Annotated in this window: 44 protein-coding genes (1 of these 44 running past the window's edge); 43 read left to right on the top strand and 1 reads right to left on the bottom strand. The window is 49.6% G+C overall.

Going from position 1 to position 50,924, the window contains the following annotated elements:
* The first annotated feature begins 29 nt into the window (after positions 1-29).
* The 4 genes from ku (at position 30) to DEALDRAFT_RS05515 (ending at position 3,964) form a co-directional block, all read left to right on the top strand.
* A complete protein-coding gene (gene ku, locus DEALDRAFT_RS05530) occupies positions 30-857 on the top strand; it encodes a non-homologous end joining protein Ku (protein ID WP_040378538.1) in 828 nt (275 codons plus the stop codon).
* Positions 857-1,801: a non-homologous end-joining DNA ligase gene (ligD, locus tag DEALDRAFT_RS05525; protein WP_008515630.1), complete on the top strand. Its 945-nt coding sequence runs from the start codon at positions 857-859 to the stop codon at positions 1,799-1,801. Before ku ends, ligD (DEALDRAFT_RS05525) begins: the two co-directional genes overlap by 1 nt.
* Positions 1,802-1,812: 11 nt before the next feature.
* A complete protein-coding gene (gene ligD / locus DEALDRAFT_RS05520) occupies positions 1,813-2,709 on the top strand; it encodes a non-homologous end-joining DNA ligase (protein ID WP_008515629.1) in 897 nt (298 codons plus the stop codon).
* 79 nt (positions 2,710-2,788) lie between these two features.
* Positions 2,789-3,964: a M24 family metallopeptidase gene (locus tag DEALDRAFT_RS05515; RefSeq protein ID WP_008515627.1), complete on the top strand. Its 1,176-nt coding sequence runs from the start codon at positions 2,789-2,791 to the stop codon at positions 3,962-3,964.
* Between the two features lie 81 nt (positions 3,965-4,045).
* Here the strand turns inward: DEALDRAFT_RS05515 and DEALDRAFT_RS16835 are convergent, their stop codons facing one another.
* Positions 4,046-4,219, bottom strand: a complete 174-nt coding sequence (locus DEALDRAFT_RS16835; protein ID WP_008515625.1) for a hypothetical protein — start codon at positions 4,217-4,219, stop codon at positions 4,046-4,048.
* A gap of 179 nt (positions 4,220-4,398) precedes the next feature.
* Here DEALDRAFT_RS16835 and DEALDRAFT_RS05505 point away from each other — a divergent pair, with 179 nt between their 5' ends.
* The 39 genes from DEALDRAFT_RS05505 to DEALDRAFT_RS05315 form a co-directional block, all read left to right on the top strand.
* Positions 4,399-5,127, top strand: coding sequence for an MgtC/SapB family protein (locus DEALDRAFT_RS05505; RefSeq protein WP_008515623.1), 729 nt, complete (start codon positions 4,399-4,401; stop codon positions 5,125-5,127).
* Between the two features lie 283 nt (positions 5,128-5,410).
* The gene (locus DEALDRAFT_RS05500) at positions 5,411-5,875 is read left to right on the top strand and encodes a CtsR family transcriptional regulator (protein WP_040378492.1); all 465 of its coding nucleotides are present in this window, start codon (positions 5,411-5,413) and stop codon (positions 5,873-5,875) included.
* A gap of 16 nt (positions 5,876-5,891) precedes the next feature.
* On the top strand, positions 5,892-6,425 hold the full coding sequence (locus tag DEALDRAFT_RS05495) for a UvrB/UvrC motif-containing protein (RefSeq protein ID WP_008515619.1): 534 nt from the start codon (positions 5,892-5,894) through the stop codon (positions 6,423-6,425).
* Positions 6,418-7,482, top strand: coding sequence for a protein arginine kinase (locus DEALDRAFT_RS05490; protein WP_008515618.1), 1,065 nt, complete (start codon positions 6,418-6,420; stop codon positions 7,480-7,482). Before DEALDRAFT_RS05495 ends, DEALDRAFT_RS05490 begins: the two co-directional genes overlap by 8 nt.
* Before the next feature lie 29 nt (positions 7,483-7,511).
* A complete protein-coding gene (locus DEALDRAFT_RS05485; RefSeq protein ID WP_040378534.1) occupies positions 7,512-9,962 on the top strand; it encodes an ATP-dependent Clp protease ATP-binding subunit in 2,451 nt (816 codons plus the stop codon).
* 532 nt (positions 9,963-10,494) lie between these two features.
* Positions 10,495-11,262: an ATP-binding protein gene (locus DEALDRAFT_RS05480; RefSeq protein ID WP_040378491.1), complete on the top strand. Its 768-nt coding sequence runs from the start codon at positions 10,495-10,497 to the stop codon at positions 11,260-11,262.
* A 79-nt stretch (positions 11,263-11,341) separates the two neighbouring features.
* Positions 11,342-13,309: an anaerobic carbon-monoxide dehydrogenase catalytic subunit gene (gene cooS / locus DEALDRAFT_RS05475; RefSeq protein ID WP_008515612.1), complete on the top strand. Its 1,968-nt coding sequence runs from the start codon at positions 11,342-11,344 to the stop codon at positions 13,307-13,309.
* A 31-nt stretch (positions 13,310-13,340) separates the two neighbouring features.
* Complete coding sequence (gene acsB, locus DEALDRAFT_RS05470; protein WP_008515611.1) at positions 13,341-15,521, top strand: acetyl-CoA decarbonylase/synthase complex subunit alpha/beta; 2,181 nt, start codon at positions 13,341-13,343, stop codon at positions 15,519-15,521.
* A gap of 204 nt (positions 15,522-15,725) precedes the next feature.
* Positions 15,726-17,057, top strand: coding sequence for an acetyl-CoA decarbonylase/synthase complex subunit gamma (acsC, locus tag DEALDRAFT_RS05465; protein WP_008515609.1), 1,332 nt, complete (start codon positions 15,726-15,728; stop codon positions 17,055-17,057).
* A 42-nt stretch (positions 17,058-17,099) separates the two neighbouring features.
* On the top strand, positions 17,100-19,004 hold the full coding sequence (locus DEALDRAFT_RS05460; protein WP_008515607.1) for an ASKHA domain-containing protein: 1,905 nt from the start codon (positions 17,100-17,102) through the stop codon (positions 19,002-19,004).
* 33 nt (positions 19,005-19,037) lie between these two features.
* Positions 19,038-20,012: a CO dehydrogenase/acetyl-CoA synthase subunit delta gene (gene cdhD / locus DEALDRAFT_RS05455; protein WP_008515606.1), complete on the top strand. Its 975-nt coding sequence runs from the start codon at positions 19,038-19,040 to the stop codon at positions 20,010-20,012.
* Between the two features lie 121 nt (positions 20,013-20,133).
* On the top strand, positions 20,134-20,928 hold the full coding sequence (locus DEALDRAFT_RS05450) for a methyltetrahydrofolate cobalamin methyltransferase (RefSeq protein WP_008515604.1): 795 nt from the start codon (positions 20,134-20,136) through the stop codon (positions 20,926-20,928).
* 24 nt (positions 20,929-20,952) lie between these two features.
* The gene (locus DEALDRAFT_RS17400; protein ID WP_008515603.1) at positions 20,953-23,043 is read left to right on the top strand and encodes an FAD-dependent oxidoreductase; all 2,091 of its coding nucleotides are present in this window, start codon (positions 20,953-20,955) and stop codon (positions 23,041-23,043) included.
* Positions 23,044-23,712, top strand: a complete 669-nt coding sequence (locus DEALDRAFT_RS05440; protein ID WP_008515601.1) for a methylenetetrahydrofolate reductase C-terminal domain-containing protein — start codon at positions 23,044-23,046, stop codon at positions 23,710-23,712.
* Positions 23,712-24,629 (top strand): methylenetetrahydrofolate reductase, encoded by a 918-nt coding sequence (locus DEALDRAFT_RS05435; RefSeq protein ID WP_008515599.1) that lies wholly within the window; start codon positions 23,712-23,714, stop codon positions 24,627-24,629. Before DEALDRAFT_RS05440 ends, DEALDRAFT_RS05435 begins: the two co-directional genes overlap by 1 nt.
* A gap of 156 nt (positions 24,630-24,785) precedes the next feature.
* Positions 24,786-25,664, top strand: coding sequence for an MBL fold metallo-hydrolase (locus DEALDRAFT_RS05430; protein WP_008515597.1), 879 nt, complete (start codon positions 24,786-24,788; stop codon positions 25,662-25,664).
* A 264-nt stretch (positions 25,665-25,928) separates the two neighbouring features.
* Positions 25,929-27,038, top strand: a complete 1,110-nt coding sequence (locus tag DEALDRAFT_RS05425; protein WP_008515594.1) for a cytochrome c3 family protein — start codon at positions 25,929-25,931, stop codon at positions 27,036-27,038.
* Positions 27,039-27,053: 15 nt separating this feature from the next.
* Positions 27,054-27,746 carry a tetratricopeptide repeat protein gene (locus tag DEALDRAFT_RS05420; protein ID WP_008515592.1) on the top strand — a complete coding sequence of 231 codons (693 nt, stop codon included), beginning with the start codon at positions 27,054-27,056 and terminating at the stop codon, positions 27,744-27,746.
* Between the two features lie 19 nt (positions 27,747-27,765).
* Positions 27,766-28,752, top strand: coding sequence for a 6-bladed beta-propeller (locus tag DEALDRAFT_RS05415; protein ID WP_008515590.1), 987 nt, complete (start codon positions 27,766-27,768; stop codon positions 28,750-28,752).
* A gap of 24 nt (positions 28,753-28,776) precedes the next feature.
* On the top strand, positions 28,777-30,084 hold the full coding sequence (locus DEALDRAFT_RS05410) for a cytochrome c3 family protein (RefSeq protein ID WP_008515589.1): 1,308 nt from the start codon (positions 28,777-28,779) through the stop codon (positions 30,082-30,084).
* Positions 30,085-30,184: 100 nt separating this feature from the next.
* Positions 30,185-32,776 carry a cytochrome c3 family protein gene (locus DEALDRAFT_RS05405; RefSeq protein WP_008515587.1) on the top strand — a complete coding sequence of 864 codons (2,592 nt, stop codon included), beginning with the start codon at positions 30,185-30,187 and terminating at the stop codon, positions 32,774-32,776.
* 64 nt (positions 32,777-32,840) lie between these two features.
* Entirely contained in the window at positions 32,841-33,539 is a 699-nt protein-coding gene (locus tag DEALDRAFT_RS05400; protein WP_008515585.1) for a hypothetical protein, read from the top strand.
* A 176-nt stretch (positions 33,540-33,715) separates the two neighbouring features.
* Entirely contained in the window at positions 33,716-35,173 is a 1,458-nt protein-coding gene (locus tag DEALDRAFT_RS05395; protein ID WP_008515583.1) for a sensor histidine kinase, read from the top strand.
* 27 nt (positions 35,174-35,200) lie between these two features.
* On the top strand, positions 35,201-35,857 hold the full coding sequence (locus DEALDRAFT_RS05390) for a response regulator transcription factor (protein WP_008515581.1): 657 nt from the start codon (positions 35,201-35,203) through the stop codon (positions 35,855-35,857).
* Between the two features lie 181 nt (positions 35,858-36,038).
* Complete coding sequence (locus tag DEALDRAFT_RS05385) at positions 36,039-37,520, top strand: sensor histidine kinase (RefSeq protein WP_008515579.1); 1,482 nt, start codon at positions 36,039-36,041, stop codon at positions 37,518-37,520.
* Entirely contained in the window at positions 37,521-38,168 is a 648-nt protein-coding gene (locus tag DEALDRAFT_RS05380) for a response regulator transcription factor (protein ID WP_008515578.1), read from the top strand.
* Between the two features lie 434 nt (positions 38,169-38,602).
* Positions 38,603-40,048, top strand: coding sequence for a multiheme c-type cytochrome (locus tag DEALDRAFT_RS05375; RefSeq protein WP_008515577.1), 1,446 nt, complete (start codon positions 38,603-38,605; stop codon positions 40,046-40,048).
* Positions 40,049-40,272: 224 nt separating this feature from the next.
* Entirely contained in the window at positions 40,273-41,763 is a 1,491-nt protein-coding gene (locus DEALDRAFT_RS05370; RefSeq protein WP_008515576.1) for a sensor histidine kinase, read from the top strand.
* The gene (locus DEALDRAFT_RS05365; protein ID WP_008515575.1) at positions 41,760-42,407 is read left to right on the top strand and encodes a response regulator transcription factor; all 648 of its coding nucleotides are present in this window, start codon (positions 41,760-41,762) and stop codon (positions 42,405-42,407) included. Before DEALDRAFT_RS05370 ends, DEALDRAFT_RS05365 begins: the two co-directional genes overlap by 4 nt.
* Before the next feature lie 349 nt (positions 42,408-42,756).
* On the top strand, positions 42,757-43,719 hold the full coding sequence (locus tag DEALDRAFT_RS05360; RefSeq protein WP_008515574.1) for a 3'-5' exoribonuclease YhaM family protein: 963 nt from the start codon (positions 42,757-42,759) through the stop codon (positions 43,717-43,719).
* Between the two features lie 35 nt (positions 43,720-43,754).
* The gene (locus tag DEALDRAFT_RS05355) at positions 43,755-44,918 is read left to right on the top strand and encodes a tetratricopeptide repeat protein (RefSeq protein WP_008515573.1); all 1,164 of its coding nucleotides are present in this window, start codon (positions 43,755-43,757) and stop codon (positions 44,916-44,918) included.
* A gap of 77 nt (positions 44,919-44,995) precedes the next feature.
* Positions 44,996-45,631, top strand: coding sequence for a hypothetical protein (locus DEALDRAFT_RS05350; protein WP_008515572.1), 636 nt, complete (start codon positions 44,996-44,998; stop codon positions 45,629-45,631).
* On the top strand, positions 45,579-45,863 hold the full coding sequence (locus tag DEALDRAFT_RS05345) for a late competence development ComFB family protein (protein WP_008515571.1): 285 nt from the start codon (positions 45,579-45,581) through the stop codon (positions 45,861-45,863). The genes DEALDRAFT_RS05350 and DEALDRAFT_RS05345 overlap by 53 nt, the downstream gene beginning before the upstream one ends.
* Positions 45,864-45,891: 28 nt before the next feature.
* Positions 45,892-46,635 (top strand): SIR2 family NAD-dependent protein deacylase, encoded by a 744-nt coding sequence (locus DEALDRAFT_RS05340; RefSeq protein ID WP_008515569.1) that lies wholly within the window; start codon positions 45,892-45,894, stop codon positions 46,633-46,635.
* A gap of 108 nt (positions 46,636-46,743) precedes the next feature.
* Positions 46,744-48,138: a GGDEF domain-containing protein gene (locus tag DEALDRAFT_RS05335; RefSeq protein ID WP_008515567.1), complete on the top strand. Its 1,395-nt coding sequence runs from the start codon at positions 46,744-46,746 to the stop codon at positions 48,136-48,138.
* Positions 48,139-48,252: 114 nt separating this feature from the next.
* Entirely contained in the window at positions 48,253-48,696 is a 444-nt protein-coding gene (locus DEALDRAFT_RS05330; protein WP_008515565.1) for a hypothetical protein, read from the top strand.
* Positions 48,697-48,816: 120 nt separating this feature from the next.
* Entirely contained in the window at positions 48,817-49,419 is a 603-nt protein-coding gene (locus DEALDRAFT_RS05325; protein ID WP_008515563.1) for a DUF3786 domain-containing protein, read from the top strand.
* A 12-nt stretch (positions 49,420-49,431) separates the two neighbouring features.
* A complete protein-coding gene (locus DEALDRAFT_RS05320) occupies positions 49,432-50,340 on the top strand; it encodes an aspartate carbamoyltransferase catalytic subunit (protein WP_008515562.1) in 909 nt (302 codons plus the stop codon).
* Between the two features lie 25 nt (positions 50,341-50,365).
* Positions 50,366-50,924 carry the 5' end (the start) of a dihydroorotase gene (locus DEALDRAFT_RS05315; protein ID WP_243441139.1) on the top strand. Its footprint extends 722 nt past the window's final position, so only the first 559 of its 1,281 coding nucleotides appear in the window; its start codon is at positions 50,366-50,368; its stop codon lies off the right edge, out of view.

Here is a 50,924-nt window from a genome sequence, read left to right as displayed (position 1 = left end):
CAGACTAATCAAGGAAGGAGGGATTGGTGTTGCGAACAATCTGGAAAGGCGCCATTAGTTTTGGGTTGGTCAGTGTCCCCATTAAGTTGTTTCCTGCCACCGAGCAAAAAGACGTCAAATTTCGCTACCTGCATAAAGAGTGTCAGGCACCTATTCGATATCAGCGGGTCTGCTCGGCCTGCGGCAAAGAAGTAACTCAAGAGGATATCGTCCGCGGTTATGAGTATGAGTCCGGCCGGTTTGTGATAATTAATGAAGAAGATCTGGATAAAATTCCCGATGACCGGACCCGTACCATAGATATTATTGATTTTGTCTCTTTGGAGGAAATTGATCCGTTGTATTTTGACAAAACATATTACCTGGCACCGGGTGAGGCCGGGGAAAAGCCTTACTCCCTGCTGCGGCAGGCCATGGCGGAGACGGGAAAAATTGCGGTGGCCAAAGTGGTTATCCGCAATAAAGAGTCGCTGGCTGTGGTGCGGGGTTATCAGGATTATCTGGTGATGGAAACAATATACTATCCCGATGAAATTCGCAATCCTGCTCAATTGCCGGGATTTGACCGCAAAATTGAACTGCATGACAATGAAATGAAAATGGCCCGGGAGCTCATTGAGAATCTGGCCACCACGTTTGAGCCGGAAAAATATACCGATGAATACCGCAAGAAGCTCTTAGAGATGATTCATGCCAAAATTGAAGGAGAACAGATTGCCGTTCCCGAAGTTGCAGCACAGGGTAAAGTTGTGGATTTAATGGATGCTCTGAAGGCATCGGTGGAAATGGCCAAGAAATCATCGGATAAGGAGAAAAAGCCGGCGCGCAAAAAACGTAAAAAGGCCTCCGGCGAATAATGATGCTTTATACACCTTTTAAACCCATGGAGCCTGTTATGGCCTCCGGTGTGCCCCCGGCATCTGATCTGCTGTATCAGGTAAAATGGGATGGTGTGCGGATGCTGGCCCATGTGGGGCACGGCAAAATCATGCTGCATAACCGGAAACTGCGACAGCGAACCGGCCATTATCCCGAATTATCCCGACTGGGCCAACTGCTGCAGGGGGAGGCAATCCTGGACGGAGAGATTGTGGCCCTAAAGGATGGCCGGCCCAGTTTTCCACTGATTCTGGAGCGGGATCTGATAGGGGGATCCGGTGAGCCAGATCCGGGGAAAGTGCGGCAAAGAGCCCGGCAAATTCCGGTTTTTTACATGGTTTTCGACTTGATTTATCATAACGGGCGCGACCTTACAGCTTTGCCCCTTTACCAGAGACAGGCGCTGCTTGCTGAAATTCTCCCCAAGGATGAAGCGGTGCAAACTGTGGAAAATTTTGCCGATGGTGAGGCTCTGTTTGCCGCGGTGAGCGAAAATAAAATGGAGGGAATTGTGGCCAAAGAGCCAAGCTCCCTCTATCAGCGCGGTAAAAAAAATGCCGCCTGGAAAAAAATCAAGGTGCGGCAGCGCCAGCTGGTGGCCATCGGCGGATATACCGTAAAAGACGGGCAAATAAACGCCCTGCTGGCCGGTGCCTACCATCAGGGGCAACTTATCTATGTGGGCCGGGTTGCCACAGGACTAAGCGGGCAGGATATCAGAGAATTAACCCCGTTCTTAAAAGAAACTCTACAAACTGCGCCGCCCTTTGTTAACGCTTCCCCGGCCAGGGATAAGGCCTGGGTAGAACCCAGGCTGGTGGCGTTAATAGATTTTCAGGAATGGACCGAGGATTTGCGGATGCGCCAGCCGGTTATTAAAGGTTTTACCAAAGACCGGCCCGAGGATTGTGTGCTACAGTAGGAGGTGACCCAATGCCGGAGCTGGAGATAAACAACAAAAAAGTAAAGCTCAGTAACCTGGAGAAGGTTTTTTGGCCGCAGGAGGGCTATACAAAGCATGATTTGATTTCCTATTATATCGAGGTTTCATCCTATCTGCTGCCGTTTTTAAAGGACCGGCCCTGTAACTTTCAGCGCTTTCCCGACGGCATTGAGGGTAAACGGTTTTATCAGAAGAATATCCCGTCCTTTGCTCCGGAGTGGGTTGAAACCGTTCCCATCGCCTCGGATAAACGGACCATTAATTATATTATGGTTAATAACCTGGAGACTCTGGTGTTTTTAGCCAACCTGGCCTGCCTGGAAATCCATCCCTGGCATTCCCGGCGCAAAAAAATTAAGAATCCGGACTGGGGCATTGTGGATTTGGATCCCCAGGAAGGGGTGGAATTTTCTCAGGTGGTGGAGACGGCCCGGGCCGTAAAAAAAGTGCTGGATGATTTGGAGCTAAAGGGTTATCCCAAAACTTCCGGAGCCACCGGCATGCAGATTTATATCCCCCTTAAGCCACGCTATACTTATGAACAGGTGCGGGATATTATCGGCTACATCTGTAAATTGGTCCACGAAAAAGAGCCTAAAATCACCACCATGGAACGGATGGTGAAAAAACGCGGTGATACGGTGTACCTTGATTATCTGCAAAACCTGTGGGGCCAAACCATCAATGCTCCGTACACCGTGCGGCCTCGTCCCAAAGCGCCGGTGTCCACACCTCTTACATGGGAGGAGGCGCTCTCGGGAAAGGTCTCACCGTCAGATTTTACCATAAAAAATATTTTTTCGCGCCTGGAGGAAAAGGGTGATTTGTTTGCACCGGTGCTGCAGGGCGAACAGCTGGCCACCGCTATTCTGCGGAAGCTGAAGTGATAAGACATTGCTAGCAGGAATTTTGTCGTATATAATAGGAAAAAGAAAATACAGAAAATTTAAAAATCAGGAGGAGACTATGGTACCAAAAGATGAACTGCTGCGACGCAAAAGTGTTTTACAGGAAAAGTTAAAAGCAATGGATTTAGACGGAGCTCTTCTTGCTCAGAAGATGTCCATGTATTATTATTCCGGCACCATGCAGTGTCAGTATGTATATGTGCCTGCTCAGGGTGAATGTCTGGGCCTGGTGCGCAGAAATATGTCCCGGGCACAACAGGAGGCGGGAATAGCTCTGACTGCCATGGCGGGCTTTTCCGGTTTGCCCAAGGTTATTGCCGACAATGCTGCTGCCCCCAAACGGATGGGTCTGGAAATGGATGTGCTGCCGGCAGCCATTTATGTACGGTTAAATAAAGCGTTTGCCGGTGTTTCCCTGGAGGATGCCAGCGGAGTGTTGCGGGAATGCAGGCAGGTAAAAAGCGCTTATGAGCTGGAGCAGTTGCAGGCTGCCGCCATTCAGGTGGACAAAATACACAGGCTGGTGCCAAAGATTCTAACCGAAGGTATGGAAGAGCTGCATTTTGCTGCAGAACTGGAAGCGGCGCTGCGCAAACTGGGCCATCAGGGATCAGCCCGGATGCGCGGTTTTAACCAGGAAATGTTTTACGGGCACGTGTTAAGCGGCCAGCGGGGTGCAGCCGCCAGTTTCCTGGATAGCCCCACCGGCGGAGTCGGTTTGTCTCCCGCACAGCCTCAGGGCGCAGGTAACAAAGTTATTCAGGCCGGCGAACCGGTGACGGTGGACTACGGCGGTATCCATAACGGCTACATAGTGGACCAGACCCGGCTTTATTCCATAGGTCAGCTGCCGTCTCAGCTGGCCCAGGCTTTTGAAGTGGCTTTAGCTGTGCAGGAAGCGGTGGTTGCTGCCGCCAAGCCCGGAGTAACCGGTGGTGAGCTTTATGAAGCTGCCCTTGCGGTAGCGCAAAAGGCAGGACTTGACGGGCACTTTATGGGTGTTGGCGACACCCAGGCCAAGTATGTGGGCCATGGTGTAGGTTTGGAGTTTGATGAATTCCCTATCCTGGCCAAAGGGTCCCCACACGTTCTGGCAGCGGATATGGTGGTGGCTGTGGAGCCTAAATTTACCTTTGCAGATTTGGGTGTGGTGGGGATTGAAAATACCTGGCAGGTAACAAAAGACGGTCTCAAAAAGATTTCTGTAACCGACGACAAGCATGTTATAATATAGAAAGACACCAGGCGTTATAATTTCCGGTATATATAGTAGAAGCGGAACGCTCTTGCGTTCCGCTTCTGCAATGGTTAACAGTTATTTTTTGTTGCGTTTATCACGGGCACATTTCTTCTTGCTCACATCAGCAAAGGGTTCATCAGCAAATTCCACGCTGTCTGTAACATCGGAAGCGTTACAGTTTTGGTTTGCTCTGCAGTTCTTCAGTTCTTTTTTGCTGAGCTTTTTATTTTTCTTGTTATTACAAGACACTTTTGTTTCACCACCTTTTTTTAGTCTGTTCATAGTTTTTGCCGGAAAAACATCATTCATGCTGGAACAAATCTTAGTCTTTTCCGTAATATTCCGTTTCTCATTGACGTATTGTACCGGAGTAAATACAATAGCATATAATAAGTATTATTTTTTTTAGCAAAAAGAGAGGTGTAATTATGCCGGGCCTGGCTGAATGGGAAATTGTATTAAGATTGGTATTGGCCGGTGTTTTGGGCGGCCTGGTGGGATATGAACGCGAGCGCCATAACAGACCCGCCGGTTTGCGCACACATATTTTAGTTTGCCTGGGTTCGGCATTGGTGATGATTGTCTCTGTTGCCGGCTTTGACGGCAGGCTTGGCCCGGTGGGTGACCAGGGCAGAATTGCCGCCCAGGTGGTCAGCGGCATTGGTTTTTTGGGCGCGGGAACCATTATGCGCCAGGGCAGTGCCGTCCGCGGCTTAACCACCGCCGCCAGCATCTGGGTAGTAGCCGCAGTGGGCCTGGCAACGGGAATCGGTCTTTATATGGCCGCCGCCACCGCCACAGGCCTGGTGCTTTTAAGTCTGTTTTCCCTGACCCGTGTTGAAGAATTGGTGGCCAGGGGCCGCTGCAACAAATCGCTGTGGGTACGGGCCGTTGATCAGCCGGGGCTATTGGGCAGGATTGGTACCGTTTTGGGGGACCATGGGGTGGGAATTACCAATGTGAGCCTGACGGAATCCAATTTTATGGAGGCTTACAAAGCAGATACGGTGGCCATTGAGCTTACCGTTAACATCCCCGTGGGGTTTAATTCCCAACGGCTGATGGAGCAATTGTTACGTGTTCCCGGTATGCTGGAGGTTTCCTGGGAAGGGGAAGATCCCGGTGTCTGTGCCCTGCCGCAGGATTATAAGAAATAAAGTAAGTAAAAATAACGTGCGCTGCGCGTTATTTTTTTCTGCTCTGTTGGAAATCCTAGGTATGCCTTGCAGTTTTAAAAACAGTACTAAAACTTGCTTTAAGGAATTGTTAAGGCAAGTTTTTTATTTTAATGTAAAAATTTAAGCAAGGTTGAGCAAAATAAGTATATTGGTCGGAAATGGTCAGTGAGATATGGCCAGGGTAAAAATAAAATATTGAATAAGTTGCCATGTAGAGCTATAATTGACTTATAGTCAGAGAAGGTCAAAGTGGGTGAGCGTCATGAGTAATCTGGCCAATAATATTGAAAGTTACTTAAAGCGTTTGTTGGATGCAAGCCCCAACGCCGCTATTATTATTCAGAGAAAAGAGCTTGCCGCGCGATTTCAGTGTGTACCTTCACAAATAAATTATGTTCTCTCTACCCGGTTTACCTCGGAGCGGGGTTTTGTGGTGGAAAGCCGACGTGGCGGAGGAGGGTATCTGCAAATCCGGCGCATTGATTTGGACAGGGCCAAAGTATCCCGTCTGTTGGAAATTCTACGGGAGATGCCCGGTGAGAGCTTTTCCGCCCAGGATGCAGATGACTTTATCAGCCGCTTAATGGAAGCCCGCTTGGTGACCCGTCGGGAGGGTTTGTTAATGAAGGCTGTTACCGTGCACGACCGGGGTGATGGTGAGCTGTTTCAGAGCTTGCGCACGCTGATGCTAACAAGAATGCTGGAAGTTTTATTGCGTGAATCTTAACAGGAGGCGGTAAGGTATGCTTTGCCAGGAATGTCAGAAGAAGCCGGCAACGGTTCACTTAACACAAATCGTGGATGATGAACAAAGTGTGCAGCATCTCTGTGAGCAGTGTGCGCAGGAGAAAGGTGATTTTCATTTTGATGGTCATCCGCCGTTTTCCATTCATAATTTGCTTACCGGCCTGATGAACATGGACGCACAGCCGTCTGGGCAGGTAATAGGTTATTCCACCAAGGTGCAGTGCGAAAACTGCGGGCTCACATACGCGCAGTTTGGTCAGATTGGCCGCTTTGGCTGCAGTAGGTGCTATCCCACCTTTGGGGAACGTTTGCTGCCTTTGATGCGCCGCATTCACGGTTCTACCCAACATGTGGGAAAGGTTCCCACCAAGGCCGGTGGTGTGGTGAAGCTGCGTCGCAGTATTGAAGAAATGCGCGCCGAACTGCAGGCGCTGGTGGCCAGGGAGGAGTTTGAGAAGGCGGCGGAAGTGCGCGACCAAATCCGTCGCATGGAGACCGAAATTGAGGGTGGAGGTGAACCTAATGCCTGAGGAAAGCAAAGGGCAGCCCGGTTGCAGTAAATGGATGAACGCTACGGGGCCGGACGGAGAAATTGTGCTTAGCAGCCGTGTGAGGTTGGCCAGAAACATTCGCGAAGTGCCTTTTCCGTACCTGGCCTCAGACAGTCAGGCTGATGATGTTACCCGGCAGATTCGCCAGACCAGCAGTGAACTGCAGGATGAAATGGGGGAAATGCGGTTTTTCCCTATTAAAAACATTCCTCCCCTGGAGCGTCAGGTGTTGGTGGAAAAGCACCTGATCAGTCCGCTTTTAATTAAAGAGCCTCATAATTCAGCAGTGCTGTTGCGCTCCGATGAGGCTGTAAGTGTAATGGTTAATGAGGAGGATCATCTGCGCATTCAGTGTCTGCTTCCCGGGTTGCAGTTGGAGCAGGGGCTTGCGGAGGCAAATCGTTACGATGATTTGCTGGAAGAAAAACTGGCTTATGCCTATGATGAACAGTGGGGGTATCTGACGGCCTGTCCCACCAACGTAGGCACAGGCCTGCGCGCTTCGGTAATGGTTCACCTTCCTGCCCTGGTATTAACAAAGCAAATTAATCGGGTGCTGTCGGCCATAGCCCAGGTGGGCCTGGCTGTGCGTGGCCTGTACGGCGAGGGCTCCGAGGTGGTGGGCAATTTGGTGCAGATTTCCAACCAAATTACCCTGGGCCAAAGTGAAGATGAGATTGTCAGAAACCTGTACGGTGTATCACGACAGATTGTGGAGCAGGAGGCCCAGGCCAGGCAGATACTTCTTAATGAAGGAAGGGACAGAATAGCCGACCGTGTAAACCGGGCCTTTGGGGTTTTGAGCCACGCGCGCCTCATGTCATCACAGGAAGCTATGCAGCTATTGTCTGATGTGCGTTTGGGAATTGACCTGGGTCTGATTGAAGAGGTTTCCGGTAATATTCTAAAAGAGTTAATGGTGTTGTTGCGCCCTGCCTGTCTGCAGATGGAGGCGGGCAGGGAGCTGGACAGCCTTGACCGTAACAGGGAGAGGGCTGGGTTGATTCGCAAGCGGTTGGAGTCGCATTATCAATAATAACAGGAGTAGGAGGGAGTGTTGTGTTTATGTTTGGCAGATTTACGGAGAGAGCGCAAAAGGTTCTGGTCCTGGCCCAAGATGAAGCAAAACGCTTTAATCATAGTTTTGTGGGCACAGAACATATTTTAATGGGCCTGGTTCGTGAAGGTGAGGGGATTGCAGCCAAAGTCCTTCTGTCCCTGGGTATGCAGTTGGACAGTGTCCGCTCCGAAATTGAAAAGTTAATCGGCAAGGGGGACCAGCGGTCTTTACCCCAGGGCGTAAATTATACGCCGCGGGCCAAAAAGGTGATTGAGTTGGCCATTGAGGAAGGCCAAAACCTGGGTCATAACTATGTGGGCACCGAGCATTTGCTTTTGGGCCTGATTCGCGAGGGCGAGGGGATTGCCGCCCAGGTTCTCACCAATATGGGTGTGGATTTAACACGGGCCCGCAAGTCGGTGCTGGCACTGTTGGGTGATGAGGATGAGCCGCTGCCGGAAGAGCCCGGCAAGGCCCCTTCTTCCACGCCCACCGTAGATCAGTTTGGCCGTGACCTGACCAAATTGGCGAAAGATAACAAGCTGGATCCGGTGATTGGCCGTGACATTGAAATAGAGCGTGTTATTCAGGTCCTTTCCCGGCGGACAAAAAACAATCCGTGCCTGATTGGTGAGCCCGGAGTGGGTAAAACCGCCATTGCCGAAGGTCTGGCCCAGCGGATTATCGAAGGAAAAGTGCCGGAGAACTTAAGGGATAAAAGAGTAGCCACTCTGGAGTTGGCTGCGGTGGTTGCCGGCACAAAGTACCGCGGTGAATTTGAAGAGCGGCTGCGTAAGCTGATGGAAGAATTGCACGCCGCCGGCAATGTGATTGTCTTTATTGATGAGCTGCATACCCTAATTGGCGCCGGAGCGGCAGAAGGGGCCATTGATGCGTCCAACATCCTTAAACCGGCGTTGGCCCGGGGCGAGCTGCAGGCCATTGGAGCCACCACCTTGGACGAATACCGCAAGCATATTGAGCGCGACCCCGCCCTGGAGCGGCGCTTCCAGCCCATTACCGTAGGTGAGCCCAGTAAGGAAGAATCGCTGGAGATTTTAAAGGGCCTGCGTGACCGGTATGAAGCCCATCACCGGGTAAAGATTACCGACGAAGCGCTTAATTCTGCGGTGCAGCTGGCGGACCGCTATATTACGGACCGGTTCCTGCCGGATAAGGCCATTGATTTAATTGATGAAGCTGCGTCGCGGGTGCGGATGAAAGCCTATACCGCTCCGCCCGATTTAAAAGAGATGGAAGGGCGCCTGGATACGCTGCGCAATGAAAAAGAGTCCGCTGTGCGCGGCCAGGAGTTTGAAGTGGCAGCTCAGCTGCGGGATAAGGAGCAGCAGTTAAAGGAAGAATTGCAAAGCCTGAAAAAAGAATGGGAGCAGCGCAAATCCACCGATACACAGTCAGTGGTGTCGGAAGATATTGCCCAGATTGTTTCCGCCTGGACAGGAATTCCGGTGAAGCGCCTGGCTGCTGAGGAGACAGAGCGCCTCTTGAACATGGAATCAATTCTGCACAAGCGCGTTATCGGCCAGGATGAAGCGGTTAAGGCAATTTCCCGCGCCATCCGTCGCGCCAGAGCCGGCTTAAAAGACCCCAAGCGCCCCATTGGCTCCTTTATTTTCCTGGGCCCCACCGGCGTGGGTAAGACCGAACTGGCCCGTGCTTTGGCGGAGAGCCTCTTTGGTGACGAGGATGCCATGATCCGCTTAGACATGTCCGAATACATGGAGAAGCATACCACCGCCCGTCTGGTGGGTTCTCCTCCGGGGTATGTGGGATATGATGATGGCGGACAGCTGACCGAGAAGGTGCGCCGTAAACCCTATTCCGTCATTCTGTTTGATGAGATTGAAAAGGCTCATCCGGAAGTATTTAATGTGCTGCTGCAGGTTCTGGAGGATGGCCGCCTTACCGACGGTAAGGGTCGTGCTGTGGATTTTCGCAACACCGTGATTATTATGACCTCCAATGTGGGGGCCGGTGAGTTGAAAAAGCAGGCCACCATGGGCTTTAGAGCTGCAGACCGCGAGAAGACGTATGAGGATATGAAAGGGAAGGTTATGGATGAGCTGAAGCGCACCTTCCGTCCTGAATTCCTCAACCGGATTGATGAAGTGATTGTTTTCCATCCGTTAGAGGAGGAGCACCTCACAGAAATTGTGGAGCTTATGTTAGACGAGTTGGCCCGCCGCCTGGGAGATTATGAAATCCGGCTGGAGGTTAGTCCTGAAGCAAAGGCGTTTCTGGCCAAGGAAGGGTATGACCCCACTTACGGGGCCCGGCCGCTGCGTCGTGTGCTGCAGAAGCGCATAGAAGATGAAGTCTCGGAGAAAATGCTGCGGGGAGATTTTACCCATAACGATACTATCCAGGTAAATGTGCAGGATGATGGCTTGGTCTTTCGGAAGGCGGAAGCGGTAGGCTCACGGGGTAAGGAATAAAAAAAATAGTTCTAAAAATGGTTAAGTGCTCATCACTATGGTGATGGGCACATTTTTTGTACTGCCAGGTTATAACGCTTCGCAGATAGCGAAGCTGCTAATGTGAGCAGTACTAAAAAGCGCGCCTTTCTTGTATCATATCTCTTCCAGTAAAAGGATTGGGCAGCTTGTGCAAATTCACAGCGCGGATGTAAAAGTATCACAATTTAGTCACAAAAGTGTGCCATAATGGAACACGGTGCTCAGGGTGTCGTAAAGCGCAGAACTTTCAGTAAAGTTGGGGAATTCAGCAAAAGGGAAAATTGTCACAAACAAGGCCGTAAATCTTCGCAGGAAAGAGGAAAGCGGTTATTTTTATCACTAATGCCTTCAAACGAACCCAAACAAACTAATTTTTCGAAAAAAAAGGATTTTTTTTGTGGTCGTCGAATAACTGTAAACAGGCCAAAGATTCCAAAAAATATAACAGGAGAATCTTTTGCTTTTCTGCCGTGTTCATTTTAGCAGCATACTCTTCGAGGAGGTGGATGCAGTGAAAATCGCAGTTTCCGGAAAAGGCGGTGTTGGTAAGACCACGTTTTCGGCAAACCTGATTCGTGCTCTGGCCAACCGGGATTATACAGTGTATGCCGTAGACGCCGATCCGGATGTAAGTTTAGGTGCTACATTGGGACTGCCGGCGGATGAGTTGGCTGAGTTGCGCCCTATCATTGAGATGAAAGCCATTGTGGATGAACGCTCCGGTGGCGAAGGCGCATTTTTCACGCTTAACCCCAAAGTAGATGATCTGATTGACGATTTTGTGGTGGAGCAGGACAAAATTAAGTTTTTGCGTATGGGCTCCGTCAAGCAGGGTGGAACCGCCTGCTACTGCAAGGAGAACTCTTTCCTTTATGCGGTGCTCAGCAGCCTGCTGTTGGACAAGGAAGACATGGTTGTAATGGATATGAGTGCCGGCATTGAGCATCTGACCCGCGGAACATCACGCGGTGTAGATATGATTATTATCGTTACCGAACCAACCCGGGTTTCAGCCGCTACGGCCAAAGTGGTCCAAAAGCTGGCTAAGGAGCTGGGGATTCGTCAGGTTAAGATTCTTGTTAATAAAGTCAGGACGGATAAGGAAAAAGAGTTCGTCCGCTCTCAGTTTACCGAAGATGAACTTTTGGGGATGATTTCCTTCGATGACGCGGTGCTGGAAAATGCCATTGAGGAAGAGAGCAAGCTGTTAGAGGGAAGCGGCGTTATGCCCGGCATCGACGAAATAGTTGAGAAGATCCTGGGGGAGGTGAAGGATTAGCGGGAATAATCCGCACCGGCCTGAACAGCAGGCCTGAAAACTTCTTGTCACCAATTCTTTAAGGGAGGTTAGTGAAAGCATGTCTGATGTTACAAAAAAGAAACAAGTCGATCGTAATCGTTCTATCGACCCAGCCGTGTTAGAGGTTCTGTCTAAGGAACTGCCTTGTGATACGGCCTATGACCGTTATGTGGCCCAGCAGCCACAGTGTAAATTTGGTGATACCGGTGTTTGCTGCCGTATCTGTATCCAGGGGCCCTGCCGCATTACTAACAAGGCGCCCAAGGGTATCTGCGGAGCCACAGCCTACACCATCGTTGCTCGTAACCTGGTTCGTACAGCCCTGGGTGGTGCTTCTGCCCACTCCGATCACTCCAAGCATATCCTGTTAACCTTAAAGGCTCTCTTGGATGGCCATGCTCCCGATTACAGCATTAAGAGCCCCGAAAAACTGCGGGCCATTGCTGAGCGCTTTGAAATTGCCACCGAAGGCCGTGAAGACATGGAGATTCTGGCCGACGTTGTTAAGCTGGGCATGGATGACTATATGCGTATGTCCGGCGACAGTGTGAAGTGGATTGAAAAGACTGTGACTCCTGGTCGCGTTGAGAAGTTTAAGTCTCACAACATTATGCCCACCAGCGTGTTTGAAACCATTGCCAGTGCTACTGCTCAGACACACATGGGTATGGATGCCGACCCGGTTAACCTGATCTTTAAGGCTCTGGAAGCAGGTCTGGCCGACTACACCGGTATGCATATCGGTACCGATATGTCCGACGTACTTTTCGGTGTTCCCACTCCGGTATTCACCGAAGCCAACATGGGCGTTATTAACCCTAACAAAGTAAATATCGCCGTGCACGGCCATAACCCGCTGCTGTCCGAAATGATCGTACAGGCAGCACGCGACATGGAAGCAGACGCCAAAGCTGCCGGTGCCGAAGGTATTCAGCTGATGGGTATCTGCTGCACAGGTAACGAAGTGCTGATGCGTCAGGGTGTTCCCCCGGTGACCAACTTCCTTTCTCAGGAGCTGCCCATGATGACCGGCGCCATTGACGCCATGGTTGTTGACGTGCAGTGCATTATGCCCGGTGTCCAGGCAGTTGCCGAGTGCTACAACACCCGTGTAATCACCACATCTGAAAACGCCAAAATTCCCGGTGCTCATCACATTGATTTCAGTGAAGAAAAAGCATTGGAGCAGGCTAAGCATGCCATCAGCATCGCTATCGATGGCTATAAGGAGCGGGAAGGTGTTGAGTGCTGCATCCCCTCCGATAAGAATAAAGTGGTTGCCGGTTTCAGTGTGGAGGCGCTGTACGACCTGTTTAGCGCCATCAATGCTGATGCACCCATTAAAGTTATCACCGACGCTCTTAAGTCCGGCGAACTGCGCGGCGTAGCTCTCTTTGCCGGTTGCAACAACTTAAAAGGCGTACACGATGAAAACCATATGACCATCGCCAAAGAGTTGGCAAAGAATGATGTTCTTCTTCTTGCCACCGGTTGTGCTGCCGGTACCTACGCCAAGATGGGTCTGTTGACGCCAGCAGCTATAGACACCTACGCAGGCGACGGCCTGAAAGCCTTCATTAAGCGGTTGAACGAAGCCAACGCCGGCAAGCTGGAAGGCGACCTGCCGCTGATTTTCCACCTGGGTTCCTGCGTGGACAACACCCGTGCCACCAACCTGGCAACCGCCATTGCCAATGACTTTGGCGTTGATGTTCCCAAGATTCCGTTTGTGGCCAGCGCGCCTGAAGCCATGAGTGAAAAGGCCGTTGCCATCGGTCTCTGGAACGTTGCCATGGGTCTGCCCGTACACGTCGGTGTTGTGCCGCCTGTAACCGGCAGTGACCTGGTTAACGGTATCGCTCTGCAGGTAGCCCACGATGTATACGGTGGCTACTTCATGTGGGAAACTGACGGCACAAAAGCTGCCGCAAAGATGTTGGAAGCTCTCGACTATCGCAGCTGGAAGCTGAAAGTCCATGCTGAAACTGCTGAGAAGTTCAGTGCACCGGCATCTGCCGCCTGGTAAACAGTACTAACCGTGAAAGGGAGGAAAGAGCATGTCTACTACAGCCTTTGATGAAATTTATGCCGGGGCCATTGAAGATGAGTCAAAAGCCCCTAAGAAGCTGTTTCAGCGCGCCTACAACGGTGCCATCACCGCCACAAGCTACGCTGAGATCCTGCTAAGTCAGGCCATCCGCAAGTATGGCCCCGATAAAGAAATCGGTTATCCCGATACCGCCTATTACCTGCCGGTAATGAGCAGTCTCTCCGGTGAGAAAGTAACTAAGCTGGGTGAATTGCCTCCGATTCTTAACCGGATGCGCAACCAGATTAAAGAAACCCTTAATTTCGAGAATGCCCGTCTGTACGGGGAGTCCACCGCCTATGCCGCAGAAATCATTGAAGTTCTGCGCTACATTGAGGGAGACCCTCATGTGGCACCGTGGACCGGTTACCTGACAGACCCCATTCTCCGTAAGTTTGGTATCCAGCTTGTTGACTGGACAATCCCCGGTCAGGCCGTTATCGTTGGTAAAGCAAAGACCAGCGAAGCTGCCGCCAAGATTGTGCAGGAGCTGCAAGCCAAAGGTATGATGATCTTCCTGGTAAACGAAGTAATTGAGCAGCTTCTGGAGCAGAACATGAAGCTGGGCGTTGACTACATCGCCTTCCCGCTCGGAAACTTCACCCAGGTAATCCATGCGGTTAACTACGCTCTGCGTGCCGGTATGGCCTTCGGTGGTATCGCCCCCGGCCTCCGCGAAGAGCATCGTGATTACCAGCATCGTCGTGTGCGTGCATTTGTACTGCATCTGGGCGAAATCGATGATGTTCAGGTGGCAGCACACTTTGCAGCTATCTTCATTGGCTTCCCCGTCATCTGCGACACCGAACTGGAAGAAGAGATTCCCGACTGGTATGTATCCCATACCGATTATGATACCATCGTTAAGTACTCCATGGAATTGCGCGGCATTAAGCTGAAGATCCTCGAAATTCCCGTACCCATCACCATCGGTCCTGCCTTTGAGGGTGAAACCATCCGTAAGGGCGACATGTTTGTGGAAATGGGCGGCGGCCGCACCACAGCCTTCGAGCTGGTTTCCATGGTGGGCGAAGACGAAATCGAAGACGGCAAGATCACCGTCACCGGTCCGGACTTTGACGAAATCGAAGAGGGTGCCAAGTTGCCCTTGGGTATCAAAGTTAAAATCTACGGCCGTAAGATGCAGGAAGACTTCGAGAGCGTTCTGGAGCGCCGGATCCACTACTTCATCAACTACGGTGAAGGCCTGTGGCACGTAGCCCAGCGTGATCTCTGCTGGCTCCGTGTATCCAAAGATGCAGTGGCCAAAGGCTTCCGCGTCAAAGATTACGGTGAAATCCTCATCGCTAAGTTTAAAGATGAGTTCCCCGCCATCGTTGACCGTGTGGAAGTAGAACTCTTCACCGATGCCGATGCGGTGGAAGAGCAGATCAAAGAGGCCCGTGAGCGCTACGCTGTTCGTGACGCCCGCTTAAGAGGCCTCACCGACGAAGCTGTTGACGAGCTGTACTCCTGCATCCTCTGCCAGTCCTTCGCCCCCAACCACGTTTGCGTGGTTTCCCCGGAGCGTGTTGGTCTGTGCGGTGCGGTGAGCTGGCTTGACGCTAAAGCTTCCTATGAAATCGACCCCAACGGTCCCAACCGCCCCATTGCCAAAGAGGGTGTCCTTGATGAAGAGAAGGGTATGTGGGAATCGGTTAACGAGTACGTTTACACCACTTCCAACCGCAGCGTAGAAGAGGTTAACCTCTACACCCTGATGGATCGTCCCATGACCTCCTGCGGTTGTTTCGAAGCTATCCTGGCCATCGTGCCCGAGGCTAACGGCCTGATGGTTACCACCCGTGAGCATTCCGGTGATACCCCCAGCGGTATGACTTTCTCCTCACTGGCAGGTTCCGTCGGCGGCGGCGTGCAGGCTCCCGGCTTCATGGGTATCGGTCGCTCCTATATGCTGTCCCGCAAGTTCCTGAAAGCGGACGGCGGCCTGGGCCGGATCGTCTGGATGCCAAAAGAACTGAAAGACTTCCTCGGCGACGATCTGCGTGAGCGTGCCGAAGAAGACGGCCTTGGTGCCGACTTTGTAGATAAGATTGCCGATGAGACCGTAGGAACCACCGCAGAAGAAATTCTGCCGTTCCTGGAAGAAAAAGGCCATCCGGCACTGACAATGGATCCCCTGATGTAAGTTAAGAAGGCGGGCCGGTTTATGCCTGCCCGCCTCTTTTCTTTTTTTTGCTGTATTAATTTACTGCCTTTAATATAAAAATAAAGGTGGGTGAATGGAGTACAGCATCAGAATGTTTGCTTTTCAGAGAAACAAAAGAAGCAAGCATTACTGGAACAAAAGTACATCCGTAAACACATTTCTTAAAGGAAAGGAGTCGAAATCATGGGTTTAACAGGTCTTGAGATTTTCAAACAGCTCCCCAAAACAAATACCGGGGACTGCGGCTTTCCTACCTGCCTGGCATTTGCTATGGCTCTGGCCGCTGGTAAAACATCGCTGGACAAATGCCCGCATGTATCAGAAGAAGCAAAAGAAGCACTCGGCGCCGCCGCTGCACCGCCAATTAAGTTGGTGAAAGTAGGTACCGGCGACCATGCTGTAGAAATGGGTGACGAAACAGAGCTGTTCCGTCATGACAAGCGTTTCTACCATCCCACTGCCCTGGCAGTTCTGATTGAAGACACCGAAGATGTGGCCGCACGGGTCGCAGCGTTTGACGAGCTGGAGTTTGACCGTGTTGGCTTACATTTTGTTACCGATATGGTGGCTCTGCAGTGCACTTCCGGTGACGGTGCTAAGTTTAAAGCAGCCGCAGAAGCTGTTGCTGCCGGCACTCAGAAGCCGTTTGTTCTTATTTGCGAGGACGTGGCTGCCATGGAGACGGCTGCTACAGCTGTGGCTGATAAAAAGCCCTTACTGTACGCTGCCACTAACGACAACTACGAGGCCATGACTGAACTGGCCAAGAAGCTGGAGTGCCCGCTGGCCGTTAAAGGCAACGGTTTGGCAGATCTGGCCGATTTGGTGGAGAAGATTACCAAGCTGGGCTACAAAGAGCTGGTTCTGGATTCCGGTAACCGGGAAACTTCCCAGGTGCTGGCCGACCTGACTCAGATCCGTCGTTCCGCAGTGCGCAAGCGCTTCCGTCCCTTCGGATATCCGGCCATGGCCTTTACCACCAAGGATGATCCCATGGAAGAAGTGGTACAGGCTGGTGTGTATCTCTCCAAGTACGCCGGCATGATTGTCCTCAAAGCAAGCAAAAAAGAAGAGATCCTGCCGCTGGTATCCTGGCGCCAGAATCTGTTCACCGACCCGCAGAAACCCATTCAGGTTGAAGCTAAAGCTGTGGCCGTGGGCGATGTCACTCCCGACTCACCCGTCTACATCACCACAAACTTCTCCCTGACCTACTATATTGTTGAAGGCGAAGTGGAAGGCAGCAAAGTTCCTGCCTGGATTGTACCGGTTAACACCGACGGTATCTCCGTTCTTACCGCCTGGGCTGCCGGCAAGCTGACCGGTGATTCCATCAACAAGGCTCTGAAAGAAAACGACATGGAATCCAAAGTGAACCACAAGACACTGGTTCTCCCCGGTTATGTTGCGGTTCTCTCCGGTTCCACCGAAGAAGAGACCGGCTGGAAAGTTATCGTTGGTCCCCGTGAAGCAGCGGGAATCGGCAAATTTGCCAAAGACAACTTCGGTAAGTAATTTAGCTTATATGCACTAAAACCAAGAGAAAAGGTGACACGCATGGATAAAGTAACCGTCTTATTTTTTCCCGACAACCTGGTAGCAAACGTGGAACCCGGCACATCTGTTCTGCGCGCGGCAACTCTGGCCGGTGTAGAACTTAAGAGTAACTGCGGTGGTGACGGCACATGTGGCCGCTGCCTGGTCAAAGTAAAGGACGGTAATGTCAGACTGAAAAGCACAGGAGCCGTTTCCCAGAAGGCCAAGCAAGCCGGCATGGTTCTGGCCTGCCAGACAATGGTGGAGGGAAATGTGGTCATTGATGTCCCCAAGGATTCTCGTCTGGACGAGCATCAGGTGCTTCTGGATGAGAAGGAAGTCCTGGTGGAACAGGATGAAGGCCTGGCGGAAGGGTACGCCATTAAACCTGTATGCCGTAAAGTCAAGCTTTCCCTTACCGAGCCCACGCTTACCGAGAATGTGTCCGATTGGAACCGCCTGCAGGCTGCTCTGCGCAGTGAATTGGACTGTGGGGAAATCCACATTGCTTTGCCCGTATTGCGGGAACTGGCGGAAACCCTGCGTGCCGGAGACTGGGATGTGACGGTGACGGTGGCACAGCTTAACGGCTGCGCCGAAGTAGTTCACCTGGAACCCGGTCATTCCGACCGCAAATCCTTTGGACTTGCGGTGGATATCGGCACAACCACCGTGGTGGTGTACCTCATCGACCTGGATTCCGGCCTAACCCTGGGGAAAAAGGGTACGTATAACAAACAGGCCCGTTACGGCGATGATGTCATTACCCGCATGATTCATGCCAGTGATAAAAAAGGCGGACTGCAAGACCTGCACAAAGCTGTGATTGACACCATCAATCAGCTGATTGATGAGGTGTTGGAGCAAAGTCAGGCCAGCGGCGATGATGTGCACATGGCCATGGTAGCAGGAAACAGCACCATGACGCACCTCTTCCTGGGGCTTACACCTAAATATATCCGCCTGGAGCCCTATATTCCTCTGGCAGCAGAGACTCCTCCGGTTCGGGCTGAAGAATTGGGCCTGAACATTAACCCCACTGCTTTCGTGGCTACTTTCGCCTCGGTAGCATCTTATGTGGGCGGGGACATTGTCTCCGGTACGCTGGTAACGAATATGGCTCAGTCGGATGAAATAACCCTCTTCATTGATATCGGCACCAACGGAGAAATGGTGCTGGGTAACCGCGACTGGCTGATGACGGCTGCCTGTTCTGCCGGCCCCGCCTTTGAAGGCGGCGGCATCACCTTTGGCATGCGCGCCATGAAAGGCGCCATTGAATATGTGGAAATTGATGCGGACACCTATGAGGTGAAAGTGTCGACCATCGGGAAGATGAAGCCCATGGGCATCTGTGGCTCCGGCCTCATTGACTGCCTGGCCAAGTTACGTGAGGTGGGCCTCATTGACCGGGCCGGCAAAATTCAGACCGATCTGGATACGCCGCGTATTCGTCAGGGTGATGACGGCTGGGAATTTGTGCTGGTCTTTGGTGAAGAAACGGAGTGCAACAAAGATATTATCATCACGGAAAACGACATCAAGAATCTGCTCCGCGCCAAAGGCGCAGTTTATGCCGGCATCCGCAGCATGTTAAAAGCGGTCCAGCTTGATGAAGAGGTAATTGAAAAGGTCCTGATTGCCGGTGGTTTCGGAAACTTTATCAACATCCGCGACGCCATCTCAATCGGACTTCTGCCGGACCTGCCACCGGAAAAATACCGGTTTATCGGTAACTCCTCGGTAAAGGGCGCACGGCTTTCCCTTCTTTCCCAGGATGCTTACCATGAAGCGCAGGAGTTAGGCAAAAAAATGACTTATCTGGAGTTATCGGTGGGTAACGACTTTATGGATGAGTTCATGTCGGCACTGTTTATACCGCATACCGATATGACGCTCTTCCCATCGGTAACCAATTTGAAATAAAGGGTAAACCCATAAAGAAAGGAGAGTAACCACATGGCTTTCAACGCAGTGAAAGAGAAATATAGAAGTAAAGTGGGTGAAGTCACACTGGGCGCCACCAAAGAACAAGGTGGCACCCGCGGCTACACCATTACCGTAGGTGGTGAAGGCGCCCTGCCTTTCCTCCATTTTGAAGGTGAAATTCCCAACCGCCCCGTGGTGGCCCTGGAGGTATGGGACCATGCTCCGGCGGACTGGAACGCATGCTTTGATTCCTACTTCGGCGATGTCTACAACGATGCCGCCGCTTGGGCCAAGAAGTGCGTAGAGGAATACGGTGCAGATCTCATTGTTCTCCGTTTAAAAGGTGCTGATCCTGATATCAACGACGCATCTCCGGAAGATTGCGCCAAAGTAGTTAAAGATGTTTTGGCTGCAGTGGAGTGCCCGCTGGTAGTATTGGGCTGCGGCAAAGAGGAAAAGGACAACCAGGTTCTGCCGGTGGTAGCTGAAGAAACTTCCGGTGAAAACCTCCTGATTGGTGTGGCAGAGCAGGAAAACTACAAGTCCCTCACCGCTGCCTGCATGGTACACAAGCACAACATCATTGCTCAGTCTCCCATCGACATCAACATCTGTAAGCAGTTGAACATCCTCATCACCGAAATGAACCTTCCCGATGACAGAATTGTTATCGACCCCACCATCGCCGCTTTGGGCTATGGTCTGGAATACGGCTACTCCATCATGGAGCGCGCCCGTAACGGCGCCCTGCAGGGCGACAAAATGCTGGGTCTGCCCATGATTGGTAACGTGGGCTTTGAAGTATGGCGTACCAAAGAAGCCAACGCTTCTGTGGAAGACTTCCCCGCATGGGGAGAGCAGGAGCCCCGCGGCATTCTGTGGGAAGCCACCACAGCCACAGCCCTTCTGCAGGCCGGTATGGATATCGTAGTTATGCGTCATCCCAAGGCTGCATCCTTGATCAAGCAGAATATCGAAGAGCTGATGGTTGCAAACGAAGTTTAAGTTGTACTGTCCGGCGGCCGCAGGTTAGCTTGCGGCCGCTTCTTAAACAACACAGCGAGGCTGTCAGGGCGGTATAATACTTTGCTTTAACAGCCTTACCAAAAAGGGAGGTAGAAAATTTATGTTCATTATCGGTGAAAGAATTAATGGGATGTTCAAAGACATTGCTCAGGGTATCCGTGAAGAGGACCCCACTGCCATCCATTACTGGGCCAAGAAGCAGGAAGAGGGCGGCGCACGTTACCTTGACATCAACACCGGACCCGCTGCCAAGGATCAGGTAAAAGTTATGCAGTGGCTGGTAGAAAAGACTCAGGAAGCAAGTGACCTGCCCCTGGCTCTGGACTCCACCAACTACGATGCCATTGAAGCCGGCCTGGAACTGTGCAAGCGCCCGGCCATGATTAACTCCGTTCCCGCCGAGTGGCCCAAGATGGAGCGCGTGTTCACCATGGCTGCCAAGCACAATTCCGCCGTTATCGGCCTGGCCATGAACGAACAGGGTATCCCCAAGGATGCCGACACCCGTGTTGCTCTGGCCATGGAGTTGGTGGCTGCTGCCGATTCCTACGGCATTCCCATGGAAGACCTCTATATTGATCCGCTGGTACTGCCCTGCAACGTAGGTCAGGACCATGGCCCCGAAGTTATGAATACTCTCCGCCAGGTAAAAATGCTGGCCGATCCCTCTCCCCGGACCGTTGTTGGACTCTCCAACATCTCTCAGGGTACCAAGAGCCGTGAACTGATTAACCGCACCTTTGCTACAATGGGTATTGCCAATGGCCTGGATGCCGCAGTTGCAGATGCCTGCGATCGTGAGCTCATTGAAGCCATTGCTACCGCCCGGGTTATCATGAACCTCGACATTTACTGCGACAGCTATGTAGACGTTTATATCAAACAACAGAAATAAGCTGCCGTAAGGGAGGAAGATCTTTTGAGTAAGATAAGATACAATGATTCTTCCGCTGTGACCCAGTACCCGCCCTGTCAGGGCGGGTGCCCGGTTCATACTGACGTCCAGGAGTATGTCCGGCAAATCTCTGTGGGTGATTATGACAAAGCGGTGGAAGCCATAATTGAACCGAACCCGTTGGCTTCCGTTTGCGGTATGATCTGTGCGCATCCCTGCGAAACAGAATGCCGCCGCAAAGACGTAGACGAAGCGGTATCCATCCGCGCTCTGAAGCGCTTTGCCCTGGAAAACGGAAAGTGGCCTGAAGTGAAAAAAGCTGAAGTGACCCGTTCCGAAAAAGTGGCTGTTGTGGGTGGGGGACCCGCCGGCCTGGCCGCAGCCCGCGCTCTGGCAGAAATGGGCTTTGCGGTAACAATCTTTGAGCGCTCCGCCGAAGCAGGCGGCGCCATCACCAACTTTATCCCGCATTACCGTCTGCCCATGGACGCTATGCGCAAAGATGTTTCCCGCGTAGCCGAAGCCGGTGTGGAAATTAAAACCGGCGTAGAAATGGGTAAAGACTTCTCCATTGAAGACCTGGCCGCAGATTACCAGGCCGTAGTTTTGGCCCTGGGCCTGCCCACCAGTAAAGCAATTCCCATCCCCGGCTCCGATGCCAAGGATGTCCTCTTGGCGCTGCCCTTCTTAAACAGTGCCAAGTACCATGACTTCAAATTCGAACCCGGCCGTAAGGTACTGGTAGTCGGCGGCGGTAACGTGGCCATGGACGTGGCCCGTCAGGCTGTTCGCTGCGGCGCCGAAAACGTTAAGCTGGCCTGCCTGGAATGCCGCACCACCATGCCCGCCTTTGAATGGGAAATCGAAGAAGCCATCGAAGAAGGGGTAGAAATGTTCCCCGCCTGGGGTCCAAAACAGATAGTAACCGACGATGCCGGCAACATTACCGGTATGGAAGTTCAGGAAGTACTCTCTGTTTTCGATGAGCAGAAACGCTTTAACCCCCAATTCGGTGATACCAAAAACGTTATCGACGTCAATACCGTTATCTTTGCCATCGGCCAGGGCAACGACAACCTGTCCTACCTGACCGACTCCGGCATTGAACTTAACGAACGCGGTATGATGAAATACGACATGCGCACCATGCAGACTACCCGCCCCGGCGTATTTGCCGCAGGTGAAGTGGTCTTTGGTCCCGGCTCCGCCGTTAAAGCCATGTCCACCGGCCAAAAGGCAGCTCTGGCTGTACAAAGCTTCTTGAACAACGAGCCCTTTGATGCCTCTCTGGCCGACCGCTACGAAGTTCTGGATATGCTGGATGAAGAAACAGTGAAGGAAGTCAAGCCCATCGACCGGCTGGCCGTACCTTTCCTGGATGAGCATACCCGTGCCCAGCACAACGAACATGTGGAAATCGGCTATGACGAGCGCGCAGCGCTCTGTGAGAGCCGCCGCTGCCTGGACTGTGCCGCCGGTGCGGAATGTATCGACGAAATCTGTGCAGTCTGCCTCACCTGTCTGCGTACCTGTCCTTACGGCGTACCGCACATTGACGACGAAGGCAACTTCACAATCCGCAACGAAGAATGCCAGGCCTGTGGCCTCTGTGTGGGCATTTGCCCCGCCAGCGCCATTCGCTTCCGCAATCACTATGCACAGCATGCACTAAACCACTTAAATGATGCAGTGGAGCAGGCCAAAGGTAACGGCGGTCCCGCCACTGTGGTATTCACCTGCAGCTATGGCGCTTTTGCCGAGCGTGACTTCATGAAATACGTCAACAACGGCAAACCGCAAAACCTGGCTGTGGTCCGCGTACCTTGCGTGGCTAAAGTGGAAGTTCAGAACATTCTGGAAGCATTTGACCTGGGCGCAGAAGGCGTCTTTGTGGCCGGCTGTGAACAGGAAGATGAGTGCACCTACCGCGATGTGGCCAAGTGGGCCGAAAAACGGGCCGGACGCGCCTCAGAAATTCTGGAGCAGATTGGTCTGGAAGATCGCGTAGAATACTTGAATCTCACCAGAGAAGAAGTTAAAGACTTTGCTCCGGTAGCTGAAAAGTTCCTGGCAAAAGTCGACGCCGTTTTAAATGGTGGGGGAGGTGAAGAGTAAATGATCGTCGCTGAACGTAAACCTCTTTCCGAAATTATCAATGCCGTAGAAAAGTATGATAAGGTGCTTGTTCTGGGCTGCGGGGAATGTGTAACCGTCTGTATGGCCGGTGGTCAGAAAGAAGCAAAGGAAGCCGCTTCTGCCATCTCCATCGCCCGCAAAAAAGCCGGTAAGCCTGTAGACGTAAAAGCCCACACCGTAGAGCGCCAGTGTGAATTTGAATATCTGGAGTCCGCTCGCGAGCTGGTGGAAGAAGCAGACGTAGTTGTTTCTCTGGCTTGTGGTGTAGGTATTCAGACCATGAACATGCACTATGACGACATGCTGACTCTCCCCGGCGTAAACACCACTTTCATGGGTTTACCCACCCAACAGGGCGTTTGGATGGAAAACTGCCTGGGCTGCGGTAAGTGTGTGCTGGAAGAAACCCTGGGTATCTGTCCTATTGCCCGCTGCTCCAAGAGCATGGTAAACGGCCCCTGCGGCGGTTCTCAGGATGGTAAATGTGAGGTCAGCAAGGAAACGGAATGTGGCTGGCATCTGATTGTGGAACGGATGATGAAGTTCGATAAGTTATCCGCCCTTGAAGAAGTTAAGCCTCCTAAAGACTGGTCAACGTCCCATTCCGGCGGACCGAGAAAAATGGTCAGGGAGGATGTGAAACTGTAATGACACTAAGCAATCTGCAAAAAGCTTTAAAAAGCGGCGAGTTTATTGTTACAGGCGAACTAGGTCCTCCAAAAAGCGCTGAACGGGATAAGATTGAGCATCACGGCCACCTTTTAGGCGGCGTGGTTGATGCCATCAACTTAACCGATAACCAGACTGCCATTGTGCGGACCTCCAGTGTGGCCTGTGGTAAAATCCTGATAGACATGGGCTTGGACCCGGTTATCCAGATTACCTGCCGCGACCGTAACCGCATCGCCATCCAGTCCGACGTTTTAGGTGCTGCAGCTTTGGGAATTAAAAATATCCTCTGCCTGCAGGGTGACCATGCCAACTTCGGCAACGAGCCCAATGCCAAAAACGTAAACGACCTGGATTCCATGAACCTGATTCAGACCTTAAAAAACATGCGTGATGAAGAAGTGTTCATCGGCGGTGAAAAACTGGAAGCTCCCATCGATATCTGTATCGGTGCTGTGGAAAACCCCTTTGCCGATCCCTTTGAATACCGGGCTTACCGCCTGGCCAAAAAAGTGGAAGCCGGCGCCGACTTTATCCAGACTCAGGCCATCTTTGATATGGACCGCTTTGAGCGCTGGATGGAAAAAGTACGCGAATTGGGTATCCACAAAAAAGTACCCATCTTAGCCGGCGTTATCCCCATTAAATCCTTGGGTGCCGCCCGCTATATGAAAAACAATGTATCCGGCATGATCGTTCCCGATGAAATCATCGACCGGATCAAGGGTGCCGAAAAGAAAAAAGAAGAGGGCGTCAAGTTGTGCGTGGAGATGATCGAACACCTGAAAACGGTGGAAGGCGTAGCCGGCATTCACCTGATGGCCGTAGCCTGGGAAGAAATCGTCCCGGAAATCTGCGAACGTGCAGGTCTTCTGCCGCGTCCCAAGTTCGACTAATCAATTGACAGAACCCGGCCTCCAGGCCGGGTTCTCTTTATACTGCTAGGTAATTATAACGCTTCGCAGATAGCGAAGCTGCTAAGGTAAGCAGTACTGAAAAGCGCGCACTGAGGAAACCGAAAGAGCGCGCCTTTCTAGTAACCGGAGGTTTTTATGCAAAAGATTACCGACACAATTTATCTGGTCCCCGGCAAAAGAAACGGGACTTTTCCGTACTGTCACTGCCTCTACATCAAAGACGATGTTTGCGGCCTCATCGACAGCGCCGCCGGCAAAGACTACCTGAAACCCGTGCTGGGCCGCGTTGATGTACTCATCAACAGCCATTTCCATCCGGATCATGTCCGCGGTAACGGACTTTTCCCCAAAGCACACATCCGTTGTCACGCAGATGATACCCCAGCTCTGGAAAGCTACGAAGAAATGCTCCGCTATACCGGCTATGACCGCTTCACTCCGGAGCAGATAGCCAAATTCATGCCCATTATCAATCACCGTCCGTCCCGGGTGGACTCCACATTCACAGACGGTGAAATCCTGGACTTTGGCCGTACCAAACTGCGTGTCATCCATGTCCCCGGCCACACACCGGGCCACTGCTGTTTCTATGAAGAAAAAACCGGCTTAATGTTTGGCGCCGATATAGACCTGTCTTCATTTGGCCCCTGGTACGCCCATGAACTTTCCGACCTGGAAGCCTTTGAAAAGTCACTGCAGAAAGTAATTGACATCAACCCCCATATCTTTGTCAGTGGCCACGAAGACGGCTATATTCGCAAAGGTGTGGTTAACCGCCTTAAAGACTATGCCCAGGTTTTTACTGCCCGGGAGAACATGATTCTCAACGAACTAAAAGCCCCGCAAACACTGGAAGATCTGGCCGCAAAACAGCTAATCTATCCCCGCCATCCCGAACCGGAGTTCTTCTTCTACTATTTCGAATGGCAAATGATAAAAAAGCACCTGGAAAAAATGGCCGCAGACAACAAAATCATCACTGAAAAAGGTAAATACCTGGCAGCAAATGCCTAAAAAAGGGCACCATGGGACATCTTCCCAGAGGTGTCCTTTTTTTCTGTTGGACATTGTCCTGCGATTATCAGGGCATGTGTTTCGAGGAAAAGACCTCCTGATAGTGGAACATTAGTCACGAAAGAAGTATTAGTAGCGAAAGTCAATAGTGCAATGGGCCTAATTTCGCCAGGCAGCGACATTTTTTTTCAATAGGATTGTACTATCTTTCACATTTCGACAAGGTGCAGGGGGTGCAGCCATACAACAACAAGGAGGAACGACATGGGTCGAAAGTTTAAATTCAAATTTCCCGACGGACGCGACCCGCGGTCCAAGAACAGAGCCTTAGCCGGTGCCTTATCATTTCTCTTTCTGGTTATGGTACTGACTTACAGCCACGACATTAATAATCCGGATTCCTGCGCCCTTTGTCATGTTATGGTGCCTCATGTCCGTACCTGGGAAGCATCTGCACACAACAATCTCTCCTGCCTGACCTGTCATCAGGAGCCAGGGCTGGAAGGAGTAGCACGTTTTCAGGCCTCTCTGGCCCAAATGGGCTATAAGTACCTCACCGAAACGTACTACCTGCCCATCACAACCCGGGAAAAGATGACCGCCGACGGTTGTTACAACTGTCACGCCCTAAACCGCGAAGTAACACCCTCCGGCGACCTGATAGTACCGCACTACCGCCACGAGGACGTCAACATCGACTGTATGGAGTGCCACCAGGGTGTGGTCCACACCAACATCTCCACCCGCGACTTCACCCTCTCCACCAATGTGGAGCAATGGACCGCAGCTTTTGCCAGTACCCAGATGGCCTACGAGTACAGAAACCTGGATATGAAGGAATGTATGGACTGCCACGAAGCTCTACAGGCAGACAACAGCTGCGAAGCCTGCCACCAGGTAATCGTCTATCCCGATTCCCACAACGCACCAAACTTTATGACAGATCACGGCCGCCAGGCCTACCAAGACCTGGAATCCTGCGACTTCTGCCACTCCTGGACCCGTCGCAACGCCGAAGAAGTGGAGCACTCTGACCCGGTGGCCGCCTACGCCCGGGAGAACAGCCTCTGCTATGAGTGTCACTTACAGCGCCCTGAGGGTCATGACGAGAGGTATCGCCTAAATCACGCCAAAGATGCCAGAATTAACGGAACGCAGGGGTGTATGGTCTGCCACAATGTACAATTAGGTGGCAATAACCAAGGCGAATTTTCCAATATAACACCAGTAAATTGCAGCAACTGTCACCAGGGCAGGCACAGAGATGGATGGCGCATCAAGCACCCTACTCCCGTGGAAAATGGCCTGGAGCAGGATTGTTTACGATGCCACAGTCCCCGAGTTTGCGGAGACTGTCATTATATCAAAAAATAATCATTGGAGGGTACTATGAGCAACAATCAAATGGTTTCAACAGCGGCGGATTTTTACAGAGATGAAATGCTAAAGCAGCGGCCCAACCCAAAAGTTTCAGCGACCAAGGCATGGATCACCATAGTCATTACTTTTATGTTTGCCAATGTAATCCTGTATGGGATCGGTCAGCTGTTTTTCTGGGATAGATACAGTGCGGATCCCTATTACATTCAGCAGTTTGAAGCACTGCGCCAGCGGGTAGCCCAGGATCCTGACAACGTGGAGAATCATGTAAATCTAGGCTGGGCTTATTTCCAAAAAGATGATTTAAACCAGGCTCTGGCCCATTTTGATAAAGCAGCTTCTTTAGATGATAATTACTTTCCTGCCTTTTTTCACCGGGGCCTGACTTATATGCAAATGGAAAGGTATGATTTGGCAGTCAGATCATTTACAACAGCAGTTTCCCTGGCACCTCGGGATCACGTTAGTCAACTGAATTTGGGGATTGCCTATGCCAGACAAAATCAGTTTGAAAGAGCACACGAGGCTCTTAGCGCTGCATATTTGCTTAACCCCCGCAGCACAGAACTGCTTATTGAGTTAGGATTTGTATACGAACAGTTAGGGGACTTGGATAAGGCTATAGAGAGTTATCAGGGTGTAATAGCTTTTGATCCAAATAATACTGAGGCCCGTACAGCACTGGAGAATCTGGGTCAATAACTAACAAGAGGTGAAAATCATGAAGTCTGTAGCTTTAAATCCAAGACAAATCTTTTTGGAATTTGACAGGGAAAAGTTAAAACGCATTCTCAGGATTATGGTTATCCTGCAGATTCTCATTTTTGCGTTTTTTTATTACCACCTGCGTAATCCCCTGCGAGTGGCTCAACAATATATGCCGGGGGTAGTTGGGGTTCCCCAGTATTTGTATTCCATGTACGGACCTTTTGGTGACAGCATGGATAAGCCCATGGATGTAACAGTTGTTGGTAGGCAGATCTATGTTTCGGATACCGGCAACAGCAAAATCCGGGTATTTGATTATAACGGTAACCATGTTAATAGCTTTGGTGAAAGAGGAACAGAACCGGGGCAATTGCGTTTTCCCTATGGTATAGCAGAAAACAGCCAGGGACAAATACTTGTGGCAGATATGTATAACGGTAACATTTCTGTATTTACACCCGACGGCACCTTTCTTCACTACTTTGGCGCTTCAGTGGATCTGGAGAGTCCGGCAGGGTTGGCAATAATAGACGGCCGTGTGTATGTGACAGATGTGGCCCAACACAAGGTAATTGTTTTTGATGAAGAAGGAGAGAAAATCTTTGAGTTTGGAGAAGAGGGCGATGAGCCGGGACAGTTTCTGTCTCCCAACGCCATAACTGTTTCCGGAACATATGTGGCAGTAAGTGATACAGGCAATCATCGCATTCAGATATTTAACAGAATGGGTAACTTCATTGATGAAATTACCCATGCCGACGGACGTAATTTCGTCAATCCGCGGGGAGTTGGCTATACCTCCCGGGGAGAACTTTTAACCGTAAATAACATGACACACCAGACCTATATCTTTAACCCCAATGGTGAATTCCAACATATTCTCGGGCAGCAAGGACAGGGTCCGGGAGAAAACTTCCTTCCCAACGGCCTCTACATTGATGATCAGGGCCGGATTTATATCACGGATACCTCAAATCGCCGGGTGAATGTATATCAATAGAATAATTTTTCGGGAGAGTACAACATGATGCCAGTTAGGCTCCACTGCAAGGTTAAAGGAATAGTTTTACTGCTTACATTGCCTTGCTTTGTCCTGGCGGCAGCGGTAGCCTGGTCGGCAAGCCAGGAAGGGGTAGTGGAATACTTAAGCCCCCATAATGCGTCTGAGGAAACAAAAAACCCGGATGCCTGCAGCACCTGCCATAGTACACATACTGCCCAAAGGCGGTCACTGGTAAGTGTTGATGACCTGGCGGACAGCTGTATTAACTGTCATAACGGTACCAACTCAACTGCTCCAATGTTTCCCAATAATAACCTGATGCACAACTTTGGAGAGGAATCCGATAAATCCTGCAACGGATGCCATCAAATGCATCCACCTTACAGGTATGAGCCGTTGTTGTCCCGTCCTTACACAAGTGAAGCACACAAGCGCAATCTGCAGATTACAGGTAATACATCGGATTACCGCCTCTGTTTGGATTGTCACAGAAGAGATGGCGACGATGGCGCTGCTGATATTTTCAGCTATTATACCGCAGGCACCGGACATTATATCCGCTCAGCAGGCGGACGTCTGCCAATAGAAGGTGAAGATAATGACCTTCCCCCAGGGTGGCAATTATCCTGCTCCAACTGTCATGACCAGCATGGTTCCGTTAATGCCGCCCTGATCCGCAATGATATTACTATTGAAAAGGGGGAGGAAGGAACCCAACAAGAAGTGGTTTCTCTGGATTTTCCAGAAAGACCATCGGTGTCAGGTCAAATGAGGGATTTTTGCCTAACCTGCCATGGTGAAGAGTCCTATTTATATCATCTTTCGCTTACACCACCTTCTACAATCAGCGAACATACAAGCGATGGCAATGAATCCTGTGAAAACTGCCACGGCTACATCCGAAATTTAGAAGAGCAGGATATGGCTATGAAAGCAGCCCACGCTCCTCTGGTACCATCCCCAAATATTTCTGGATACATAGTAGAAGCAGAGCTTGCTGAGGAAGGAATTTTCGGCCTGCTGCAAGTTAATCTCTACTATGACGGCAACCATCTCAACCCACAAAGAGATGTGCCCTTTATCGGAAAACCTGTGCAGTTCTTGATAAGCGAAGACGGCTATTTTGTGGAACGAGAGGAAGAAGAAGGTTGGGTAGTTTATCGACAACTTGAGTATCCACAACATCAGAAAACAGTGGAGCATGTTGATGAAGATACTGAGGAGACTCTCGGACTTGCCTATATCTGGTTTTTCGCACCGGACGAGACAACCACAACCATTCGTGTTTTCTCCGGAGGAGCAAGCCGTGAATTTAACATAACCCCTTAGGGTGTCCCGGCCGTAAGGCCGTTTCACAAACTCTGTCGCGAAAGGAGGTGTAAACAAAGACATGAATAAAACACCAAAAAACAAAATAAAGGAGAGTTTTATGATGAAAAAGTACACTATGTTTTTTCTCATCATCATGCTGGCTCTGACCATGGCCGCTGCTGCCTCGGCAGAACCAGGACCGGGTTATGGGGAGTTTTTCGACAATCCCGAATGGCCTGACCAAGGACCAGAGAATATCTACATTCCCACCGAAGATGGATTGCCAATCCGTATTCACAGCGATTACCAGAACAACACCGATGCTTGTGCCTCTTGCCACGCAACCCACACCGCCATCGGATCGTCATTGCTGCAGTGGACAGATGTGAACACTGCCTGCATGGCATGTCATGACGGAACAGTAACAATTACCTACGATGTAATGTCAGGGAAAATTGCAGAGACCGATGAAAGGACCAGCGGCGGCCTTTTTGACGGCCTCGGTGATTCCGCGTCATCGCATGCTGTCAGAAGCGGTATGAATATAGGCGCTGCCCCCGGTGGAGCAGGTAGCGGCGCAGACGGCAATGCCTGGGGAGATGAATTTAACTGCTCCAGCTGTCATACACCCCACGGCATCGGCGGTAACGCCCGTATCCTCCATCCCAACCCCAACCGGGTTAACTCTGAAAAGACTGTGACAGTTGACAGAAACAATGCTCCGCAAATTGGCGAGGAAGCGCCTAAGTGGTTCGAAGCCAATTTAGATGGCAAATATTACTACCTGCTACCAGACTATGCCTTGCGGGGCTATGGCTACAACTTTTTGATCGCAGATGCCAGCACTGGCGAAGCTATTCCCATGGCTGACTACACGCTCAAAGTAGAACCGGTCACCCAAAACACCGTGGTGATTTGGGAAGGGGTTGATGAAGAGGAGGAGTATAATGCCCCTGCTCGCCTCACCCTTACTTATACACCGTCTGTGCGTGTAACCATGGATATCGATGGTTGGATGACAGCAGACGAAACCGTTGAATATGTCAGCGGCATTAATGATTTCTGTGGTGCCTGCCATACCGACTATAATGCAGCTTCAGGTTCTCACAAAGAAAAAGTTGGCACATATAGTCAGGCTTACCGTCACCCTGTAGGACAGTTGTCGGCCTTTAACTGGGAAATTCCAGAAGGAACAGGCCTGAAGTTTGAAACAGCTGGCGGCCGGCAGATTGCCTGCCTGACCTGTCACGTGGCCCACGGTACCGATGAAGATTACTGGGGAGACACTCTTGGAGGACTGGATTATTTTGCAGAAGCTGTTGCAAATGAGTCGTTGTTTGAGTTCTCCGGTGAATTGTTCTCCAGCAGCCTGAAGAGGCTTCCCAACATGAGCGCCTGCGAAGCCTGTCACCAGATGGGCCCGGCCAACTATGGCTATGAGTCCATTGCCTTAGCTTTCAATGAGCGCAACAAGGCTAACTTCGACCGAGACGAACTTTTTGGGGCCGAATTTGTTGGCGCTTCTAGATGTGGTGATTGTCATACACAGACCTACAATGACCAGAAAAACCATCTGCATACTCTGAAATCCCGTCCCGCCGGTGATGTGCCCGAATGGCAGCCGGGCGGCGAATGGCGTGAAGCTTTCCCCGAAGATGGAATTCCGCTTAATAAAGATACTTCATTCATGCTCCAAGCCGAAGATGTAGAAGTGGTCTTTGGTTCAAAGTGGAAGATTCGCTTTGGTATCAGAGCATCCGAAGCGTGGGAATTAGGCGCACGCTGGACTGTTGCTGATCCGGAGAATCCTACCGATGAGGAACTTGAAGGGATTATCTTCGGTGATTACCAGTACAACACCGGAATCAGAGGCTTTGAATGGACTGAGCATGGGATTCCTGACTCAGGCAACTACACCAGCGGTAGTACCTGGGAGCGCAACTGTATCGGTTGCCATACCACCGGTTTTGACCTGGCTGCTTTTGAAGCCAATCCAACTGTCATGCCTATTGATCCGGACACCGGTGACAGAAACTATATCGCCGACTGGGGTGTAACCTGTGAGGCCTGTCACGGCCCTGGTGAACTCCACGCCGCAGATCCCGCTAGGGATAACATTGTTAACCCCGCCCGCTTGACTGTGCTGCAGCAAAACGATGCCTGTGGTGCTTGTCATGCCCGTGGCTTTGGCCTGAAGGACGGTAGTGGTCGTAATGACCCGATTCCTGTGGCCATGTTGCCAGGGGACAGGTTGACAAACTATGTTGACATTCATACTGAGCGTCTACATCCTAATTCCGGCATCGGAACCCACCACCGTATGCAGTGGCAGGAACTGCTGGGCCTAAGCAATATGGCCCATGGTGAAGCAGGGTCCCCAGAAAGAGATGCCCAGCGCGCTTATGTAGCTGATGTAACCAACTACAGCACTAAGAGTAAAGTCGTAAGCTGTAACACCTGTCACGACAGCCATGGTGTTGCCGGATACGGCCAGAATAGTCAAACCCGTCCCATGTCTCAATTGAAGATGGATTACGAACAGACCTGTGCTGCATGTCACGGTACAGCTCCGAATATTGAGCAAGCTATGCCTTATGCAGTAAGATCTGCTGTTCAGTATGACATTCGGACCCATATCTTCGATAGGGATCGTTTAATTGATGGCATTGATAACATCGACTTCAACATCTACCCCACTGAGCCGAAGTAATTAACAAAACAGGAGCACACCACACGGTGTGCTCCTTCCCCCCACGGGGGTAACGGAGGTAATTATGCAAAAGATTAATTGGAAATATTATGGACTGATTCTTATTTTATTAGTGACTACCATAGTGTTTGTTGGCTGTGGTAGAAATGCTGATTCCTGGGTGGATGAGGAGTCGGGGGTTTTGGTGAGGACTGGTAGTCCGCAGGCTGCGGTGGCCTCTTTTATGGATTTGCTGGGTAATGAGAGCTATGAGGCGGCGGCTTTGATGTTGACTAAAGAATCTCAGGAAGTGGTAACGGCTGATACTTTGCAGAATGCTATCCGCAGTTCACGGACCGATACGGCCCGGCTGGTTGATATTATTCCGGGGCCTGTGGAGAATGGGTTTGGTTTGGTTGCTCACTTGCGGGTAAACAGGTTTACCGACCATCCCGGTACTTATGGGATCTTTGGTATAGAGATTTTAAGGGAAACCCGGGGAACCTGGGGTATTGTGCGTAGGTTTGAGGAGCTGGAGAGAACGGAACGGGAACAGGTACTGGAGATGCTGGTGGCTTTTGAAAAGGAGCTGTTAGAGGATGAAGAGGCTTTTGCTAAGTTGACCGAAGAGCAAAAGGAAAATGCCATGAATCAGCTGCAGGCCATGCTTGGAATGCATGAGAATGCGTTAGAGTCGCTTCAGGCTGGGTTTGAGTTTGTGCCTTATGAAGAGGGAAGAAGGGTTGTGGCGGAACCGGAAGTGGAGGAAAATGAGGACAAATAAAAAAGCGGGGGATATTCAAACACCGATGCTTGTGCCTCTTGCCAAAGGTTTTACATGGTGACGAATGTCCCTATCCGCTAAGTTTAGTTTAGCAGAATGTGGTTGTTGTGTAAAGGAGGTTGTCGGAAAAAGGAAGTGTATGTATAATTGAAATATGTGGAAGAGGGGGTGGGGGCATGCTGCGGTTTTTTATAGAGAACAAGATTATCATATTGGTAATATATACTATTTTATTTTTCCTCATGGCGCTGGCTATTATACTAAAGGTTAACAAAAAGAGTGAGCTGGCGTTGGCCAGGAGTCTGTGGTTGCTGGCTGGTTTTGCTTTGACGCATGGTATTAATGAGTTTATTATTTTTGTGCATAATGTTAAAGCGGCGGAGCTTACCACTTCTGTGGAGAATGTTTTGTTGATGGTGGAATTAGCTTTTAAAGCTACTTCGTTTATGTTTGTTTTGTGGCTGGGAATTTGTCTGGTAACTGATTACTTTCAGCGTTTTAAGGTGTTGAAATTAATTGGTGCGCTATTATGTGGATGTTGGATTTTGGTAGCTGTATATTTTTTGGGAATCAGGGGCGGGATGGCTTATATTCCGGGCTTGGATAATTTGTCCAGGCACATGTTTGCATTCCCCGGATTTTTGTTGTCAGCAGTTGGTATTTGGCTGCAGGTGCGGGAAGTGGAGAGGTTTGAGAGTACTTCCTTGCTTGTGAACCTAAAGGCGCTGGCCGTTACTTTTTTTCTGGCCTCTTTTTTTACCGGGCTGATTGGTAATGAGCCGATATTTTGGCCCACTACAGTATTGAACCGGCGGAGTTTTATGGAGTTTAGCGGCGTTCCGGTTATTTTTTTCAGGTCAGTGATTTTGGTCTTTATTACGTACTTTGTGATTCGGGTTGTTCATGTTTTTCAGGTGGAGCGGGAGTACCGGCTTGAAGAGATGATGCGGCAGCAGGTGCTGATGGATGAGCGGGAGCGCATTGGCAGGGAGCTCCATGACGGGATTATTCAGTCTATTTACAGTGTGGGGCTGAAGCTGGAGCAGGCAAAAATGCTTGTGGACAAGCGTATTGTGGAGTCTAAGAAACAGATGGCGGCCAGTCAGGAAGAACTGAATCAGGTAATCCATGATATCCGGGATTATATTCAGGAGCTGCAGCCCTCGGATTTAATCAGTACTTCATTGGTGGAAGGTGTAAAGGAGTTGGTGGCGGGCTTTAGAGAGAAGTCCATGATACCGGTGGAGTTGGTTATTGAGGGAAGTCAACAAAAAGATTTGAATATTATCCAGATTAATAATGTGTTTCAGGTGCTAAAGGAGCTTCTGACCAATGCCACAAAACATTCCCGGGCAACTAAGATTAAGGTGAGTCTGGTTTTTAAGGAAGATAGGGTGCAGATTCGTTACGGTGATAATGGTACAGGATTTGATCCTGGTGAAATTGAGGTCAATAATTGTGGTGAACGTCAGGGATTAAAAAATGTGTTTTTCCGGATAGGAATGCTGCAGGGGACGGTAAACTTTTATGCGGCGCCGGGGAGAGGGACTCATTTTGAGATTACTGTACCTTATAAAAAGATATATTATGACGGGGCCAATTATATTGATGATTTGGATTACTTCATCGGTTAAGCTTAATGAGGCAGGAGGAGAGCTGAGATGGTTCGGGTGATGATTGTTGATGATCACGCTGTGGTGCGGGTGGGGTTAAAGAGTCTCATTGAACTGCATGGGGATTTTTCTGTAATTGCCGAGGCCGGCAGTGGTGAAGAGGCAGTGGAGGTGGCGCGGGAGACGGTGCCGGATGTGGTTGTGATGGATGTGCGGATGCCGGGGATGAGTGGTATAGATGCGTGTCGGGCCATTGTGGAGGCTGTGCCTGACACAAAGGTGATTATGCTCACCTCCTATGCCGATGATGAAGCTATATATTCTGCTATTCTGGCCGGTGCTTCCGGATATGTTCTTAAGCAGACCGATAATGCTAAGTTGCTGGAGGCCATAGAGCAGGCTGCCAGGAATGAGTCTTTGTTGGATCCACATGTTACGGGGAAAGTATTGAAGCGGATGAAGGAAATTGCGGCGGCTACCCAGTACGAAGCAAAGCTGTCGGAGACGGAAAAAAAGATTTTGGTTTTGATAGCAGAGGGAAAAAGAAACAAAGAGATCGCCGAGGAGCTTTTTTTGGCGGAAAAGACGGTCAGAAACTATGTTTCTAAAATTTTTAGTAAGCTGAATCTGGCAAACAGGGCTGCTGCTGCAGCTTATGTTTCCAGGACAAAGCCTCTAATACAGAGCATGAAGATGTCTAAATAATTCAGAGGATAATCTCTGAATTATTTTTTTGGGACATTAGTCCTGGAAAAGGATGGGCAACTGTTGAAGGAAGACTGTCTTTTGTCGGGAGGTATCAGGGCACAAGGGGTGAATAAGTATAAGAGACAGGGTCAGTATGATTATGCATGTTCTCTTTTTCACTTTTTGTAGGGGGTGCGCTATGCTGGGTTTTTACTTTGACAACAGGCTTTTTATGCTGGTGGTATACGCTATTCTCTTTTTTGTAATGGGTTCTGCTATTATTTTAAAGACCAACAAGAAGAGTGAGCTGCGTCTGGCCCGTAGTCTTTGGTTGTTGGCCGGATATGCCATTATGCATGGAATTACCGAGTTGATAATATTTGTCCATAAAATAAGTTCGGTTGAGGCTCTTCCGGTAATGGATGTGACTCTTCAGTATGCGGAGCTTTTCTTTAAAGCCGGGTCTTTTATGTTTATTCTCTGGCTGGGGATTTGCCTGATTACCGACTACTTTGAAAAGTATTCTGTTTTAAAGATTATCGGCGTTGTGATATGTTCGGCCTGGGTAATGTTGGCGGTATATATGTTAGGTATTCAGGGAGGAGAGCTGCATTGGGCGATGATTAACAATTTATCGCGCTATATGCTGGCTTTGCCGGGCTTTTTGATGTCGGGGGTAGGCCTATGGCTGCAAAAAAGGGAAGTGGCCATGTTTCATGTAACTTCTCTGGTTAATAACCTGAGGGGGATGGCTATTACCTTTTTTGGGGCAGCCTTATTTATTGGTACCATTGCCAATGAGCCGGTTATATGGCCGGCCACCGTCCTGAACAGAGAGGCGTTTATGGACTTTTTTGGTGTGTCGGTGATTTTTTTTCGCTCGTGGATTCTGATCTTTATTACTTATTTTGTAATCAGGATTGTGGATGTATTTGAGGTGGAAAGGGAGTTCCGGCTGGAAGAGGCTATGCGGCAGCAGGTGCTGATGGAGGAGCGGGAGCGAATTGGCAGGGAGCTCCATGATGGTATTATTCAATCTATTTACGGTGTGGGGCTGAAGATGGAGCAGTCTTTATTATTGGCGGATAAACGGTTAGCGGAGGCAAAAAGACAGCTTCGCTGCGGCAGGGATGAGCTGGATAATATTATCCAGGACATTCGTGATTATATTCAGGAGCTGCAGTCGCCTGATTTTTCCACCACATCGCTTGAAGAAGGGGCGCGTCAGTTGGTGGAAGAAGTTAAAGAGTACTCTATGATGCAGATTAACCTGACTGTGCAAGGAAAGCCTGCGGCTGATTTAAATATTATCCAGACTAACAATCTGCTTCAATCGTTAAAGGAGTTGCTGACTAACATTGCCAAGCATTCCCGTGCTGAACGATCTGAGGTATTCATTAACTTTGGTGCGGAAAATATCAGGATACGTATCAGTGACAACGGGGTGGGTTTTGATCCGGTGGAACTGGACGGCCCTCAGCGTGGTAGCGGGCGACAGGGGTTAAAGAACGTTTTTTACCGTGTGGGAATGATGCAGGGTACGGTTGTTTTTCATGCGGCGCCCGGGCAGGGAACAAATTTTGAAATTAATGTACCTTATAAGAAAGCAAGGTGCGGTGAAGGTGTGCTGATTAAGGATCCCAGTTATTTTAAGGCCAAGAGTTATACGGGGGGCGAGTAGATGATTAGAGTTCTGATTGTCGACGACCATGCGGTGGTGAGGTTTGGGCTAAAGTCGCTGATAGAGCTATATGATAACTTTGAAGTTGTGGGTGAGTGCGCACGTGGGGAGGACGTTTTGCCTTTGACCAAAGCAACGAGGCCGGATGTGGTGGTGATGGATATCAGGATGCCCGGGATGAACGGGATTGAAGCGTGTCAGGAAGTTGTGGCCAATGTGCCGGAGACCAAGGTTGTTATGTTAACTTCATACGGTGATGATGAGGCGGTTTATGCCTCTATTATGGCGGGAGCCATGGGATATATACTGAAAAAGACAGATAGCGCCAAGCTGGTAGAGGCCATAGAACGGGTGGCCGCCGGGGAATCGTTGTTGGACCCACAGGTCACCTTTAAGGTTCTGTCGCAAATGAAAAATATTGCTGCCGGAAAGCAAAGTGGGAAGACGCTAACCGAGATGGAAAAGAAAGTGTTATTGTTGATTGCGGAAGGAAAAACCAACAAGCAGATTGCAGAGGAAATTTTCCTGGCTGAAAAGACTGTGCGCAATTATGTATCCAAGATATTTTTGAAACTTAATTTATCAAATCGAGCGGCGGCGGCAGCGTACGTATCGAAAAAAAGCCCAGGGTTCTTTATTAAATCTTAAATAGATAGAAAAACGGCTTTCAGGTAATGTTCCTGAGAGCCGTTTTTTTGCTCCTGAATGGGCATTAAGCCGGTTGGGACATTCGGCAGGTACATTTGTGCCTAATGCCCGTTAGCGGGGAAGGGCGGGGGGAATATGGTATATAGGGGATAAAAATTGGCGGTTGTTTTCAAATATTGTTCAGATGATAGAGGAGAAAAGCAGATATGGGACATTTGGCACAGCTGTTTGTGATTAATTACTACAGGTTTAAGCCTAATTGTGAAGAAGTTGTGAAATAAGTTACAAATAATTTGCAGGAGACGGGGGGTGAATAGGGCAGTTTAACAAAAAAGGGGGGCTAAATAAAAGGACACAGACCAGGATTATTATGACCGCGGCAAAACTTGTTAAGTGTGACTTTGTGTAGGGTAAAAAAAGGGGGAATTTCTGTAATGAAGAGAAAAAGATGGATGACGTTAGGTATTTTTTTACTGACACTTGTGATGGTTTTCTCAATAACTGGTTGCGGAGACACACCTGCCAACGAAGAGAACAATAATAATGAAAATGTAAACGGTGAGAATGGAGAAGAAGTTCCGGAAGAAACATCGGATATCCCTGAGTATGGTAATTATGTAGGGTCTGATGCTTGCCAGGGTTGTCACTCTGCAGAGTATGAAGCTTGGCAGGGAACCTGGCATTCTGTTTCCATGCAAACACCGGATATGCTTTATGATGATATATTTAACGGTAATTTAGAAGACGGAATCACGTGGAATGATTTGTCGGAGGGTTTGGGAAACCCGATTATGATTGATGAAGATGAGCCTTCAGGAATTGCCGGTACCAAAGATTTTGTGGTACAGGGAACTGAAGTTAATGATGTAGACGGAGTTTATATATATCATTTAGGCGACAGGGAGTTTGAAGCACGGTTTACTGCGGAAGATGGAGAAATTTTGCACACCGTTGATGTGGAAGTATTTGGTCATGGCAATAAGAGGCGGGCCACAAACTTTACCAATATTTATGATGGTGGCGGCAATTACCTGCTTAAATATCAGGTCAGGTATGACAGAGACGGCGGCAATTGGTCACAAACATTAGATGGTGAACCGACAGGCGGCGTATGGGCCGACCGTAATGATGTCCGCAGATGGGATGACAATTGCGGCGGATGTCATGCGACAGGTTTAAATGTACCTGCCAATTTAGAAAATCCTGACTTGATTGCAACAGAACTGGTGGCGGATATGGCCGTTGGTTGTGAAGCCTGCCACGGACCCGGTGGTGATCATGCTGCCGATCCCATGAATGAAGATTTGATTGTCAGTTTCTCGGATATGACTACCAAGCAGCAAAATGATGCGTGCGAACAGTGTCATACCAGAACAACAGCCAATAAGCACTTTGATCCTGAAGTCCGCTGGGGAGACGCTTATGGTTTCCTGCCAGGCGATAATTTAGAAGACCATGTAGAGTTTATTCTGCCTACCTGGGGTGAAGAATGGCGTCGGGTATCTGCCGATGGTAAAGGCCGCGGCTGGCACCAGTGGGGCTTTGACTTACAGTTAGGCCCTAAAGCAGACTGGGCTTGCATTGACTGTCACTCTGTTCATGGAGCAAATGATGAGGGACAGCAGTTTAGAGAATATGGTTCATCGCCGGAAGTAATTGTAACAATGGAAGAATCCTGCGCTCCCTGCCATGAAGGGGTATACGATACAAAGGAATCTATTCGTGAAGTCATGGACGGTCGACGCGGTTGGGATGATGAGCCTGAATTTAGTGGCAGAGCTATGCAGCATACCTTCAGACTTGACGACGAAGGTCGTGTAATTGGCTTGCCTGAAGAAGAGTGGCCTGAGGAAAATAACTGGCCCTGGTTAATTGAATAGCATAATTAAAGCTGTTAAGGTGTAGAACCTGTGGTATACAGAGTCTGAAGCGATTGCTCCAGACTCTTTTTTTGTGCTGGCATAACGTTCGTTAGAGGGCAAAAGTATCTGCTTAGAGGGGGGTCATTAGACTCGGTTTTTAATGATAAATGTCTGATGGCAGGGAGGATTTAGAATAGGGGAGCAGAATATACTTAAAGAAGTCAGCGCGAGGATGTGTGTGAATGATCAGTGAATTTTTTGCTGAAAATATGCTGCTCATGCGTATCATTTACATGATGCTGTTTTTTTTGTATGCTTTTGCCATTGCCTTGAAAATTAACCGGAGCAGTGAGCTAAAGTTAGCTAAATCTTTATGGCTATTGGCGGTTTATGGGGCTTTATTCGGCATTACCGAACTTATTACCATTATCTTGTTAATTAAGGAAAGTGGGCTATCTGCAGAGTGGGTGCAAATTTTAAGTTCCGGTGATCTTTTTCTGAAGGCTGTTGCTTATCAGGTTATCTTTTGGCTTGGTTTTCGCCTGGTCGCCGATATCTACCCTCAGGTAAGGAGCTTAAAGCGGGTTATTCTTGCAGTCAGTGGGTTATGGTTGCTGATGATTGCATTTGTTTGGGCTTTGGGTAACCAGCACTTATATCTGATGATGATAGACAATCTTTCACGTTATATGTTTTCTGCTCCAGGGCTTTTTTTCACGGGATATGGTTTGATTCAGCACAGTAAAGAAGTGGAAAAGTTTAATATTCCTTCATTGGTGAATCATATTAAGGGACTGGCGTATACGTTTTTTTTCGGGGTTTTTATAATCGGCATGGTTCCCTCCCACGCTATTCTCTGGCCGGCGGCAATTCTAAACCGGGAGACATTTGAGGCTTTTGTAGGGGCGCCCATTGTTTTTTTTCGCTCCATCTACCTGATTGTCATGACTTATTTGGTGGTCAAGATTGTCAGTGTTTTTGAGGTGGAAAGGGAACACCGCCTGGAAAAGGCTTTGAAGCGTCAGGTATTGGCCGAGGAGCGGGACCGTATTGCCCGGGAGCTGCATGACGGGATTATTCAGTCTATTTACGGTGTGGGGCTAAAGCTGAAACAGTTTACTATTCTATGCCGGAAGAAGCCTGAAGAGGCGGATCGGCAAATGGAGTTTGTAAAAAAAGATTTGGATAAAATCATTCAGGATGTTCGTGATTATATTGAGGAGCTGCATCTGGACGACTATTTAAGTGTTTCCTTAAAAGAAGCTTTGCAGCAGTTAATCGTTGAATACCGTGAAAATGCAGTTATGGAAGTGGAATTTTCCGTGGAGGGAAAACAGGTTGGTGACTTGAACATTGTGCAGGTTAATCATATACTGCAAATTGTGCGGGAGCTGTTGTCCAATGCTGCAAAACACTCGCGTGCCTCTACGGTTACGGTAAGGGTTAGTTTTAGAGAGGACAACCTTGTGCTCAGAATATTTGACGACGGAGTTGGCTTTAATCCGCAAACTGTAAAGATAGATCCGCAGGCCGGACAGAATCAGGGTTTGGACAACATCTTCCATCGGGTTGTTATGCTGCAGGGAACAATTGTGTTTCATGCGGCACCGGGGGAGGGGACACGTTTTGAGATAACCCTTCCTTACACCAAACTCAGTTATTTGCAGAGTTCTTTTATCAGAAATGCCCAATATTTTGGGTCGGAAGGTGAAATGAAAGGGGAACCGGTATGATTCGAGTTCTAATTGTTGACGACCATGCTGTGGTGCGTATGGGTCTGAAGTCTTTGCTGGAATTACAGGATAATTTTACTGTGGTGGGAGAGGCAGAATCCGGTGAGGAAGCTATAGAAATAGCAAAGCAGGAAAAGCCGGATGTGGTGGTTATGGATATCAGAATGCCGGATATGAACGGGATAGAGGCTTGCCGGGAAATTCGTGGCGTTTCCAGTGATATTAAGGTGATTATGCTGACCTCATATGCCGACGATGAAGCTGTTTATGCTTCCATTATGGCCGGTGCTTCCGGGTATGTTTTAAAACAAATGGATAATGACAAGTTAATTGAATCGGTGGAGCGGGTGGCCCAGGGGGAATCACTTCTTGACCCCAGCATTACAGGAAAAGTGATGGGGCGGATGAAAGATATTGCCACCGAAAAAGAAAACGAGGCTAAGCTTACCGAAACTGAGCGGAAAATTTTAATGTTGATTGCTGAGGGAAAAACAAATCAGCAAATTGCCGACGCCATATTCTTGGCAGAAAAGACTGTTCGAAATTACGTTTCCAACATTTTTTCCAAACTAAATCTGGCCAACCGGGCTGCGGCGGCAGCTTATGTGACCAAACGCAAATCAATGTTTAGTAAAAAAGACTAAACAGTGGATGAATCAACTGTTTAGTCTTTTTTTTTGCTAAAAGGCGTCTGTCTTATCATGTCAGGACAAATGGCCCCCAAAAGCACTATTCTTTGACAATGTTATAAAAAGTTGAATTTTGTATATAATGGTATTGGGTATGAGTGAGTTCTGTGGCAAGAAGCGCACATATCCATTTGCCGGCCGGGTGGTCGGTTTTTTTTGTGTGATGAAAGCTTGGGATAAATAAATACTCCGGATTATGTCGAAAGAGGAAATCAAACCGTTATGCTGAATATAGTGTAAAGAGAGTTGAAAGCCACGCCTTTAGGGAACTGCATAAGCGTGTCTTTCTTATGGAGGCAACGGTTTGGATAAACAATTTATATCGGATTTGAAAACAGGGGATACGGTGCACAGTGAGTTTGTGGCTACAGAAAAAACTTTGATTGCTTTTAATCAGCCTAACCGGGCCGGAGAGCAGTTTTTGCGTATGCAATTGGCCGACAGAAGTGGTACCATTCGAGCGGTGGCCTGGGATAAAGGGCCGGAGCTGGCCGGTAGGTTTGAAATTGGCGATGTGCTGCGTGTCCGTGGTGAGGTGGGTCATTACCGGGGGCCACAGCTGGTGGTTTCCGGGTTGGAGCCTGTGCCGCCTGAAGAGGTGCAGCGTCAGTTTTTTCAGCGGGTAGCACCGCGGGAGCGGGAAGATATGCTTGGTGAGCTGCGCCATATTCTCACTGAAATTACGCAGCCGCATCTGGCGGAGCTAATGAAATCATTTTTTGAAGATAAAGAGTTTTTTCGCCTGTACAGTGAGGCGCCGGCTGCAAGGTCTGTTCATCATAACTATGTGGGCGGGCTTTTGGAGCATTCCCTGGAAGTGGCTGCTTTGTGTTACCGCTTTGCCAGGTCTTATCATGAACTGGATCAGTCGCTGTTGCTGTGCGGGGCGCTGATGCATGACATGGGTAAAATCGAGGAGTATGATACAAAGAGCCTGACTTTTGAGATGACAACAAGAGGAAAACTCATTGGCCACATTGTCATCGGCAAAGAAATGCTGGATGAGCGAGTACGGCAGATACCTGGCTTTCCTGCAGAGCTGCAGATGGAACTGTCACATCTCATACTTTCTCATCATGGGCAGAAGGAGTGGGGTTCACCTGAGGTTCCCAGAACATTTGCCGCATTTGCCCTGCATCATGCAGATTTGGTTTCGGCCCGCTTGAACCAGTTTGCGCAGGTGGCAGGCAAGGGAAGCAAGCCTGATGGATGGACCGATTACGACCGGTTACTGGAAAGGGACGTATATCTAGGGCTGGCGGAATAAAACAGATTTTAAATCGGATTAATGGTGGTGAGAACATGAAAGATGTAGGACAAAAAAAAGAAACAGGCGGTGTTCTGATTCATGGCAATATTGTTCCTTTTGAGCAGGACGCAGGTTTCTATTTGCAAAAAGGCATGTTCTATTACCAAAAAAACAAGCCCGACAAGGCTCTGAGATTTTTTCAGCGTGCTGTGGCTGCCGAACCGGATAACGCCTTTAATCATTACAACCTGGCATGCATGCTGAGCAAACTGGGCCGTCTCAAAGAAGCAAACCGCATTTTTTTGCATATTATTGCGGAACTGGATGATACTCTGGGGGATTGTTACTTTTTGCTGGGCATCAATTACGGGCTGCTGGAGGATATGGATAAGTCCCGGGAATATTTAATCCGTTATCTGCAGGCAGAGCCTGATGGCGAAATGTCCTTTGAGGCCATGGAGCTTTTGGATGCTTTGGATGAAGACGGCTCCTTAGAAGAATTATCACCTAACTATGTGGAACGGGATCTGTTTCTGGACCGTGTCTTGGAAACGGGCAGCACAGAAGAGCTGGTGCAGTTATTTAACAGCAATAAAGGTTTTCGCAAAGCGCTGGCAAACCGTCTATATCATGAATCTGATGAATTTAAAGAAGAAATCCTGCATTTTTATGGTAAAATTGGTGGCGATGCGGCTTGTAAGGTATTGCGTCGTTTTGTAAAGAACCCCTGGATTAAGGAGCGATTTCGTCAGCTGGCTCTGTTGGAGTTAAAAAACATGGGCTATGATGGAAAAGTTCAGACCTTCCAGGAGGGCCGGATAACAGAGCTTGATTTAGATAACTATGCATTTAACATGCCTGTTTGGAAGAAAGAATGGCAGCAGGTAGTTGATTGTGCCATGCAAAATATGCGTAAAAGCAATTGTTATGAGGACGGGTTTTTTGAAGATATTCAGGCTATCTGGCTGGACTATATTAATACCGTGTATCCGGAAACACCGCGGATTGTAAAAGTGGAAACCTGGGCTGCGGCTCTGGAGTACAGCCTGGCGCGTTTTCATTTCCTTTCCCTGACACAAAAGGAATTAGCGGATGAATATAAAGTGTCCTCTTCCAGTATTTCCAGCCGTTTTCGGGAAATTAACAAGGCGCTGGATTTGGATGAGAAAGCACATCGAAATATGATGGCTTATTTGCGCAGTGATTTCTTAAAGTAGGTATGAACAAACAGAAAAGCTCTTGCATATAATGAGCAGGCAGAACCTCCTTACATAACAGTAAGGAGGTTTTATTTTTGCATATCAGAGATGTAATGCGTATTGCTGCTTTTATGCCTGCTTACCGGTCAGGTTTAGGTTCCGGGGTGGAGGTGTTTTTTCGTGACGGCACAACGGGTTGGGTAGAAATGCGCTTAACTACTTTTATAGCACGGCTGGCAGCAGCTTTTGCTGTGGATGTCAGGGAGTCGAGGCGCAAGTTTGGTCCGGTGGTAAAACAAAAAAATCTGGTTCCTTTGGTTTTGGCGCCACTGTTTATCTATGTTCCCGTTAAACTAAGAAAACCGTTGGTCAGCGGAGACCCGGCGTACGGTTACTTTCGGTTGCGTTCTATTTTGGAGGTGAGCCCGCAGCCGGAGCCTGCCACAATCCGGCTGGAAGGGGGGCAGGAAATCACAGTACTGCAGTCCATGCGTACGGTCCACCACAGGCTGCGTAAGACACATAGTTTGGAGGCTAGTATCTTTGAGCAGTATTGCCTGACCATGGGTGACGCTTCGCACAATTATTTAAATTATTTTACTATTTCCCCCTACAGGCAGGAAAACTCAGGCATATATGGTATAATTACAGAAAACATGAAGGAAGAGGTGGGGGGGTATGCAAATAGAACTCCGGAACCTGATGGAGGAGTTGGTTTTTCAGCGACTTGATGAAATACTGGCTTCTGAACAAAGTGATGTTTGCAGATGTGAGTCCTGTCGGATGGATATTGCAGCAGTGGCATTAAATGAACTGCCATCACGCTATGTAGTGACACAGAGAGGTGCTACCTACTCTAAAGCTGAAGTTTTGCAAATTCAACGCTATGTGGATGTGGTGGCAGCGGTAAATAAAGCGGTTAATCTGGTCCGCAAAAACCCACGACATGAGCCCAATAACTGATTTGAGAAAATGACTGGAGGAGAAAACTTTGCCATTACCTGAATCCATTAAAAAAGCAGCCCGGCTGCTTAGCTCGGCAAATTATGCTGTGGTTCTTACCGGTGCGGGAATATCCACCGAAAGCGGCATCCCCGATTTTCGCAGCCCCGGTACCGGTCTTTGGGAAAAAGAAGATCCGGAAGACTTTACCATAGATAGTTTCCAGCGCGATCCCCACTCTTTTTATCGCAGGATACATCCGTTACTAAAGGTCATTGATAAAGCGGAGCCCAACCCCGGCCACACAGCATTGGCCGACTTGGAAACCAGCGGAATCATTAAGTCCCTAATTACCCAAAACGTAGATGGGCTCCACCAGAAAGCCGGTTCTAAAAACGTGCTGGAAGTGCATGGGTCATTTCAGACCGGGACCTGCCATGATTGCCGTAAAAAAAGTGGACTGGCAGATTTGAACCTGCTTTTAACAGCAGGTAAGGACCCGGACTGCCCGCATTGCGGCGGCAACACTGTAAAGCCGGATGTTACTTTGTTTGGTGAAGAGATGCCCCCTGACTTTCAGTTGGCTCACCGGGAGGCTCTAAAGTGTGACTGTATGCTGGTGGTGGGATCGAGCCTTCAGGTAGCGCCGGTGGGGTTTCTGCCGCGGTATGCCAAAAACCTACTGATAATTAATAGAGGGTCCACTCCTTACGATGATCATGCCCAGGTTGTAATTCGCGAAGGGTCCGGCCAGGTCCTGACTGATATAATAGCTGAAATTGAAAACCTGTAAAATTAGAATTTCTTTTGCTAATTTTTACAGTAATGCAAGGATTTTGTCCGTTTGTGAAGAATTAAACTAGGGAGTCTTATTAACTTAAAGATAGGAAGGTGAGCTGTGATGGAGATTATGGGTAGTCTGCGACGTCCCTCTGTTGTCCTGCTCACTTTTTCTATGTTGTTGTACGCTGTTCCCATTTTGATAATGGTTTTTATACCCGAAGTTGTGTCCGGTGATGGGCCGGCTCAGGACGCGGGAAAGCAAATAATGTGGTGGCCCTATTTTATCCCTTCACTTGCCCTGCCATATTATTGGGGTAAAAAGGGAGTCCGGGCGGTGGCTATCGCCCTGGCTGTGCCGGCTGTTTTCTTTGCCGTAATGCCTTTTTCCCACCTGGCCTTTAGCGGTATGCGTATCCAGGGAGCAATGGTAACGGGCGGCTCTCTTATTTTGGCTCTTTGTGTGGGCTGCCTGGCGGAAAGTTCCCTCCGCTCCAGACGTGCCGCCGAAGCACAAAACAAGCAGTTAAAATCATTGTTTGAGGCCAGTGAGTTGTTTGCCTTTTCTCTGGATCCGCAGCATGTACTGGAGCAGTGCCTGGCCATTATCCGCAAAAGCCTGGGTTTTGACTATGCAGATGTCTGGCTTCTGGAAGATGAAGGGAAAATTTTGCGTAAAGCAGCCAGTAATGTGCCCCCTGTCTTCGGCGCTGCCGATACATTTTCGGTGGATTTTTGCCTGCCCGGGTTGGCCCTGTCCTCCGAAGAAGGCGTTTATATTGAGGATCCGTTAACTGATGAACGTATTACCGATAAGACCTGGGTTAATCAATTAGGCCACAGCTCTGAAGCTGCGCTGCCGCTGATTTATCAGGGTGAGAAGCTGGGAGTAATAATACTGGCTAATATGGAGCGTTATGATTTTACACCGGAGCGCCGTGAACTGTTGCAGACCTTTGCCAATCAGATGACCCTGGCCATTAAGAATGCCAAGCTGTACCGGGAGATGGAGAAAAAGGCTTTGATTGACGAGCTAACCGAATTATACAATCACCGTTATTTTCAGGAGATGCTGGACAAAGAATTAAAACGTGCCCAGCGGGAAAATAAACCACTTAGCCTGCTGATGATGGATTTGGATAACTTTAAGCTGTATAATGATACCTTTGGCCATCCCGAAGGAGATAAGCTGCTGCGGCAATTTGGACAGGTTTTGCAAACTGCGGTGCGGGAAAGCGATTTGACGGCCCGCTACGGTGGGGATGAATTTGTGGTGATTTTACCCAATACCGATGAGATTGGAGCGCAGCAGTTGGTGGCCAGGATTACAGAAAAAATCTCTCATCATAACTTCCCCGGTTTTTCCCGGATGCCAGGGGGACAATTGTCGGTTTCAATTGGCAGCGCCACTTATCCGGTTTCAGCAAAAGATAAGGTGGAGCTGGTAAAGCAAGCCGACGATCAGCTGTATAAGATAAAAGAAACAAGGCGGAAAATGCAAAGAGTATCATCATAACCAGCTTGCTGCGGCAGGCTGGTTTTTTGCTTCCTTTTCCATGGCATGCCAGGGCATAATTTAGCGGGTTTGAGACAAAACTGAAGGTGTAAGCTTTAACGAAAGGGCGATAACATGACTGTCTACTCTTTTACTTATACTCTGCACCATGTGCTGGTGCTTAAGCTTTTTGCCACCTTTACCTTTGACCGGCCCCGTACGCTGCACAACTTCTTGTTTTTGGCTAGCGCCGCATCCAGTCCTGTGGAGAGGCCCGGCATTCGTTATGATTTTTACAAAGGGTCCAGCGGCGTTTATAGCTTTGAAGTGCAGAGCATTGTGGCTGATTTAAGGAAGAATAAAATGGTCCTGCCGGATCGCCTGGCGCTGACCAGGGAAGGCCGTGATTTTTACTACCAGGTGGCATCACTTTTGCGTTATGAAAAGTTTCCCGACCATTGTATGAAGCTGGCTCTCCGCTATGATGACAATCTATGGCGTGTCAACCATGAAGTCATGTTTCATCCACTTTTCCGCAAAGGAAAAACAGGCCGGAAGATTGTCCTGCCTGTGGCTTGACACTAAGACGCCTGCAGGCGTCTTTTTCTTTGCTTTGCGGCACGGCGGTTTTGGGGGAAAAAAAGGAAAACAGTCTGAATATGACGAACTAGTAACGGAATCTTAAAGATGGAGGCATTTATGCAGTACAAACAGGCTTATTTTGACGCGTTGCGTGATTTTGCGGCAAAGGATCCGGCGGTTATGGCCGATTTGGCCGGAGGCCGGTGTATAGAGGACGGGCGTGCTATTATTATTGATTATCTGGGACAGCACTGCACTGTGACCCATCCGGAGGGAGAAGTAACTGTCAGAGACTGGCCGCCCCTGCCCCATGAGGAACTGATAATTATTTTGCAGTATCTGGCCGGTGCAAGCGGTTTGCCCTGTCGGGAGCAGTGGTTATCTTTTCTGGAGCTGCCCGGGGGACCGCATCACTTTGCACCATTTCAGCAGGAGGCCATTTTCCCGCTGGCCAAAGCGTTAGGTGATGATTCTGAAAAGTTTTTGCAGGCTGCGGAAACATTGGGAGCCACGAAAACGGATCTGGGCCATGTCGGAGCCATAATTCCCGCCTTCCCCCGCCTGCCCTTAGCCTTTATGATCTGGCTGGGGGATGATGAATTTCCCGCCAAAGCCAATATTTTATTTGACGCTTCATCGCCCACATATCTGCCCACAGCTTCATTGTATATGCTGGGTATTGCTGTGTCTAAACGACTACTGGCCGCTGCCGGTTGTTAGCGGAGGTTAAATATGATTAATCATTTTCTCAGCACTTATCAGATGTCGCAGCAGGAAATACATGATTTGTTGAATGCAGCACAGCATTACCATGGTATAAATAACGGGGGCACCTTGCTGCCTCTGGATACTTTGCGTGGTAAAATGGTGGGTCTGCTGTTTTTTGAACCCAGTACCCGGACAAAGAGTTCCTTTGAGCGTGCCGCTAAAAACCTGGGAGCAGAAGTGGTTGAACTGCAAACTGCGTCCAGCAGTCTGGTCAAAGGTGAAAGTGTGCTGGATACTGCCAGAACACTGCAGGCCATGGGTATCAGTGCTCTGGTGGTGCGCCATGCTTCTTCGGGAATCCCGGAGTTTTTGGCCCAAAAGTTGGACATCCCGGTCATCAATGCCGGTGACGGCTGGCATCAGCATCCTACCCAGGCGATGTTGGATTTATTGACTATCCGGCAGGAATATGATACTTTGGCCGGCCGCAAAGTGCTGTTTGTGGGAGATATCCGGCACAGCCGGGTTGCCCGGTCCAATCTGTTTGCCATGCAGGCCATGGGCCTGAAAGTGCAGATGGCAGGCCCCCCTACCCTGGTGCCGCCGGAAATGTCGGCATTAGGAGCGGAGTTGGTGGCCGATGTGGATCTGGCGCTGGCAGAAGCGGATGTTGTCTATTTGCTGCGTATCCAGTGGGAACGTCAGCAAGGCGGCCTGCTGCCTTCCCTGGCAGAATATGCTGATTATTACGGGATTAATAACAGGCGGTTGGAACTTATGAAAAAAGAGGCCATTATTATGCACCCCGGACCAGTGAATGTGGGCGTGGAGCTGTCTGCGGCAGCTTATGATTCCCCACGTTCCCGGATTATCAAACAGATTAACAACGGTGTGGCGGTAAGAATGGCGGTATTGGACCGTGTGTTAACCTGAATAAAATGAGGTGAATGGGTTGGAAATGGTTATTCGCGGGGGCACAGTGGTAGACCCCTCCCAGAATATAGACGGTATTTTTGATGTGCTGGTGGCAGAGGGCAAAATTGCCCGGATTGCCCAAAACATCGAGGCGGAGGGCCGGGAAATCATTGATGCCGCCGGCAAAGTGGTGGTGCCCGGGTTTATTGATTTACATACCCACCTGCGCCAGCCCGGTGGTGAGGCCAAGGAGACAGTACTTACCGGCAGCCGCGCAGCTGCAGCGGGAGGGTACACCGGCATCACCGCCTTACCAAACACTAGGCCGGTGATAGATAATGCGCAAATGGTTGCCCGGCAGAATGAGCTGGCGGCCAAAGCCAATCTGGTACGTGTGTGGCCTGTGGGAGCTGTTACCAAAGGATCCGAAGGCAACGAACTGGCAGAAATCGGCGGCATGGTAAAGCAGGGTGCCCGGGCTGTCACAGATGATGGTCGGGGTGTTCCAGATGCCCGGCTGCTGAGAAATGCCATGTTATACTGCCGAGAGTTGGATATCCCCCTTTTTGAACACTGCGAAGAAGAGGCGTTGGCCGGAAACG

It is taken from the genome of Dethiobacter alkaliphilus AHT 1, from assembly GCF_000174415.1.
Classification (GTDB): Bacteria; Bacillota; Dethiobacteria; order Dethiobacterales; family Dethiobacteraceae; genus Dethiobacter; species Dethiobacter alkaliphilus.
The sequence above is the reverse complement of the archived record's forward strand: the minus strand, read 5'-3'. Positions and strand labels throughout refer to the sequence as shown.

What these genes read in the sequence shown, in the direction of transcription:
- ligD (WP_008515630.1), top strand. Translation starts at nt 857, where the DNA reads ATGATGCTTTATACACCTTTTAAACCCATGGAGCCTGTTATGGCCTCC.
- ligD (WP_008515629.1), top strand. Translation starts at nt 1,813, where the DNA reads ATGCCGGAGCTGGAGATAAACAACAAAAAAGTAAAGCTCAGTAACCTG.
- DEALDRAFT_RS05515 (WP_008515627.1), top strand. Translation starts at nt 2,789, where the DNA reads ATGGTACCAAAAGATGAACTGCTGCGACGCAAAAGTGTTTTACAGGAA.
- DEALDRAFT_RS05505 (WP_008515623.1), top strand. Translation starts at nt 4,399, where the DNA reads ATGCCGGGCCTGGCTGAATGGGAAATTGTATTAAGATTGGTATTGGCC.
- DEALDRAFT_RS05500 (WP_040378492.1), top strand. Translation starts at nt 5,411, where the DNA reads ATGAGTAATCTGGCCAATAATATTGAAAGTTACTTAAAGCGTTTGTTG.
- DEALDRAFT_RS05495 (WP_008515619.1), top strand. Translation starts at nt 5,892, where the DNA reads ATGCTTTGCCAGGAATGTCAGAAGAAGCCGGCAACGGTTCACTTAACA.
- DEALDRAFT_RS05490 (WP_008515618.1), top strand. Translation starts at nt 6,418, where the DNA reads ATGCCTGAGGAAAGCAAAGGGCAGCCCGGTTGCAGTAAATGGATGAAC.
- DEALDRAFT_RS05485 (WP_040378534.1), top strand. Translation starts at nt 7,512, where the DNA reads ATGTTTGGCAGATTTACGGAGAGAGCGCAAAAGGTTCTGGTCCTGGCC.
- cooS (WP_008515612.1), top strand. Translation starts at nt 11,342, where the DNA reads ATGTCTGATGTTACAAAAAAGAAACAAGTCGATCGTAATCGTTCTATC.
- acsB (WP_008515611.1), top strand. Translation starts at nt 13,341, where the DNA reads ATGTCTACTACAGCCTTTGATGAAATTTATGCCGGGGCCATTGAAGAT.
- acsC (WP_008515609.1), top strand. Translation starts at nt 15,726, where the DNA reads ATGGGTTTAACAGGTCTTGAGATTTTCAAACAGCTCCCCAAAACAAAT.
- DEALDRAFT_RS05460 (WP_008515607.1), top strand. Translation starts at nt 17,100, where the DNA reads ATGGATAAAGTAACCGTCTTATTTTTTCCCGACAACCTGGTAGCAAAC.
- cdhD (WP_008515606.1), top strand. Translation starts at nt 19,038, where the DNA reads ATGGCTTTCAACGCAGTGAAAGAGAAATATAGAAGTAAAGTGGGTGAA.
- DEALDRAFT_RS05450 (WP_008515604.1), top strand. Translation starts at nt 20,134, where the DNA reads ATGTTCATTATCGGTGAAAGAATTAATGGGATGTTCAAAGACATTGCT.
- DEALDRAFT_RS05440 (WP_008515601.1), top strand. Translation starts at nt 23,044, where the DNA reads ATGATCGTCGCTGAACGTAAACCTCTTTCCGAAATTATCAATGCCGTA.
- DEALDRAFT_RS05435 (WP_008515599.1), top strand. Translation starts at nt 23,712, where the DNA reads ATGACACTAAGCAATCTGCAAAAAGCTTTAAAAAGCGGCGAGTTTATT.
- DEALDRAFT_RS05430 (WP_008515597.1), top strand. Translation starts at nt 24,786, where the DNA reads ATGCAAAAGATTACCGACACAATTTATCTGGTCCCCGGCAAAAGAAAC.
- DEALDRAFT_RS05425 (WP_008515594.1), top strand. Translation starts at nt 25,929, where the DNA reads ATGGGTCGAAAGTTTAAATTCAAATTTCCCGACGGACGCGACCCGCGG.
- DEALDRAFT_RS05420 (WP_008515592.1), top strand. Translation starts at nt 27,054, where the DNA reads ATGAGCAACAATCAAATGGTTTCAACAGCGGCGGATTTTTACAGAGAT.
- DEALDRAFT_RS05415 (WP_008515590.1), top strand. Translation starts at nt 27,766, where the DNA reads ATGAAGTCTGTAGCTTTAAATCCAAGACAAATCTTTTTGGAATTTGAC.
- DEALDRAFT_RS05410 (WP_008515589.1), top strand. Translation starts at nt 28,777, where the DNA reads ATGATGCCAGTTAGGCTCCACTGCAAGGTTAAAGGAATAGTTTTACTG.
- DEALDRAFT_RS05405 (WP_008515587.1), top strand. Translation starts at nt 30,185, where the DNA reads ATGATGAAAAAGTACACTATGTTTTTTCTCATCATCATGCTGGCTCTG.
- DEALDRAFT_RS05400 (WP_008515585.1), top strand. Translation starts at nt 32,841, where the DNA reads ATGCAAAAGATTAATTGGAAATATTATGGACTGATTCTTATTTTATTA.
- DEALDRAFT_RS05395 (WP_008515583.1), top strand. Translation starts at nt 33,716, where the DNA reads ATGCTGCGGTTTTTTATAGAGAACAAGATTATCATATTGGTAATATAT.
- DEALDRAFT_RS05390 (WP_008515581.1), top strand. Translation starts at nt 35,201, where the DNA reads ATGGTTCGGGTGATGATTGTTGATGATCACGCTGTGGTGCGGGTGGGG.
- DEALDRAFT_RS05385 (WP_008515579.1), top strand. Translation starts at nt 36,039, where the DNA reads ATGCTGGGTTTTTACTTTGACAACAGGCTTTTTATGCTGGTGGTATAC.
- DEALDRAFT_RS05380 (WP_008515578.1), top strand. Translation starts at nt 37,521, where the DNA reads ATGATTAGAGTTCTGATTGTCGACGACCATGCGGTGGTGAGGTTTGGG.
- DEALDRAFT_RS05375 (WP_008515577.1), top strand. Translation starts at nt 38,603, where the DNA reads ATGAAGAGAAAAAGATGGATGACGTTAGGTATTTTTTTACTGACACTT.
- DEALDRAFT_RS05370 (WP_008515576.1), top strand. Translation starts at nt 40,273, where the DNA reads ATGATCAGTGAATTTTTTGCTGAAAATATGCTGCTCATGCGTATCATT.
- DEALDRAFT_RS05365 (WP_008515575.1), top strand. Translation starts at nt 41,760, where the DNA reads ATGATTCGAGTTCTAATTGTTGACGACCATGCTGTGGTGCGTATGGGT.
- DEALDRAFT_RS05355 (WP_008515573.1), top strand. Translation starts at nt 43,755, where the DNA reads ATGAAAGATGTAGGACAAAAAAAAGAAACAGGCGGTGTTCTGATTCAT.
- DEALDRAFT_RS05345 (WP_008515571.1), top strand. Translation starts at nt 45,579, where the DNA reads ATGCAAATAGAACTCCGGAACCTGATGGAGGAGTTGGTTTTTCAGCGA.
- DEALDRAFT_RS05335 (WP_008515567.1), top strand. Translation starts at nt 46,744, where the DNA reads ATGGAGATTATGGGTAGTCTGCGACGTCCCTCTGTTGTCCTGCTCACT.
- DEALDRAFT_RS05330 (WP_008515565.1), top strand. Translation starts at nt 48,253, where the DNA reads ATGACTGTCTACTCTTTTACTTATACTCTGCACCATGTGCTGGTGCTT.
- DEALDRAFT_RS05325 (WP_008515563.1), top strand. Translation starts at nt 48,817, where the DNA reads ATGCAGTACAAACAGGCTTATTTTGACGCGTTGCGTGATTTTGCGGCA.
- DEALDRAFT_RS05320 (WP_008515562.1), top strand. Translation starts at nt 49,432, where the DNA reads ATGATTAATCATTTTCTCAGCACTTATCAGATGTCGCAGCAGGAAATA.